The organism is Polynucleobacter aenigmaticus, assembly GCF_002206635.1.
GTDB lineage: Bacteria > Pseudomonadota > Gammaproteobacteria > Burkholderiales > Burkholderiaceae > Polynucleobacter > Polynucleobacter aenigmaticus.
On record NZ_NGUO01000007.1, the window covers coordinates 1 to 54,127 of the forward strand.

The window sequence follows — 54,127 nt, forward strand, 5'->3', positions numbered from 1 at the left end:
GTCCTACAGGTTGATTAGCAAGGGCTGTAATACCGCCCTCATTGTAGAGTTTTTGCCATTGCAAAATTGTGGTCATACTCCCAATGCTAAAGTGGGCGGCAGCTGGCCTAGCTGATATCTGATGCACAGCCATGTACCGCAGAACTTGGACTTTGAACTCTGGGGAATGGCGTTGGTAGCTGGGATTGAGACCGCTATGGCCATGTGCTTGATAGGCCAAAGTCCATTTGCGGACATCTGAGTGACTAATCTCAAATAAGTGACCTACCCGCTTAAGACCGCCTGACTTTAGAAACTCTTTAACTACCTTTAGCTTGAACTGCTTGCTGTACTTGCTCATAAAACAAAACCCCCTTGGTTGGACATAACGTCCAACTTTTGGGGGTCAGTTCACGCAGGGTGGCTCAAAATAAGACTATGGAGGTATTAACTAAAGAATGAACAACAACTTCATATTATTCCTCTAGCAACCCCCTTTAATCAGGTATTGCTTACTTAATGTGCAGCATGCCTCATATTGGTGCAAGCAGTGTTTACCGCTGAGGATCCACTACTTACAGGGGTACTTTGCCTCAAAGAATCGAACTAGAGTCTTAGCTGCACGCTCCCGGTTAAATTGGGGATGACCTTGGTTCCAGACCAGAAATTCCTTGAGGATGACCTCTCTTGTGCCAGCTTCCGTTGAGAAGCAAATACTTGCTTTGCGTGTTGGATTACTGTTAGCAAGATAAGCTTGATAAACACCCTCCCCAAACCCAAAACAAAAGTTTTGCCCGTCAACGTCATCCAAATTCTTACATAGCTCAACTAATGCAGCAGTAGATGCATCATTCTTGGGTAAGTTGACCTGAGAAAATGCATTTGCCTGCAACAGCAAAGTTGCGCTGATGACTAATAGGGTGGTGGAAAATAGTTTCATAGTGATCTTTTCTATAGATTAGCGTCTAAATCCACCCATACGACCGGCACCAAAACCACCACGCCCACCGAATCGCTCATCATTCATTTGGTCATCACGTGCTTGATCTCGCATGGCATTTTCTTGTGCTGCTTCACGATAGACATTGGGATTAGTGCGATCTTGCTGGTAACTGTTACGAGCCTCTTGATTCAGGCGATCTGCCTGGGCACGCTCTTGCGGTGTGGCATTTTTCTGAAAAGCACTATCTGCACGCTGACCTGCCGCTTTTGCTGCTTGTCGATCTTGCGGGGTCGCATTGTTTTTCCAATCACTGAGAAGGCGCTGTTGATTCTGAATGCTGCTTGGGCCAATCAGCCCCCTAGTCGATCTGCCAGCAGAATTCGTATTGTTCACATTAATCGTGCCGTTAGACCAGCTCGGCGTGGACCAAAATGCGCCACCTATTTCCATCCCAAGCCCAAATGACATCATCCCCCAGGCTGGGTTATAGGCAGGATATGGCGGGTAATCTGGGTATGGCCAGGCTCCATAAACAACAGTGGGGTTATAGCTCGGCACATAGACCACCTGAGCATTGGCAGGACCAATCAATATATTCGAATTGGCGTCCGTGCTAACCGTAATTTGCTGATTTGACTTGAGGCTGCCAGCTTGAACAGCGCGCTTACGCAAAACCTGGATGGCCTTCATCGTATCGGCTGGCTGCAACTTATAAGCATTACCCAGATTTTGGGTCCACTGCAATTTACCACCCATCATGTTAAATGCTTGTGGAAATGAAATGAGTGATTTAACACTATCGTTCCATGACTGCGCTTTTAGAGCATCTTGTAATGCAGTGCCACTGAGACTGGAATTACTATTGCGCCAGTTATAGGCTTCAGCCACCTCAAGTGGGTAGGTGGATGCCAATAGCATTAAAGACAGCAAGGAATCAGGATATAAGGCGATCGGAGAAACCAAAGACTGCAGTTGCTCTGATGAAATCAGCTGCGGGGAATTGCTATAGCTACCACTTTGGGTATAGGCCTGAGGGAAGGCGGAATTTTGATAAGGGTCACTATGGCTTGAGCAAGCACTCAAGAGCGCCGCAAATCCAATCAAGTACCCCGCTTTGTGTTGATTATTCATACACTCATTAATCCCCTTGTATTTCCAAAGTGTAATGCTAAGCTAGAAGTCAGTGATTTTCTTTGGCGTGATTAATAGAGTATTTCGGAATCTCAATCACTAAATCCTGACGCGCGACAATGGCTTGGCAAGATAAGCGTGACTGAGGATTAAGGCCCCACGCACGATCTAGTAAGTCCTCTTCATTCTCATCTGGCTCATTGAGACTCTGATAACCCTCTTTCACAATCACGTGACAGGTAGTGCACGCACAGACCATATCGCAGGCATGTTCAATAGAGATATTGTTTTCCAATAAAGCTTCGCAAATCGAGGTGCCAGGACTCACTTCCACTACCGCACCCTCTGGGCAATATTCACTATGGGGTAAAACAACAATCTGTGTCATCTTGGTAATTTTCTTTTCTTAAATTTCAGCAACATTCTTACCGGCCAATGCCTTTTGAATACTCGCATTCATACGCATTTGGGCAAACTCATCAGTTGCCTTGGCAGCACGATCAACCGCTTTTCTTAAAATAGCGCTATCGACTTCTTCTTTCAGAATTATTTGCAAGGCGACCATCTCTTGATCCACCAACACTTGCTCATCGGCAGTGAGCAAGCCACGATCAGAATCTAATGCGGTTTGAACGGCATCCAATAAACGTTGCGCATTGACTTGCTCTTCGCGTAAGGATCTAGCCAATAGATCCACCTTCGCAGAAGCAAAGCCATCTTGCAACATGCGCGCAATCTCGGCATCGGTCAGACCATAGGATGGCTTGATGTCGATTGAAGCCTGTACCCCAGAGCCCTGCTCCATGGCACTCACAGAAAGCAAACCGTCCGCATCCACCTGGAAGGTTACCCGAATGCGAGCCGCTCCAGCAGCCATTGGCGGAATGCCGCGCAATTCAAATTTACCCAAGGAGCGGCAATCTTGCGCTAACTCGCGCTCACCCTGCACCACCTGAATGGCCAGCGCTGTTTGGCCATCTTTAAAAGTCGTGAAATCCTGTGCCCGAGCCACCGGAATAGGTGTATTGCGCGGAATGATTTTTTCTACTAAACCACCCATGGTTTCAATACCAAGGGACAGTGGAATGACATCGAGTAGCAGCCACTCGTCATCCTTGCTTTGGTTGCCTGCCAGCAAGTCTGCTTGCATAGCTGCTCCTAGGGCCACCACTTGATCGGGATTGAGGTTGTTTAAAGGCTTAGTACCAAATAGTTCGCCAACAGCGCGTTGTACATGAGGCATACGGGTTGCCCCACCTACCATCACCACCCCCTTAACCTCGTCAGTCTTAAGGCCAGCATCACGCAACGCTTTCTTTACCGCCACCAGTGTTTTATTAATCAGGTTCTGCGTAATCTCAAAGAACTGAGCTTGACTCACCCCCACATTGACAACAGTACCGTCGGCGAGGATTTCGTGTACACGCGCTAATGGGTTATGACTGAGTAACTCTTTGGCATGCTTACAAGAGAGTAATAGTTTGCGGTGATCTTGAATCGAGAGTGGTGGAAGCTTAGCCTGCTCTATCACCCAGCAATAGAGTCGATGGTCAAAGTCATCACCACCCAAAGCAGAGTCACCGCCGGTAGAGAGCACTTCAAACACCCCTCTACTCATTCTCAAAATGGAGATATCAAAGGTGCCTCCACCTAAGTCATAAACAGCATAGATACCTTCAGAGGCATTATCCAAGCCATAGGCAATTGCAGCAGCTGTTGGCTCATTCAATAATCGCAATACTTCAATGCCGGCTAACTTGGCAGCATCTTTTGTAGCTTGACGCTGTGCGTCATCAAAATAGGCCGGCACGGTAATGACTGCGCCGACAATATCGTCGTTCACCGAGTCTTCCGCCAACTGACGCAAGCGCGCCAGAATTTCTGCAGAAACTTCAATCGGACTCTTATCACCAGCCACTGTTCTGAGCTTCAACATACCAGGTTCATCAACAAAGTCGTATGGCATATTTTCAATATGTTCAACGTCGACAGTGCCGCGACCCATGAAACGCTTTACAGAAACAATTGTGTTCTTTGGGTCGGAAACAATACTTTCAATGGCTTCAAAGCCAGCTTGAGTTCTACCGTTCGGAAGATAGCGTACTACTGAAGGGAGCAACTCGCGCCCTTCTGAATCTGGCAGCACCTTAGGCAATGCATCCCTCACAATCGCCACCAAAGAATTGGTGGTTCCCAAATCAATGCCGACAGCAATCCGGCGCTGATGTGGAGCTAGCGATTTACCGGGTTCAGAGATTTGTAATAGAGCCATAGGGACTAGAGTTTAAAGCTATACCAGGGCCGAGATAGCATCATCGAGCTCAAGTGCAAACTTATCAATAAAAAGCAGGCCTCTGAGCAGCTCAGCAGCGCGGACGTAGTTCTTAGCACCATCGATAGCCTGTGTAACTTCTGCCAGCGTATCACGCTTGGATTGGTAAACCTCCTCCGCGAGAGCTTCAAGTTCTGCCAAATCCTCTTCTCGCTCTTCCAGGTTTTCACGCCACTCCATTTGCTTCATTAGAAAAGCGGCTGGCATTGCGGTATTTGTTTCTAAGCGTGCATCTACGCCGTGGAGCTGGCAGAGGTACAGTCCACGTTGAATCGGGTGCTTAAGAGTTTGGAGGGCAGTGTTGGCCAGTGTAGCCATTTGCATCGCTAGTCTTTGCTCGGTATCACTACCGCGTGCGTGACGGTCAGGATGCACTTCTTTTTGAATAGCTAAATAAGCCTGATCTAGAGCAGCTAAATCAATATTGAATCGCCGCTCTAAACCAAAGAAACGAAAGTAATCGTCAGACGCGGAAGGATTCGCCACAACCACATTCATCTTTTACGTTCGGGTTCTGAAACTTAAAGCCCTCGTTCAAACCTTCGCGTACGAAATCTAATTCGGTGCCATCTAAATAAGCCAAACTCTTGGGATCCACAAATACTTTGATGCCATTGGACTCAAACATCGTATCTTCTGGCGCAGACTCATCAACGTACTCCAGTTCATAAGCCAAACCAGAACAACCCGTAGTACGAACGCCCAAGCGCAGGCCACAACCCTTCCCGCGCTTATCTAAATTGCGCTGTACGTGTTTAGCTGCTTTTTCGGTTAAGGTAATTGCCATGATGGATAGCCTCTTTATATTTACTGGGCCGGATGCTTTTCTTTGTAATCCGCTACCGCTGCCTTGATGGCGTCTTCCGCCAGGATCGAGCAGTGAATTTTAACTGGTGGTAATGCCAACTCTTCAGCAATTAAGGAGTTTTTAATCTCTAAAGCCTGGTCCAAAGTTTTACCTTTAACCCACTCAGTTACCAATGAGGAGGAGGCAATCGCAGAGCCACAACCATAGGTCTTGAACTTTGCATCTTCAATCACGCCTTGATCGTTTACGCGGATCTGTAATTTCATGACGTCGCCGCAGGCAGGCGCACCGACCATACCGGTACCCACATGGTCATCACCTTTTTCAAAAGAACCCACGTTACGGGGATTTTCATAATGATCAATTACTTTGTCGCTATATGCCATGGTATTTCCTCGTTATTTCTTGTGTCTTTTATATTGCGTTTGATATTTTCAAAACTACTTAGTGTGCCGCCCACTGGATGGTACTGAGATCAATACCATCTTTAAACATTTCCCATAATGGTGAAAGCTCACGCAACTTCGCAATTTTCTCTTTCACTAACTTGATGGTGAAATCTACTTCTTCTTCAGTAGTAAAACGGCCCAAAGTGAAACGAATGGAGCTGTGAGCTAATTCATCGTTGCGACCGAGTGCACGCAATACATAAGATGGTTCCAATGAGGCTGATGTACATGCAGAACCAGAGGAGATAGCCAAATCTTTTAATGCCATCAACATCGATTCACCTTCAACATAGTTAAAGCTGATATTGAGGTTATGGGGAACGCGATGATCCATATCACCGTTGACATAGACCTCTTCAATATCTTTCAAGCCAGCCAGTAAGCGATCACGCAAAGCACGAATGCGGGCATTCTCTTCAATCATTTCGATGCGGGCAATACGGAAAGCTTCACCCATGCCAACAATTTGGTGAACAGCTAATGTGCCTGAACGCATGCCACGCTCATGACCACCACCATGAATCTGCGCCTCAATACGAATACGAGGCTTACGACGCACAAACAAAGCACCAATTCCTTTTGGACCATAAGTCTTGTGAGCAGAAAAACTCATTAAATCTACTTTGGTTTTTTCTAGATCGATTTCCACTTTGCCGGTAGCTTGTGCTGCATCAACATGCAAAATTACGCCACGGGAACGGCATAGCTCACCAATGCGCGGAATATCCTGCACAACACCAATTTCATTATTGACATACATGACGGAGGCCAAAATAGTGCCTGGCTTCATCGCTGCTTCTAACTGAGCAAAATCAATTAGGCCATCAGGCAATACGTCTAGGTAAGTCACTTCGAAACCTTCACGCTCAAGCTCACGACAGGTATCTAAAGTGGCTTTATGCTCAGTCTTCACGGTAATGATGTGATTGCCGCGCTCTTTATAAAAATGCGCCGCACCTTTGAGTGCTAAGTTGATACTTTCAGTAGCGCCGCTAGTAAATACGATCTCTCTTGGATCAGCGTGCACCAACTGGGCCACTTCTGAACGCGCCCACTCAACTGCCTCCTCTGCAGCCCAGCCATAGGCGTGACTGCGGGATGCGGCATTGCCAAACTGCTCACGCAAATAAGGCAACATCTTGTCCACTACACGCGGATCAATCGGCGTTGTAGATGAATAGTCCATATACACCGGAAAGTGTTTAGGGCTAAACATGGGGACTACTTGATCAGGAAGGTCTTGTGGTGCGTTCATTTTTTCTTATCGATTAATTGGCTCAGTGATGAATGAATAGTTAATTTATTGAATTAACTTTGCTGCGCCAGGTTAAAAACGGAGTTCACGAGAGGCCGCTTAATGGCGACTTCTTTTGCTGCTGCGACTGCTGCTGCCGGCTTTTCTGCCTTGACGTTATCAATCTTCATTTTCTTGGGACGCAAATCCTGTAATACGATGCCACGCCCTGCTTGTTGCTGCACCAAGTCACGCAACGAAACGGAGCTAAGGTATTCCACCATCTTGGAATTAAGGCTTGACCAAAGATCATGAGTCATACAGCGACCATGATTATCTTCATCGCTATGGCAATTGCCTTTGCCGCCACATTGAGTTGCATCTAAGGGCTCATCGACCGCCACAATGATGTCAGCTACGCTAATCTCTTCGGATTTGCGGGCGAGCGTGTATCCACCGCCAGGGCCACGAGTGCTCTCAACAATGTTGAAGCGACGGAGTTTGCCAAATAACTGCTCTAAATAGGACAGGGAAATTTTCTGTCTTTGGCTAATTCCAGCCAAAGTTACGGGCCCGTGCGTTTCACGCAGGGCTAAATCTATCATTGCGGTTACTGCAAAACGACCTTTAGTTGTAAGTCTCATATGTCACCTTGGTAATGGATTGTTATGGACAACTGACAGTCGGGCGGGTAATACCCGACCGTTCCACTCAACTATACCAGATACCCAACTAATTTACTCAGGAATTAACCCCTTATTTTAAATGGCGTCTCGAGAGCGAGCCCCAAAAGCCATTTCCTTCACCTTAGTCAATCGATCCCGGGTAGCGGCTGCCTTTTCAAACTCTAAATTCTTGGCCTCAGAGTTCATTTGCTTCTCCAGACGCTTGATTTCGCCTGCCAGGTCCTTTTCGCTCATATCCTCATAGCGAGCCCGTTCCTGCTCCACCTGCATCTCAAAACGCTTCTCTTTGACGTCGTAGACCCCATCAATAATGTCCTTAATGCGCTTTTTCACGCCACGAGGCTCAATGCCATTCGCCTTATTGAAAGCAATTTGCTTGGTGCGACGACGCTCAGTCTCTCCCATCGCCCGCTTCATCGAATCGGTAATGCGGTCGGCATAGAGGATGGCCTTACCCCGAACATTTCGAGCCGCCCTACCAATCGTCTGAATCAAGCTACGCTCGGAACGTAAGAAGCCCTCTTTATCCGCATCCAAGATCGCAACTAGTGAGACCTCAGGAATATCCAAGCCCTCGCGCAATAAATTAATACCTACCAAGACATCAAACACACCCAAACGCAGATCGCGCAGAATTTCAACACGCTCTACCGTATCAATATCGGAGTGAACGTAGCGCACCTTCACACCGTGATCAGACAAGTAATCGGTGAGTTGCTCGGCCATCCGCTTAGTTAGCACTGTGACTAAGACGCGCTCATGTACTTTTACACGCTCATGTATCTGACCTAACAGATCGTCCACTTGTGAGCTTGCTGGCAATACTTCAATTTCTGGATCAACCAATCCCGTCGGTCTAGCAACCTGCTCAACCACTTGTCCGGTGTGCGTATTTTCATAATCAGCTGGCGTTGCTGAAACAAATACTGTCTGGCGCATCTTCGTTTCAAACTCGGCGAACTTGAGTGGCCGATTGTCCATCGCAGAAGGCAGGCGGAAACCAAACTCCACCAGAGTATGTTTACGAGATTTATCGCCGTTATACATTGCATTGAGCTGCCCTATAAGGACATGGCTCTCATCTAAGAACATCAGCGCATCATTAGGTAGGTAGTCCACCAAGGTAGGCGGCGCCTCGCCCGGCATAGCGCCCGAGAGGTGGCGAGAGTAGTTCTCGATGCCCTTACAGAAACCTAGCTCATTGAGCATTTCTAAATCAAAGCGGGTGCGCTGCTCTAAGCGTTGCGCTTCAACCAACTTACCGTCTTTCACAAACTCATCAAGGCGAGTACGCAACTCTATCTTAATTGTTTCAATCGCTTTGAGAACAGTATCACGCGGTGTTACATAGTGCGAACTGGGATAGACAGTAAAACGTGGAATCTTTTGACGAATTCTTCCAGTGAGCGGATCAAAAAATTGCAGGCTCTCAATAACATCATCAAACAACTCTACGCGCACTGCTAATTCATTATGTTCAGCCGGGAAGATATCAATCGTATCGCCACGCACACGAAATACGCCGCGCTTGAAATCGGTTTCATTACGGTCGTACTGCATCGCAATTAAACGCATCAAAATATCGCGCTGACTCATCTTGTCGCCAGGACGCAGAGTCATCACCATGCTGTGATAGTCGCCCGGATTACCAATGCCGTAAATTGCAGAGACCGTTGCCACGATGATGACGTCGCGACGTTCTAATAAGCTCTTGGTCGCCGAGAGTCGCATCTGTTCAATATGCTCATTGATGGACGAATCTTTTTCAATAAACAAATCGCGCGTGGGAACATATGCCTCAGGCTGGTAGTAATCGTAGTAACTGACGAAATACTCCACCGCATTTTTAGGAAAAAACTCTCTAAATTCACTATAGAGCTGTGCGGCCAAGGTCTTATTGGGAGCAAAAATGATGGCGGGACGACCCGTCCTAGCAATCACATTGGCCATCGTGAAGGTTTTACCCGAGCCAGTGACACCCAACAGCGTCTGAAAGGTCAAACCATCCTCAATTCCGGCCACTAGGGCATCAATTGCAGCCGGCTGATCTCCTGCTGGCGGAAAGGGCTGATAAAGATGAAATGGAGAATCTGGGAATGAAACAAACTTGGCTGGATCCAGGTCGTGACCTGCCTCGCCCAAAGGATCGGCCGCAGGGCTTTTCTTACTTTCGGTAACTTGGGGATTTGAGGAACTTTTAGGCAACTTAGGGGGCATCTCAGCTATCATTTCACTTGTACGTTTTTAGTGCACAGCGAATTTTGTACAAACACTGATTTTGCCGTTTTTATTTGGAAATAGTTCAATCTAGACTCAAAAACAGTCATTTAAAGCAAATTTAGCTGAATTTAACGTCAATTAACCCTGATATACGCCCTTTATTCACCTTTTGACCCTCAAATGAACCTTTTTACTTCAGTCCAACTAGCCCCTAAAGACCCTATTTTTGGCCTCACAGAAGCCTATGTCGCCGATCAACGCGCAGACAAAGTCAACCTGGGCGTTGGCGTCTACTACACCGACGAAGGCAAGGTGCCTCTTTTAAAGGCGGTCATTCAGGCTGAAGAGGCAATTGTTGCAAAGCACTCACCACGGAGCTACATTCCAATCGAAGGTCCAAATCCCTACAACAGCGCAGTACAAAACCTATTGTTTGGCGCCGAATCCGCTTTGATTAAAGATGGTCGAGTAGTGACTGCTGAGTGCATTGGTGGAACTGGTGCATTGCGCGTTGGCGCAGACTTTATCAAACGTTTAAATTTGAATGCTCCTTGCGCAATCAGCAACCCTACTTGGGAAAATCACCGCGGTATTTTTGAGTCCGCCGGCTTTGAAGTGGTTGAGTACTCCTACTTTGATGGCGCCACTCGTGGCGTAGATTTTGATGGCATGGTGAAGTCATTAGAGTCTTTCCCGAAGTACACCACAGTATTGCTGCATGCTTGCTGCCACAATCCAACTGGTGCAGATATTACTGAGGCGCAATGGCGTCAAGTAATTGATATCTGCAAGGCAAAAGAATTGATTCCGTTTTTGGATATGGCCTACCAAGGCTTTGCGGTCGGCATTGAGCAAGACGGTATCGCAGTTCGTTTATTTGCTGAATCTGGTATGTCGTTCTTTGTCTCCAGCTCATTCTCAAAATCTTTCTCACTCTATGGAGAGCGAGTTGGCGCATTGTCCATCGTGACCCAAAGTAAAGATGAATCCACTCGCGTACTCTCACAATTGAAACGCGTGATTCGTACGAACTATTCTAATCCTCCAACGCATGGTGCCGCTATTGCTGCTGCAGTTCTCAATTCACCCGAGCTGAGAAAGCTTTGGGAAGATGAATTAGCTGAAATGCGTGATCGTATTAAATCAATGCGTCATGAACTCGTGGAAAAACTCGCTGCTGCTGGCGTTAAGCAAGACTTTGCTTTTATTGAAGCGCAGCGCGGCATGTTCTCTTACTCAGGCTTAAGTACTGAGCAAGTGGATCGTTTACAAAAGGAAGATGGAATTTATGCCCTCTCCACTGGCCGTATTTGTGTGGCCGCCCTCAATACTAAAAATATTGATAAGGTAGCCAAAGCAATCGCCCGCGTATTGGCGTAATAACGAGTAATAAGCGGTTACACTGCATTATCAGGAGGCACCATGCTATATCAGTTACACGAATTTCAAAAAGCACTACTTCAGCCCGTAAGTTCTTGGGCTCGTGCAGCCTCTGAAGCATTTATCAATGTCTCAAATCCGGCCTCCAAGATTCCAGGATCAGATCGTTTAGCTGCTAGTTACGAACTCCTCTACCGCCTAGGTAAAAACTATAAGAAGCCAGAGTTTGGCATTCGCTCTGTGCAAGCCTATGGTCGCGAAGTTGCGATTCATGAAAGAACGATTGTTGCCAAGCCATTTTGTAATTTAATTCGCTTCAAACGCTTCTCCGATGACCTGGATGTTATTAAAAAATTAAAAGATGATCCAGTTGTCCTAGTAGTGGCTCCACTGTCTGGTCACCACTCCACTTTGCTACGTGACACTGTGCGCACACTATTGCAAGATCATAAGGTTTACATTACCGACTGGATTGATGCTCGCATTGTTCCAGCGGAAGACGGTAGTTTTAGTTTGGATGACTACGTTCACTACATACAAGACTTCATCCGCGCTATTGGCGCTGAGGATTTGCATGTGATTTCCGTATGCCAGCCAACTGTTCCTACATTAGGCGCAATCTCTTTGATGGCCACTGCCGGTGAAAAAACACCTGCGTCCATGATCATGATGGGCGGCCCAATCGATGCACGCAAGTCTCCAACTGCAGTAAATAATCTGGCCGATCAAAAGTCTTATGACTGGTTTGAAAGCCATGTGATTTATAAAGTCCCGCCAAGCTACCCAGGCGCTGGTCGCAAGGTTTACCCAGGCTTCTTACAGCACACTGGCTTTATTGCTATGAACCCACAAAATCACATGCAATCTCATTGGGATTACTTTCAAAACTTAGTGCGTGGCGACGAGCAGGATGCTGAGTCTCACATTCGCTTCTACGATGAGTACAACGCAGTGCTGGATATGGATGCACAGTACTACTTGGACACTATTAAGACTGTGTTCCAAGACTATTCATTACCGAATGGCACCTGGTCAGTAGCAGGCGACTTGGTGAAGCCGCAAGATATTAAGAAAACCGCGCTCCTCACCATTGAAGGTGAGTTGGATGATATTTCTGGTAGCGGACAGACTCGCTCAGCACACGACTTATGCGCAGGTATTCCGAAGGCTGCTAAAGATCACTACGAAGTTTTAGGCGCTGGTCACTACGGCATCTTCTCTGGTCGTCGTTGGCGTGAAAAGGTTTACCCAAAAATTAAATCTTTTATACGTGAACACCAAAGCGTGCAGAAGAAAACCCGCGCTAGACCACCAAAACTTGAAGGTTCAAAGTCTGCATAAAACAGCAGCGCGACTCTAGGGTCGCGCTTCTAGTTTTAGGACGCATACATTGCAATGAACAACGAGCAGACGAAAGAACTTGCAGATCGTCTCGAGGATGCGCTCCCCCAAACCCAATGTACCAAGTGCGGCTATCCAGATTGCCGAGCCTATGCGGATGCCCTAGCGATGGGCGAAGCATTGCCCAATCGCTGCCCTCCAGGAGGCGTAGAGGGCATCACCAGACTGAGCGAGATTCTTGCGCCCATCTACCCAAAAGATGCCTTTGCCCTACCCGCCATTGACCCTGAGTGCGGAATGGAACGCCCAAGGCCGGTGGCGCTCATTGACCCCAAGACTTGTATTGGTTGCACGTTGTGTATTCAGGCTTGTCCTGTAGATGCAATTGTGGGAGCCTCCAAGCAAATGCATGTGGTCCTAGGTGATTGGTGCACGGGCTGTGATCTCTGCATCCCTCCCTGCCCAGTGGATTGCATCACCATGGTTAATGTCACTGAGAACAAAACGGGATGGGCGGCCTGGTCGCCAGCATTAGCGGATACGGCGCGAGCAAGATATGAAGCACGTGATGTCCGATTGGATCGCGAGCAACGCGACAATGACGAGCGCTTGGCAAAGAAGGCTGCTGCCAAGTTACAAGTGATCAACGCTGAGCATCCAGAATCAGAAGAAGCCATAAAAGAACAAGAAAGAAAGCGCGCCATTATTGCAGCTGCAATTGCTAGGGCACAGCAAAAGAAATGATGAATCTCGAAAAGCGCCAAGCTTTCTTTGAGCTGCTCAGAGAAAATAATCCTCATCCAGAAACTGAGCTGGAATACAGCTCACCATTTGAACTGCTCATTGCCGTACTGCTATCAGCCCAAGCTACCGATGTCTCCGTAAACAAAGGCACCCGCAAACTCTTTCAGATTGCCAATACGCCTCAAGCCCTACTTGACATGGGTGAGGAAGGCGTCAAGCCTTATATTCAGCACATTGGATTATTTAACTCTAAAGGTCGACATATACAAGAGACTTGTCGACTTCTGCTGGATCAGCATGGGGGTGAAGTCCCACAAAATCGAGAAGACTTAGAAGCACTCCCTGGCGTTGGCAGAAAAACGGCCAACGTGATTCTGAATACCGCCTTTGGACAGCCCACTATGGCTGTGGATACCCATATCTTCAGAGTCTCCAACCGCACCGGCTTAGCGCCTGGTAAGGATGTTGTGAAGGTTGAAGAGCAACTTCTCAAACGCGTGCCAAAAGAGTTTTTACAAGACGCTCATCATTGGCTTATTCTCCATGGAAGATATACCTGTAAAGCACGCAACCCCGATTGTGAGCAATGCATTACTGAACCACTGTGCGGCTTTAAACAAAAAACTGGCAAAGGAAAAGTTCGTGGCGATATTTAACCCCACCCGCGAAGAAGTGCGTCGTTTTTTCTGCGACACCTGGAAAAAGAAAACGGAGAATCATATTCTGACGTCGATGGAAACACTTGCTAGCGATTGGATGGCACAACATCCGGAATATCACAATCTCTTGACGGATCCCGAAGGCGCGGTTGCTCAAGACTACACACCAGAGCGCGGCGAAACCAATCCCTTTCTACATCTCTCCATGCACCTATCTATCAGCGAACAGATTTCGATTGATCAGCCGCCCGGAATCAAAGCCATTGCAGAAAAACTCTCCAAGAAATTAGGCTCTGAACACGAAGCGCAACACGCCATGATGGAGTGTTTAGGACAAGTCATGTGGGAAGCGCAGCGCGAAGGTCAAGCACTCAGCCCCGAGAAGTATCTTGAGGCCCTGAAGAGGTTGAATTGAAAAAACTTCATTAGCTCCTCAGGCCCAAGAGGCAACTTTTGGGGGTCAGTTCAGCAGGTAGTTTTGATCATCCAGGAACAACGCGATAGTAGAAGGCATTCCCACCATAGAGGGGTCTCATTCTGAAGCCTTGGCATTGGTAGAAATTAATACCATTTCTTGGAGCTAGAAAGCATCCGGGCAATAGATTAGGAAAAGTTGAGCCAATTGGCGGAATCGAATACCCAACAGGCGCAGACGGTCCGGGAGCAACTACTACCGGTGAGGGTTGCTGAACATAAACAGGGGTCGGAGCTTGCTCGACCACCACTTGTGGAGATGTGGAGCCCTCGACAACCTCGGCACCGGCTACAACTGTTGCAGGCCCCGCCCAACCAGGCCCGCAGCGCCAACAACCGCCACCCCAACCTGGGCCTCGCCAACCCCCCCGATAACCATGCCAATACGCCTGAGCATCAGTGGTAACTGTTAAGGTTATTAAACCAACTAACCCCAATAAAACATAGGCAAAAATTTTCATATCAGTCCCCAATACATCTATTTAAGTGGTGCATCTGGCTGGGCAAATTCGATGGTAAGCGCCTTAGAGAATCGGCTAGCATCAAAGCGGGCTTCAGGAATGCTTGTCTTGAGCTTCCAATTTTTATATTGAAGTGTTGTTCGAGGCAAAGACTTAGCACCAAGGTAAATCCAAGATGCCATGTAAGGAAGATTATCTTTGACGCCAATCCAAATTTGACCCTGTAATTCTCGGCCAGCCATCACAATGACATTGGTCTCTACACCACCAACCAGCTTAGTCTTTCCTACAATAAATGCATCCGTTAGGCCTTGGGTTAAATGCGCATAAGGATTCGAGAGAATGAGATCATCGCCGGGGAAAAATAGGCCAGCCTTTTCATATGCAAATTTTGCTGCTTCATCAATCGTATCGGGGCAATCACTAACGGCAACGAGATTCTTTTCGGGACTATAGGCAAACAACTTCTTCCCATTAAATAGCACTTCACTTGATGGCCCATCACCCCAGACAACCACATCAAACTTATTAGGGCGCTGAAGCGCTACTTTTGCAGCGGTTGAATAAATTACTGGAAGACCATCAATTGATGGGAACTCAGATAGAACTAAAGCCTCAAATTGCATAGACTTCGCAGCAGACAACTTATCCGTCATTGCCTTTAGTAGATCTAGAGCAGCCGGCTCAATTGCCGTCATACCCTTTGGCAACTGAGGTCTTTTTGGTGCCTCGGGCCGATTACCACCCCCGGGCTGAGCACTTGCAGCGCTAAAAATTAAGCACGAAATCAGCGCTACGGCGATCTTGCTAAGCGAATACATAAATAGCCTTCGGATTTAGTAAATGTATGAGAAATTTTATTTCAATAGTGATTGCAATAAGCCTCAGAGAAAGCGGGCAAACCCTTATAGAGAGAAATTCTGTGATTACTGACCAGCGCCTTTAATGTATAAATTCTCAATGTCAGAAACCAACTTACTCAGACGCTCTTTATCGGCAATGCTCAGGACTTGATCATTCTTCTGGGATTGCAGTGAAACCTCGGCATCCTCAAGATCTAGAACCACTTCAATTGCGCGCTTACTTTTATCTTTGTCAGCTCCATCGATTAGCTGATACAAATTAAAATAAAGAGCAGATAAACTTTGATTTTCTAAAATAGGGCTTAAAGGAAACTTGCTTTTAAATACACTAGATAAAGCAGACTTAGCATCGCCGACTGTTTTCGCATGCCGTAAAAAGTACTTCATATTCTGAATGCGATTACCGATCTCAAATTGATAATCGATTAGTTGTGCTTTATTTTTTTGCTCAGCTTCATACTGATGCTGAATTTGCTGAAGCGCAGCAGCGCCACCGGTAATGACTATGGATGATAAAAACCACATTCCCACAGAAGAGTTGAGAAACTCCATGAGTTTGGCCGAGAACTTTTTCTCAACCTGCTTGACCTCTTCTTCCAGGTGATTGAGGCCTGATTTCAAGCTTGCAGCCTCCGCCTCTAGCTTCACCTTTAGCCCATGGCGGAATCGCTCTTCAGCCTCAATTATGGCTTTTCTATCTTCACTCAACATGTAACGCTACCTATTCAATGGATTCAAATAGTACTACAGCGTTAATAGGATGTGCATTCATTTCCCTGGAATTGCGCCTGTATGACTACATTATTTTGAATTGAAAAAATAGTAGAGCAATACAAGGGGGTAACAGTCCTGCCCCAATAGCCGCCCTGTACATACGTGCCGTCATTTCGTGCGTAAGTCAGGTATCTAGTGGGGCCGCTAATCACAATAGATGATGGAATGCCCCAACCAGCCTCTAAGGCCTGCTCGGATTGACCGACCCAGGTCTGAAGGTTTGCTTGATAGTTAGCCACTGTTGAGCAGCCAACCAACATTATTGCGGCATACAAATAAATCTGTCTTAAAAATTTCATGGATATCTTCGCTGGATGATTAGAAAAGCGCTGCTATTGCAGACTTAATTGCCCTAGGCAGCTCTTGAGCCAATTGTTTTCTTACCTCTAAATTTGCTACTGGGACTTGCTGAATCTTTTGCGACCAAGCTGACCCCGGAAAGAATGCATCATCCTTATATCTCGGAATGACATGCCAATGAATATGAGGAACCATATTGCCCAGCGTAGCAATATTGATCTTGTCTGGGTGCATTACGTTTCGTATCGCTTCCTCTGCTACAAAGACTAAAGCCATCAGGTGCTCGCGCTCACCATGCGTCAGATCAGTCATTTCAGCAATATGATGATTCCAGATCACTCGGCAAAAACCAGGCAGATCAGAATCATTCACGAGGATGACTCGGCAGTCGTCTCCACGCCAAATCAATTGACCCTCTTCAGGCTTGAGCTCTTCCCTACAAAGTACGCAATTAGTCATGGGGAGAATGTAAACGAAAACGGCATCTAAGTCACCCTTGTGGGGTTATTTAGATGCCGCGGCAGTATTAATATTTACTGCTACTACAAACTACTTAGGGATTTCTTAGTGGAACTGCTCTTCTTCTGTAGAACCAGTTAATGCTGTTACTGAAGACTTGCCACCTTGAATCACGGTAGTCACGTCATCGAAGTAACCAGTACCTACTTCTTGCTGATGCGATACGAATGTGTAACCACGATCACGAGCAGCAAATTCAGGCTCTTGTACTTTCTCGATGTATGCAGTCATACCGCGTTGCATGTAGTCTTGCGCTAAGTCGAACATGTTGTACCACATAGAGTGAATACCAGCGAGGGTAATAAATTGATACTTGTAACCCATCGCACCTAATTCGCGTTGGAACTTCGCAATAGTTGCGTCATCCAAGTTCTTCTTCCAGTTGAAAGATGGTGAGCAGTTGTAAGCCAACATCTTGCCTGGGAACTTCGCACGAATTGCTTCAGCGAACTGACGAGCAAATTCCAAATCAGGAGTACCTGTTTCACACCAAACCATATCAGCGTAAGCAGCGTATGCCAAACCACGGGAGATTGCTTGATCCAAGCCCTTGCGTGTTTTGTAAAAGCCTTCTGGAGTGCGCTCGCCTGTTAAGAATGGCTTGTCGTTTTCATCATAGTCAGACGTCAACAAATCAGCGGCTTCAGCATCGGTACGAGCCAAAATAATAGTTGAAACACCCATGACATCAGCAGCTAAACGTGCAGAGATCAGCTTCTGAACTGACTCAGCTGTAGGCAACAATACTTTTCCGCCCAAGTGACCACACTTCTTCACTGAAGACAATTGGTCTTCGAAGTGAACGCCAGCAGCACCTTGCTTGATCAATGCTTTGCTTAATTCAAATGCATTCAATACGCCACCGAAACCGGCTTCAGCATCAGCAACGATAGGAGCAAAATACTCGATATAAGCAGCGTCGCCCTTGTTAACGCCTCTTGCAGTTTGAATTTCATCAGCACGTTGGAATGAGTTGTTAATACGCTCAACCATCTTAGGAACTGAGTCAACCGGATACAAGGATTGGTCTGGATACATCGCTGCGTATGAGTTACCGTCAGCAGCAACTTGCCAACCTGACAAGTAGATGGCCTGAACGCCAGCTTTAACCTGTTGCATTGCTTGACCACCAGTCAAAGCACCTAAACAGTTAACGTAAGCTTCGCTATTCACTAGCTCCCACAATCTTTCAGCGCCATGCTTGGCCAATGTGTGCTCAATCTTCAACGAGCCACGAAGACGTACTACGTCTTCAGCTGTGTAGCCACGGGTAATGCCTTTCCAACGTGGATTGGTATCCCAGTCTTTTTGAATTGCTGCGATTTCTGCTTTGCGGTCTGCCATGTTTTTCTCCCTAAGTTAAACAAGTACTTCTAATCACTAATATTGAGACACTAAATTAAGACAATTAAGTCTTATGTCTTATATAAGAGTTTAAGCAACCAGGAAAACCATGCAAGAACTATTTGAGTGTTTTTTGAAAATAATTAATCCATTAAATTCAATGGCTTAATATATATTTTTTGTAATGTGAAATTATTGCCCAAGGGACGAAAAGAGCCCACTAATGAAATGTTGCGCTGCATTTTGCATATGGAAATGTCTTTTCACATTATGAAAAGAGGAGAGATTGATTAACTAGGCTTGGCTGCAGTGATTGTCGCAACCTTAAATCCAGTCAAGATGATCATGAATTGCAGTAGAGCAATGCCTACAAACAAGAGCTTAGGCAAACCAACATCCAAGAAAATTCCGAAGACCAGTGGGCTTAGGGCAGCACCTAAATCTATACCTGAATACACAATGCCGTAAACCCTGCCCGATGAGCCCGAAGGTGTTGCAGAGCGAATCATCAAATCGCGGGATGGCGCTGCGATTCCCATGCCAAGACCAATCACAATAAAGGCAATCACAATCAACGCTACTGGCACTAAACCTGTAGCCATTAAGAGACCCATCGCGATGTTGACGGTAAAGCAGATCGTGATAATGCGCTCAGGCACTTTTAATTTAATGGCTAGATAGCCGCCCAATAACATCCCTCCAGCGCCACCCAAGGACATGAGCGTTAAGTAGTAATTGCCAGAGCTCACAGCAATATCATAGATTTTAAAAAGCGCAGTTGGGGCAAAAGATTGCAGGCCAGTAGTTGCAGCCATGGTAAAGAAAAAGAAGATCCAACAAAACCAAACCACTGGTAACTTCAGAAAGCCAAATGTACTCATGGGTGCGCCACCAAGATTACTCGCCACATGACTGGCTTCAGACTCCTCTCGCCTTGCCTTTACATCATCCACAAGGCGTGCCCGACTGATCCACAGGGTTGCCATAATCAGCACTTCTAGCACTGCGGCTGACAAAAAAGCTATGCGCCAATCCGCTATGGTTGTTACGGCCACCATGAATGCTGGAGCAGCAGCCCAACCAATATAGCCAGTGACCCCATGAATGGAATAGGCATAAGGTAAATTTAGCGGTGAAATTTTATGGTTAATCAGTGTGTAATCTACTGGATGGAAAACCCCATTTCCACAACCCGCAATAACTGCGCCTAGTACCAACATGGCATAACCATTACTTTGTGAATACACCAAGGCCGCCAAAGCAAGCAAACCAACTCCGACAAGCAGAACAGGTCGAGCACCAATACGATCAACCAGAAAACCAGAGGCGGCTTGAACAATGCAGGAGACCACAAAGAAGATGGTCATGAGTAAACCAAGCTCGGCATAGTTAAAGCCGAACTCCGCCTTCAACCAGGGAAACATGGGAGGCAAAATTAAGTGAAAGAAATGGGAGCTGCCGTGAGCCAGGCTAATAAGACCAACAACCCGGACATCACTGGCACGCCTCAATTTGAGTGCATCAGTCATGTGCCGAGTTTACTGGTGCAGGAAAATTCCTGCCGACATTGCTACCGCTTACTTGGTGAAGTTAAAGTCACCGTTCTTATCTACGTCTACAGGAACTGTGTCCTTAGGACCGAACTTGCCCTCCAGGATCATCTTGGAGACTGGGTTCTCAATATATTGCTGAATAGCGCGCTTGAGGGGTCTTGCTCCAAATACCGGATCAAAGCCCACCTCTGCAATCTTCTTAAGTGCGGCATCACTCACCTCAAGCTGCATATCAATCTTAGCCAAGCGGGCGGATAGGTTCTTGAGCAAGATCTTCGCAATATTGGCGATATTGTCTTTATCCAAACCATGGAACACCACAATCTCGTCAATCCGGTTTAAGAACTCGGGGCGGAAATGACTCTTTAACTCTTCAAATACCGCTTCTTTAATCTCTAACTGCTTCTTACCGACCATCGACTGAATGAGGTGCGATCCGATATTGCTGGTCATCACAATCACCGTGTTCTTAAAGTCTACGGTACGACCTTGACCATCCGTTAAGCGGCCATCATCCAATACTTGCAAGAGCACGTTAAAGACATCCGGGTGAGCCTTTTCAATCTCATCAAACAAGATAACGCTGTAAGGATGGCGACGGACTTGCTCAGTGAGGTAACCGCCCTCCTCGTAACCGACATAGCCTGGGGGCGCACCAATCAAGCGAGCAACACTATGCTTCTCCATGAACTCACTCATGTCAATACGAATCAAGTGGTCTTCGCTATCAAATAAGAATCCAGCTAGAGCTTTGCAAAGCTCAGTCTTTCCAACACCTGTTGGCCCCAAGAATAAAAATGATCCATAAGGACGATGTTCTTCAGAAAGACCGGCGCGGGAACGGCGGATTGCATCGGATACCGCACGAATAGCTTCCTCTTGACCCACTACGCGCTTATGTAACAACTCTTCCATCTTGAGTAATTTATCGCGCTCGCCCTGCATCATCTTCGATACCGGAATACCCGTTGCGCGCGACACGACTTCAGCGATTTCTTCTGCGCCAACTTGGGTGCGTAAAAGCTTGTGCTTCACAACGCCATCTTTATCACCTTTTGCTTCAGCGGCGGCTGCAGATTTGAGTTTTGCCTCTAGCTCTGGCAATTTGCCATATTGCAATTCAGCAACTTGCTCCAACTTACCTTCACGTTGCAATTTATTAATATCGGCACGAACTTTTTCTATCTCTTCCTTGAGGTGAGCGGCGCCCAATACGGCACCTTTTTCTGCTTTCCAGATTTCTTCTAGATCGGCATACTCGGCGCCGAGACGCTTAATCTCATCTTCAATCAAGCCAAGACGTTTTTGTGAGGCTTCGTCTTTTTCCTTCTTAACAGCTTCACGTTCAATCTTGAGCTGAATGAGTCGACGCTCAAGCTTATCCATCACCTCTGGCTTGGAATCAATCTCCATCCGAATGCGAGAGCCCGCTTCATCAATAAGGTCGATCGCCTTGTCTGGCAAGAAACGATCGGTGATGTAGCGATGCGAGAGTTCTGCGGCCGCCACAATGGCAGGGTCGGTAATTTGAATCCCATGGTGAAGCTCATAGCGTTCTTGCAAACCACGCAAGATCGCAATAGTCGCTTCCACACTAGGTTCCTCCACCATTACTTTTTGGAAGCGACGCTCAAGTGCAGCATCTTTCTCAATGTATTTGCGGTACTCATCCAAAGTGGTTGCGCCAATGCAATGTAACTCGCCACGCGCCAATGCGGGCTTGAGCATATTGCCGGCATCCATGGCGCCATCGCCCTTACCGGCGCCGACCATCGTATGTATCTCATCAATGAAGATAATGGTTTGGCCTTCGTCTTTGGCAACATCGCTCAGAACAGCTTTGAGGCGCTCCTCGAACTCGCCACGATACTTAGCGCCAGCCAATAACAAGGCCATATCTAATACCAGAACACGTTTGTTTTTGAGGGTTTCAGGAACTTCACCATTGACGATACGTTGGGCTAAACCCTCCACAATCGCTGTTTTACCAACGCCTGGCTCACCAATGAGAACGGGGTTGTTCTTGCCACGACGCTGCAAGATCTGAATGGTGCGACGAATCTCATCATCACGACCAATCACAGGATCGAGCTTACCCATACGAGCACGCTCAGTTAAATCGATGGTGTATTTCTTTAAGGCTTCACGTTGACCTTCAGCATCTGCACTATTCACTGATTCTCCTCCGCGTACTAAATCAATAGCCGCCTCTAACGATTTACGATGTAAACCATTTTCACGAGCAATCTTACCCAGCTCGCCCTTATCATCCGCTACCACCAGCAAGAACAACTCACCAGCGATAAATTGATCATTACGTTTATTGGCTTCTTTCTCACAAAGGTTGAGCCAGTTACTTAAATCGCGACCCACCTGCACTTCACCGCTAGTGCCTTGCACTTCTGGGAGATTGCTAATAAGCTTGTTGGCACCTTTTTCTAGGTTCTGCACATTAACGCCAGCGCGAGTTAATAAACTCTTGGCGCCACCATCTGAGTCACGCAACATCGCCAGCAACAAATGGGCTGGCTCGATATATTGATTATCTTTTGCCAAAGCAAGGCTTTGCGCCTCGCTGAGCGCTTCTTGAAACTTCGTAGTTAATTTATCTATTCTCATTTTGCAAATCCCATCTACTCGATATATTTTTGTACATTTCTATCTATAGAATATAGGGGTATTCCTACTAATTTCAAGTCTTTCAGACCCATTTTAAGTGAATTTATCCCTATTTTGACCTGGCTCGTTTACCTCCTAGAGTGCGCTGATGGCAGTTATTACGCCGGCATCACCAACCGTTTGGAGCATCGCTTGGCAGCCCATAATTCAGGGGGTGGCGCTCGCTATACGAGAGCGCGTAGACCGGTGACCCTCTTGGCAACCCAAGACCACCCAGACCGATCTGAGGCCTCTAAAGCAGAGGCAAGACTCAAGAAATTGCCTAGGGCTGAAAAGCTAGGATTTTTTAAAGCCTAGACTATTGGGTGGGCTAACGCAGGATCCATAAGCACCAAAGGGATCACTTGGCACTTAAAGCTTCCCGCTAGTGCTTTTTTCAAGATCTTGTAAATATCTAGATCAAACTCAGCCTCTCCCGAATCAGCCAATTCATAAAGCTCTTCCTCGTTTATCGCTGTTCCTAGATAGCGCCATCGATCAACTACGTGCATATGGCCAGCCTCTTTAATTGCAGCGGGCCCCGAATAAGGCCAGACCTGAACCTGAAATAATTCCAAAGCGGTCTTGAGTTGAAGATTATGTAATTCGATGGGGGAGTGCCCGATGCACGCACCCCCACATTGCCTTACTTGATAGCCAAAGCAAGCCTTTCCATCAATGCGCTTCTCTAAACCTAGGAGCGCTTCACATAGTCGATATTTTTTTGCAATCGCTTTGAGATAAGAGTTAGCCTCTCTTTTGCTATAGAACAAGCCATACAAGTTTTCCTGAATTCCAGGATCTAATTCACGATGACCGACGAGGTACGGGGTTAGCACGCCATCCTCATCAAACTCTAATCTCCAGGCACAAAGATCTTTAGAGCGACGTAATTTAATGTTCATGCTGGGCATGCGCTCTTTTATTAGTCGCGATTCCAGAATCAATGCACCTAACTCCCCACTTGTTTCAATCCAATCGATATCCCTCACCTGCAAAGAGAGTTTCATTTCCTTGCGCAAGGTAAGCGCTCCTTGAAAATGCCCCATCACTCTGCTGCGCAATGAAATACTCTTGCCGATATACAGCGGAACTTGATTCTCGCCATAAAAAATATAGCAGCCAGGCTTTTCTGGAATGGAGTCCACCAGCGCCTTATCAATATTGGGCGGCAAACTCGCATTAGCAATTAGTTGATTGACTGCCTTAAGTAGGGCGTCACGCCCCAGCTTAGCCTCGCATACTCGCCAAAACTGGAGGAGTAGATCGGCGTCACCCAGTGCGCGATGGCGCGAGCTAAGCTCTAAGTGATGGGCGCTAATGATGGTATCTAGATTGTGCCTAGGTTGCTCTGGAAATAGTAATCTAGAAAGCTTTACAGTGCAAAGCACTTTGGGCTTAAAGTCGATGCCCGCCCGTTTAAACGATGCCTTCAGAAATCCATAATCAAATCGAGCGTTATGGGCCACAAAAATCTTACCCTCCAGCTCTCGCGCAATCTCTGCCGCTAAGTTCTCAAAGGTGGGCTGCTTAATCACCATCTCCGGCCGGATGCCGGTCAAACTTTGGATATTTTGCGGAATACATGCTTGGGGATTAATGAGGCTTTCCCAAGTCTCTACCTGATCATGAATCAGAGATTTGATACCAACTTCGGTAATGCGATCGCGCTCAAAATGAGAGCCAGTTGTCTCGATATCAACGAAGGCAATTGGAGGATATTCATGATCACTCAAGGACATATGAGATTTCGTGAGTCACCCTTCTTTAAACCGCTTTGTGTAAGTAGTCACCAAAACTAAAAATAGAATTTGGCCCTAGCGGAACATCCTCTACTTTTTTAAATGTCGTTTTAACTACTCTCTGAACTTCGCCCCTTGACGTCTTATCAACCTTTAACTCTGGGTATGAGTAAGTCTGACGCTCTGGGGCAGATTTAATCTCACTGAATCGGGGCACATACTCTTTAATTGCATCGGAGAGGTTGACATTTGCCATGCAACTCAACATGTAAGCCTCCAGGGACTGATATAACTCACTAGCGATATCGCAGGCCTCAACTTTTCGTTTTTTAATATAGTTCATTGCTAGAACTACATCCTTAATAGTGACTATTTTGGGATCTTGTAACAGGGTATAGCCACCATTTCGCCCCTTTGTCCCTTTGACAATACCCGCGGCGCGCAAAGCACTCAGCAGCAACTCTATTCTGCTAATAGATAGTTTTTGGCGTTGCGCTAATTCCAAGCCAGTAACGGGCTGAATACTGCTCGAATGAGAGGCAATATCCACTAAGGCGTTGAGGGCGGCTTTCACTGCTGTATTGATGTTCATAGTGAATTTAACAAATATATTGAATTAATAGGAGTATCGGATTGAATGCTGATTTCTGCAGAGCGTCAGTTCTTAACCCTTTTTGACTCATGGTTGCAATCAACCAAGGTAGGACCCAATCTCGGCGATGAGACTCTTCAATTGCTCGCGCCTGAGAAACTGGCCAATCTCAACACACTGTCCATTCTGCGTGATAAAAAATATCTTTTCGTGCTCATGCGGCTGGGATAGACGAACCCAGCGGGTATTGAATTCCACAACGGTCTCTTTATAGGCGATAAATTTCCTCACCACCAAGCGTGTGCCGCTAATTTCTATTTCCTCAAAATCTAAGGCATGTCGGCAGTAGACCAAAAAGCCAATGGTCACGGCAGTCAACTCTATTGCAGTGAAGATCAAAATGATTTTTACTCCAGCAAATAGAAAACCCGTCGCCACAGTTACCGACAGACAAACCAGCGCGAGGTAAAACTTGAGCAACTGACTGGGTGTCAATGCGCAGTTTCGCCTCATCTTCCAAGATTTCATTTTGGAAAATACCGTAGAGACTCAGCTATTAACGGCTTTGGCTTTTTTGGCCTTCTCAAGCTGATCCGCACTTCGCTGCTGAAAGTCGACCATGGTGTGATAACCCATCTGGTAGCAGGGGCAATGCTTACCTAAAATCCAGCGCGCAACCTTAACGCGTAATTTTTGAATCATATTGGTTCTCCTATTAATAGGATGCAATTTAGCTTAAATGCAAAATTCCTGCTGAACCCAAAGTCATTTTTACTGGTGAGCAGACTAAGGCTAAATCCTTTAAATTTGACATATGACAAAAACTTCCTCGACCAATCGCTGGATCCCCCTATTTCCCCTTGGAACCGCCCTTTTTCCAGGTGGATTCATTACTCTCAAAATTTTTGAAGCGCGCTACTTGGACATGATGAAGCGCTGCCTTCGAGAAGATGCTCCCTTTGGCGTTATTAGCATTCTTGATGACAAAGTCTTTGATTCTGACGCTAAGGCGATGGCTAACTTTTCTAATATTGGCACTTTGGCAAAATTAACGGAGTTTGATCCCATTCAACCCGCTCTCTATATGACCAAGTCCTATGGAATGCAACGCTTTAGAGTGCTAGAAATTAGACAAGAGTCTGATGGTTTATGGGCGGGCCAGGTTGAGCTGATTGATGCTGATCCCGCAACCCCACTGCCAAGGGAGCATGAAAAAGTAGCCTCCCTCCTAAATGACATCATTTCTACCATCAAAAGTGAAGGCCTGTTAGGGGATGAAGCCTTCAAGACATCAGTGAATCTTAATGACTGTGGCTGGGTTTCCAATCGACTGGCTGAGCTTCTACCGCTCCCCCTCGCCCAGAAGAACCACTTGCTTGCGCAAAGCAACCCCAGAATCCGGCTCGATTTAATTTCTGAAATTATCGAGGATGATGGTCTTCACAAAATCATGATTCATTAAAAATATGATTGATAAGCTAATTCGTCGGTCAATTCGAGAAATGGTGGGCGGCGGAGGTCCACCGGTCGCCTTTCTATCACCTGCAGGCGATAGGGGTCTCTTTGGTCCAGAATCAATAGCCTGGAAGGTGCATGCAGATTTTATTTCCATGATGATTGGCGGTATCAGCTCTTTGGTCTTACAAGCCCTTCATCCAAAAGCACTCGCTGGTGTATGGGATCACTCCAGCTTTCGAGAAGATCTCAAAGGTAGGCTAGGTAGGACAGCCTTCTTCATTGCGGCAACTACCTACGGCCCTAACGAAATGGCAAATAGCATCATTAATCGCGTTAATCAGATTCATCAAAAAGTAACCGGGCTTGATGAATTCAATAATCCCTATAGGGCGGATGATCCCAACTTACTTGCATGGGTTCATCTGACAGAAACTCGTAGCTTTATGCGCTCCTATGAGTCATACCGGAGCGAAACCCTAAGGCCGTCTCAAAAGGATCAATATTTTGCAGAGATGAAAATGCTTGGGCAAAGATTGGGCGCCATTGATTTACCCGACACGTATGCTGATACAGAACTTGCCATTCAACAATATCACCCTCAATTGCACTATGGGGATAGAGCTAAAAGCATTATCAGCTTATTGGAACATTTTCCAAGCAGCCTGGGCTCCAGGCCATTTGTCAAAATGATTAGTCGTGCTGGCTTTCTAAATCTGCCTAATTGGGTATATCCCATTATCGATCGACCACAACCAGGCCGACTAGAGCGGCTAGCGATGACTTCTGCCATTCGGCTCATGGCAATTCCTGTTAGAGAAGCACTGAAAGACGGCGTTGCCGCCCACTCCCTCCGTAGGATTTACGGATCACCCTTATGAAACAGAAATCATGATTACAAATTATCTTATTTCCGGCATGGTGGGAATCATGCTTTTCTTTACTGTTGTAGTGGCTCCTACGGTATTCAAAGTTTTACCCGTAGAGTGGTCTAGCAAATACGTAAGAAATTTTTTTCCGAAATACTATGCTTTTTTGGGGTTTATTACCTTGGTAACTGTATTTACCGAACAGAATCCTATTGGCAGGCTCTATTTAATCTCATGTGCAGTTTTGTTTGCCTTCACCTTATTTTTTCTCACAGGAAAAATCAATGCCGCAAAAGATGAGGGGAAAAACAAGCAATTTCAAGTGCTACATGGCTTAAGCGTCGTAATTAATATCGCTCAACTCTGTATTTTTATCTACCTACTAACTAAATCATTATGAAATTATTTAGCAAGCTCATTTTCATTGGTCTGTGTGTGGCATTAGCTGTGTCGGTGCGTGCTCAACACATTGGTAAAGACCAAATCAGCCTAGACTACAAAAAATCGTGCGCAAAAGAGCAGGTCAAACTACACGCCAAATTAAAAGATATGCCCGCTAGTGCATTCACTGATTACTGTGATTGCACTACCCGCCAACTAGTGATCAATATCAGTCCAGCTCAATTAAAAGAACTGGATCAAGACAAGAGTCGTCCGGATTGGCTTAAGGCAGCAGAACAATCCGCTAGTAAGGCCTGCCTCAAAGAAAGTCCTAAGATTCAGGTTTAGTGTTTTCAGGCTCGGGGCTCGAGTCTGGAGATTTTTTTCTTGCTGACATCAGGGGTGGTGCGCTCATTTTCTCGCCATCCCATACTTGGCCACACCAACACTCCCCTGCATCATTAATGATGCAGACGCCTGAGCCACAACAATGCTTATCTGGTGCTTTCATGATTAACCTATCCATTCCGAACAACTCATAATGAGGTCTATTCTAGAGTTTTTAATGAAACAACGTATTCATCCTCAGTCTATCCACCCGTCATGAAAAACTCGTTATTTGATCTTTTGAGCACCCCAGAGCCAATTGCTATATTGGCAAAAGATGGTCAAGCCGAATATCTCAACAATTTTTATGCCGTAGATGAGTGTCATTATTTATTTAAGAGTCTACTAAGCCACCTACCGTGGGAATCCGATCAGATAATCATGTTTGGAAAGTTAGTTACTACCAGCAGAAAAGTTGTCTGGGTAGCCGATCCTGAGTGCCTGTATACCTACTCTGGAATTCAAAAAATACCTCAGGACTGGACTAATGAGTTGCTACAAATAAAGCACAAGCTAGAGCAAGTAACTGGCCATACCTACAACTCTTGCTTACTTAATCTGTATCACAACGGCAATGAGGGTATGGGCTGGCATAGCGATAACGAGAAAGAACTAGATAGCGCTACCCCTATTGCATCAGTCAGTCTTGGCGCTCGACGTAAATTTGCATTTCGCCATAAGCAGGATAAAACGACTACTTCAGTGTTTCTTGAAAATGGCAGCCTACTCATCATGCATCCACCCATGCAAGAGCACTGGCAACACAGCCTTCTCAAAACCAAGATCGCTACAAGCCCCCGAATCAACCTTACCTTTCGAAAAATACTACCTAGAATATGAATCCCAAAAGAGCAATTAAGAAGGTGGCTGTTATTGGCGCAGGTATTGCAGGCCTCTCCTGCGCAAGAGAATTGCAATCATTCGGCATGTTGGTAGACGTCTTTGAAAAGAGCCGCGGCCCTAGTGGAAGAATGAGCACACGGCGGATGCAAGATTGGTCTGCAGACCATGGGGCCCAATACTTTACTGCTAGGGATCCACGCTTTATTAAGGAAGTGCAAAGATGGAGACAAGCTGGCATCGCTGATATTTGGACGCCCAAACTGAAGGTATATGAGAGCAATGTATGGTGCGATAGTAGTTCACAGGAAACGCGCTACGTTGGAACCCCCAATATGAACTCGCCGGGAAAGTATTTAACTGAAGACCTATCGGTGAAATATGAACGAACAATAACCGGACTGGAGTCGAGAGATGGTCAATGGGCCATTCACTGCAGTGAAAGTGGAGCAGTCGCAACACTGTACGATTGTGTTGTATTCGCTATACCAGCCCCCCAGGCAAGCGCCTTGCTGAAGAATCTGGATGCTCGAGCTTCTAGCATTAGCAATTCGGCACAGATGAAGGCTTGCTGGACAATGATGGCGCACCTTCCGCACCAACTCGCGACAGACTTTGATGCAGCATTTATCAACCAAGAAATTATCAATTGGATTTGTCAAAACGGATCCAAACCAATGCGCCAAGGAACGATGTGGACCATCAATGGAAGTCCAGCCTGGAGTCAAGAGAATGTGGAGCTTAGCAAAGATGATGCTCAAGACCAGATGATGGAATGCCTGACGAGGCTTGGGTTTAACTGTCAGGATGCTGAAATCAGCATGCACCGCTGGCGCTACGCAAGCGGAAGCCTGGAAAATTCAATCGATTTTCTTTCACTACCGGATATCCGTTTAGGGCTGTGTGGGGACTGGCTTAACGGAGGCAGAGTAGAAGGTGCTTGGTTAAGCGGACTCGGCCTGGCCGTAGATATTCATCAGTCCACCAAACAATATTTATAAGGATTGGGTTAGCAAAAAACCACCTCTAAGGGTGGCTGGTTGATTTCTTATTGGAAATTAAAAAGCGTTTTTAAGACGCTCTAGCGAATAGATTTCTCTCAAATGCAACATTTGATAAGCTACGCGATCTTTGAGTAATCCAGTGATGGTTGCTGGGCCGTCAGAGTAATTTCTCATGACATCAGCCTTCAGGTTATAAATAGGCCAGTTTCCTTGACCGCCCACATTAGGATTACCAGTTTTGGCAAACGCAGCCCAACTAGCCGACATTTTTTCAGTAAGGGCCTGATCTGCAGGGCTATTCTTATCTACGATTGGATACCAATCTTTTGGCCAAGCATGGGTTTTCTTAAAGTCAGCAATATCTCTTTCGATTCTGGCGCATTGATCCAATTCAGATTCAATCCGTTTTGGAGCCTGAGGCATTAATGCCAAACTTCCAAATACGTAAGTGATTTCAAAAGTATGCGGCGACCCTGGAAAAGCAGGTCGAATATTCTTCGTTAAATAGTCATAGTAATAAGCGTAACCTGGAGCCACACCGTTCATGCTGTCAGCCAATAGTTTCGTACTAGCCCGATACATCAAGTCTTGAATTACAAAAGAATTCAAAATACATTTGTCTTTGACCTTGGAATAGAGCTTTTCGATAATTTTTGGGTCTTCATGCACCTGCTTCATAAACACATCCAATGACGGCTCACCAGGCAACATAAAGTCAGAGTCAAATGAGTTCGTACCAATCATGAAAGGCACTTTTGCTTGCTTACCTGCCGCAAATAAAGGAATGGGATCGCCCTTAATGATCTGGCCATCAATAAAAGGTCCGCCAAACTCACCGGCATAAAAATCCCCTCCATTAAGAACCAGCTTATCTGCTGGCAACCCCCTTAACTCTGCCAACGATTTCACGCCAAGCGCAGCCATGTATTTAGCGTCGATCTCAACCTCGGACGTAAGTCCTAGGCGTTTCTCAGTCATGCCACGCAAGGGGCTCTGTTGGGCGCTCTGCGCAATTGCCTTATGAAATAAACCTTTAGCCGCATCAGAAACCATTAACCAAGTAACACTCCGCCCACCGGCAGACTGACCAAAGATCGTCACATTATCTGGATTCCCACCAAATGCAGCGATATTATTTTTAACCCACTTGAGAGAGGCAATTTGATCCATCGTGCCGTAATTTCCAACTGGCTCGTCCTTGGCTTTCGCTTCTGCTATTAACTCTTTGGGAGCGAAAAAACCGAGTGAGCCCAAACGGTAATCAACTGTCACTACGATCACTCCGTTTCTCACTAAATTAATCGGAGTGAACTGTGGGTCACTAGCTCCATCGACTAATAAGCCACCCCCATGAAACCAGACCATCACCGGCATGTTCTTGCTGGCTTTTTCAGGTAAGTACACGTTCAACTTTAGACAGTCTTCACTACCAGGAAGTACAAGGCCTGCACTGAGATTCTTAATGAAAGCTTGAGGACATGAAGCGCCGAATTTGCTAGCATCTCGTACCCCACTCCAAGCCATGGCTGGCTGTGGCGGTCTCCACCTGAGCTCGCCTATCGGAGGATCTGCATAAGGGATATTCTTAAATGCCTGCATCTTGTACTCAAGAGCCCCTTGAAGTTGTCCATTTTCAACTTGCACAATTGGTCGCTCAGCAGCGCAGATAGTCAAAGCAATACTACTTAGTAGAAGGGTAAATATCTTTTTCATCTAACTCTTCCTAATGGGGGTATGGCTTTATAAAGAGCGGCGTGGAAAAACTTAATTCTTTTTCCAGCGCGCCATTGCAACATCGTCAGTTACACGGGCATCCACCCACCTACTACCTTCTAAGGTCTCTTCTTTTTTCCAGAACGGGGCTGCCGTTTTAAGGTAGTCCATGATGAACTCGCAAGCAGCAAATGCTTCTCCTCGGTGTGCACTGGTGACTGCTACCAGCACAATTTGATCTTCAGGCAATAGCGGTCCCACTCGATGGATGACTAGCGTCCTGTAAAGATCCCAGCGGCCTCTGGCTTGCGTGGTGATTTCCTCAAGGGATTTTTCTGTCATACCGGGATAGTGTTCCAGCGTCATACCCTTAACCTGGCTACCGTCATTCATATCACGCACAGTACCAACGAAAGTCACTACTGCACCTACGCGAGGATCATCCTTGTGAAGCGCTTTGACTTCAGTCGTTAAATCAAAGTCTGCCTCTTGAATGCGAATGAAATCATTCTGCATCTTAGCCACCAGTAACCGGAGGGAAGAAAGCCACTTCGGCACCCTCAACTAGTGATGTTGTGTCTTTAACCATTTCTTGATTTAAGGCACAGCGAATTACCTTGCCGCTGGCTAATATTTCAGCCCAAGGATCTCCACGTTGAATTAGATAACTTCTTAAATCGGCAATCGTCTTTACTCCCGCTGGAGCAGTCATACTCTCCTCAGCAAGGCCAAGACCTTCTCGCAGTGAGGCAAAGAATCGCAATTGGAGTTTCATGGGTGAATGCTAATCCGATTAGACTAGGAGGGCATTAAAAGGAATGTATTTCACTATATCCCCTACCTTGAATGCCTGTCCTGGAGGGCAATCTACTAAGCCATCACCCCATGAGGCGCTGGTAAGAACCCCGGAGCTTTGATTGGGGAATAGATCTAAGCCGCCTTGGGCATTAATCTTGACGCGTAGGAATTCATTACGGCGATCGGCTTTGAGCCAATCAAAGTCAGCGCGCATTGGGTAGGCTTGGGGAGGACTCACATCCCGCCCTTGCAGCTTCAGAATAAATGGTCGCACAAACAATAGGAAAGTTACAAAGCTGGATACCGGATTACCAGGTAAACCAATAAACCAAGTTTCCGCTTCGGCCACTCCGCCCTTTAAATCATCGGACTTGCGTACGGCACCAAAAGCCAAGGGCTTGCCAGGTTTGATGCCAATCTGCCAGAGATCTAGCCTACCTTCGGCAGTCACTGCGGGCTTGATGTGGTCCTCTTCACCAACCGATACACCACCAGAAGTAATAATCAAGTCATGGTCTTTACTGGCTTTACGCAAGGTTTCTCGGGTGGCATCAAGACTATCAGGAACAATTCCAAAGTCAGTAGCATCGCAACCCAAGGATTTAATACATGCCAACAAGGTATCGCGATTAGAGTTGTAGATGCCGCCTGGTTTGAGTGGCTCGCCAGGTAGAGAAAGTTCATCGCCAGTAAAAAAAAGCAGCAACTTTGACTTTGCGCTTCACATTTAAATGCGTTAAGCCAGCAGAAGCGGCCACACCCAATTCTTGAGGACGGAGAAAAGTGCCTGCAATTAATGCGGTCTCGCCTCCAGTCAAATCTTCGCCCCGCTTACGAATCCATTGCCCCGATGTTGGCGCTATATTTACCTGCACTTCATCAGTTGATCCATCTGGAATAACGCAGTCTTCTTGCATCACTACCGCATCAGCACCAGGCGGAACTGGGGCACCGGTAAATATTCTGGCGGCAGTACCTGGCTCGAGCTGCATACCCATAGAGCCAGCCGGAATGCGTTGCGCAATTTTCAGAATATTTCCGGGAGTTTGGGTATCGGCAGTGCGGACTGCGTAACCATCCATCGAGGTGTTATCCAGCGGCGGTACATCGGCCAAGCTATTAACGCTTTCCGCAAGCACACGACCCAAGGCAGCTTGCATCGCAAGTGTTTCAGTTTCATTCACGGGCTTTGCGTGAGAGAGTAAATGATCTAAAGCCTGCTGAGCAGTCAACATTGGTGGCTTAGTCATAGTGCTTTATGTATTTAGTTGAGATGAGTGGTGATGAAGTTTTTGACTTGATTGACATCGGCATCCATATTTTCAACGCGCTGCGGCAAAGACTTGATATCTTTAAATGCAGCCGGACACTCTGCAGGACGGCCCAAAGCAATTTCAATCGTCTCTTCAAACTTAATCGGCAACGCAGTCTCAAGTACCAGCATAGGGACTCCGGCTTGCAAATGCTCACGCGCCACCTTCACACCATCTGCAGTGTGCGTATCAATCATGACACCATAGCGTTGATCAATATCGCGGATCGTGTCTAAACGATTTTGATGGGTGCTACGACCAGATTGGAAGCCGTATTTACCGATCTCTCTAAAGATTGTTTCTTTAGAAATATCAAATCCACCAGCTTCATCTACTTGCTTAAACATGCCTGCAGTTATTTTGCCGTCCTGACCCATGAGGTCAAAGACAAAACGTTCAAAGTTACTCGCTTTGGAGATATCCATAGAGGGACTGGAGGTATGCAAAGTCTCAGCGGACTTACGCGCACGATAAACCCCAGTACGGAAGAACTCATCAAGAACATCATTCTCATTGGTGGCTGCAACCAAATGCGCGATCGGTAAACCCATCATACGGGCAATGTGGCCAGCGCAGATATTACCAAAGTTGCCTGATGGCACAGTGAAGGAAACTTTTTCTGTACTCGACTTGGTGGCTAACAAATAGCCTTGGAAGTAATACACGACCTGGGCCACAACACGACCCCAGTTAATAGAGTTTACGGTACCAATTTGGTGATTGGCTTTAAAGGCGTGGTCGTTGCTCACTGCCTTCACAATATCTTGGCAATCATCGAACACACCTGCTACTGCCAGATTGAAAATATTCGGATCTTGCAAGGAATACATTTGCGCAGATTGGAAAGAGCTCATCTTGCCGCGTGGCGAGAGCATAAAAACCTTGACGCCCTCTTTGCCACGCATTGCATACTCAGCAGCACTACCAGTATCACCAGAGGTGGCGCCCAAAATATTGAGCTTCTGGCCTTTTTTCTTTAGGGCATATTCAAAGAGATTGCCGAGTAACTGCATCGCCATATCTTTAAATGCCAAAGTGGGTCCATTAGACAAACTGAGAAGGCCAATACGCGTACCCTGCTCTTCACCCATCCAATGCAATGGTGTGATGTCTTTAGCATTGTCTTCAGCGCGGCCATTGCAATAAACCTGCTCTGTATAAGTTTTACGCAATAAGGCACGTAAATCTGCCTCGGGAATGTCGTCGCAATACAGGCTCAAGACTTCATAAGCGAGATCAGCATAAGACAAACCGCGCCATGAATCCAATTGCTCTTTAGTGACCTTGGGGTACTCAATAGGTAAATACAGGCCACCATCCGGCGCTAAACCACCAAGCAGAATTTCTAGAAAGGATTGTTGCGGGCTATTGCCCCGAGTCGATTGGTAACGCATGTTTATATTAGGACAGATTTTCTAAACGGATCTTCACCACTTCGCCCGCGACAGTTTTCAGGTCCTGAATCTCCTGAATCGCTGCAAGCATGTGTTTTTCTTTAGTCTCGTGAGTCAGGGCAACCAAATCAGTTTGGCTTTCACCCTCGTCCGCTTCTTTTTGCAGGAGAGCATCAATCGAAATACCATGGGCAGCTAAGATCTTGGTAATGTCAGCCAACACGCCAGCTTGGTCAGCTACACGCAGACGTAAGTAATAGCTGGTGGTGATTTCACCCATAGGCAATACAGCGATATCGCGCACTGCATCTGGCTGGAATGCTAAGTAGGGAACGCGACTCTCAGGGCTCGCGCCCAATAAACGGGTGATATCCACTAAATCGGCAATTACTGCTGAAGCAGTTGGCTCGGAGCCTGCGCCTTTACCGTAGTAAAGCGTAGTGCCAACTGCATCGCCAAATACTTGAACAGCGTTCATCGCACCTTCAACGTTTGCAATCAAACGCTTAGTTGGAATCAATGTCGGATGAACACGCAGCTCTACACCGGCAGCGGTCTTTTTAGCGATACCGAGCAACTTAATGCGATAGCCTAACTGCTCAGCATATTTAATATCGATTGCATCTAATTTAGTAATGCCTTCAACGTGTGCTTTTTCAAACTGCATTGGAATACCAAATGCAATCGCACTCATGATGGTTGCTTTATGGGCAGCATCAACGCCTTCAATGTCAAAAGTTGGATCTGCTTCTGCGTAACCTAAGCGTTGCGCCTCCTTCAAGACAGTTGCAAAGTCCAAACCTTTGTCGCGCATCTCAGAAAGAATGAAGTTAGTTGTGCCGTTAATGATGCCGGCGATCCACTCAATACGGTTGGCAGTTAAGCCTTCGCGCAAAGCCTTAATAATCGGAATGCCGCCAGCAACAGCCGCTTCAAATGCGACCATCACACCCTTTTCATGGGCGGCTTTAAATATCTCATTGCCGTGCACTGCAATCAAAGCCTTATTAGCTGTGACCACATGCTTACCAGCAGCGATTGCCTCAAGCACCAAGTCTTTCGCAATGCCGTAGCCGCCAATCAATTCAACAACGATATCGATCTCAGGATTATTAATCACCGCACGTGCATCACTCACAACTTGCGCGTGGTCCTTTACCAATTCCTTGGCCCGCTCTACATTAAGATCGGCTACGGTATGAATACGAATGACACGACCAGCGCGACGAGTAATCTCATCTTGATTGCGTTCGAGAACAGTAAATACACCACCACCTACAGTGCCAATGCCTAATAGACCAACTTGAATCGGTTTCATGATGCCTTTGTTGCTGTTAAATTAGCCGCTTTCCGACTATGTTTTTGACGATAACGCTCTAGAAAACGTGCGAGACGAGCAATCGCCTCTGTCAGCACATCTTCGTGAGGCAAGAACACTACTCGGAAGTGATCGGGTTTGATCCAGTTGAAACCGGAACCTTGAACCAGCAATACTTTTTCTTCCTTTAGAAGGTCAGCTACAAACTGCTGATCATCCTCGATTGGGTACATCTCTGGATCGAGTCTTGGAAATAAATACAAAGCGGACTTTGGCTTAACGCAAGTCACGCCAGGAATTGCTGTAATGAGTTTCCAAGCAAGATCGCGTTGTTTCGCCAAGCGACCCCCTTCAGCTACCAAGTCGTTAATACTTTGATAACCGCCCAAGGCCGTTTGAATGGCGTACTGGCCTGGCACGTTGGCACACAGGCGCATCGAGGACAGCATATTGAGACCTTCAATGTAGTCTCGAATCATCTCTTTATCGCCTGAGACCACCATCCAGCCGGCACGATAGCCGCAAGAACGATAGTTCTTGGATAAACCATTCAAGGTGATCGTCACTACATCGGTCGACAAAGATGCCAAGGAGACGTGCTTCTCTTGGTCGTACAGCATTTTGTCGTAAATCTCATCAGCAAACAGAATCAAGCCGTGCTCACGCGCGATTGAAGTTAACTCTGTCAGCACTTCTTTGGAGTAGATTGCGCCCGTTGGATTGTTGGGATTAATCACCACAATCGCTTTAGTGCGAGGTGTAATCTTTTTACGTAAATCTGCGAGATCAGGAGCCCACTCTTTAGACTCATCACATAAGTAATGTACTGGAGTACCACCAGACAAACTGACCGCAGCTGTCCACAATGGATAGTCAGGCGCCGGTACCAAGACTTCATCGCCATTATTAAGCAATGCATTCATGGCAATCACAATAAGCTCAGAAACGCCGTTGCCGGTATAAATGTCATCCAAAGTAACGCCTTGGATGCCTTTTTCTTGGCAATACTGCATGATTGCCTTGCGAGCCGCGAAAATTCCTTTGGAATCGGAGTACGCTGAGGCATTGCCCAAATTACGAATCATGTCCAGTTGAATCTCTTCTGGAGGATCAAAGCCAAAAACACCCACATTACCAATGTTTAATTTGATAATTTTGTGGCCCTCTTCCTCCATACGCTGAGCAAGCTCCAGCACAGGTCCACGGATGTCGTAACAAACGTGATTGAGTTTTTCGGACTTTAGGATCGGTTTCACAATAAATTAAAGGGTAAGTTCTTGAAATCTAGGAAAAAACAGCTGGCTATAATCCTCATAATTATGACAGAGAGTCCATGTGAAGCTTCAATCTGACCCCCATTCCGGAGCTAATACGATCACCGGTTACGGTGATGGCTATGTAGAGATCAATCGGACTCCCTATAGTCACGCTGTTTTATTGAGCTCGGATGGTGGAATCCAGGAATGGGCTGTTCCATCATTTGACGAGCTGAGTGCAATAGATTTCAGCCAAATGGCTGCTCTCAAGCCTGAATTAATCATTATTGGCACTGGCAAGCGCCAGCGCTTCCCTAAGCCTGAGTTATTAAAAACCCTCATTGAGGCCAAGATTGGCTTTGAAGTAATGGACTCCCAAGCAGCTTGTCGCACCTACAACATTCTGGTTGGCGAGGGTCGCCAGGTCTTACTCGCCCTCATTGTGGAAGCCATCTAATGCAATTTGGTCACATTCGGCAGTCAAGCGCCCTAAACCCCGCCTCCATTTTGATATTGGTGCTGGTATATGCATTGCTCTGGTTTGGCGCCCTTAATTACCGCCACCTCATTCCATCGGACGAAGGTCGTTATGCTGAGATTGCCCGTGAGATGCTAGTAACGGGAGATTGGGTAACCCCCCGCTATAACGGCTACAAATATTTTGAAAAGCCCCCACTACAAATTTGGGCCACCGCTACCGCCTTCACTATTTTTGGTATTGGTGATTGGCAAGCGCGCCTATGGACCGCACTCACTGGATTTCTAACCATTTTGTTAGTAGGTTTTACTGGTGCACGCATCTATAGTGCCCGGGCAGGTTGGCTAGCGGCACTTGTCTTAGCATCTAGCCCAATGTGGGTCATTGGCGGCCACATGAACTCCTTGGATATGGGGCTGTCAGCATTCTTGGTTGCTGCACTGTGCAGTCTTTTACTTGCACAGACTTCACACAACCAAGCCAGCACTCGCAAGTGGATGTGGGTCTGCTGGGCTTCTATGGCGCTAGCGACTCTATCTAAGGGCGTGATTGGAGCCGCAATCCCCGGCATGGTCTTTATCGTTTACTCCATTACCGCATGGGACTGGAAGATTTGGAAACGGCTGCATATCATTAGTGGCACTGTTTTATTTTTAGCGATTACCGCACCTTGGTTCGTGCTCGTTGCACAACGCAATCCCGAGTTCCTCGAATTCTTTTTTATTCATGAGCACTTACAACGCTTTACTCAAACTGCCCACAGTAGAACCGGGCCGATCTACTACTTTCTCCCGCTGCTACTGCTAGGCTTCTTGCCTTGGATCACACAAGTCCCCGGGGCCATTGCACAGACCTGGCGAGAGCGTAATCGCGAATTCTCAAGTGGCTGGTTGCTCACCTGTTGGTTTGCAGTCATCTTGGGATTCTTCAGCGTTTCTCAGTCAAAATTGCCTGGCTACATCATCCCCATTTTTCCAGCATTAGCCATGATCGTTGGGCATCGCTTAGATCGCAATCTTGGCTTTAGTAACTCACTCTCATTGCCTTGGCAACTGCAGACACTCTTCTTTGCAGTCCTAGGTGGCATTGGATTTTTCTTCTTAGGAGAAGTTAGCAAGCAAGCTAGGCCTGATGAAATTGAATCTTATGCGCAATACACTTATTGGGTTGTAGCAGCGCTGATCGTGCTGGTTTCAGGAAGTTTGTTGGGCTTCATGCAAAGTAAGCGCAATGGCTTAAGCAGTATTACTAGTTTCGCAAGTGGCTTTTTTCTTTGCGCACTTATCGCGGGTACTGGTCACGAGACTCTTGGACGCGCGGTATCTGGCATCGACCTAGTGGAGCAGGTAAAAGCAGGCATCCCCGAAAAGGCCAACTTCTATTCTGTTCGTATCCTCGATCACACAGTACCCTTCTACTTAGGTAGAACCATGATCATGGTGGAGTTTCCGGATGAGCTTGAGTTTGGTGTCAAGCAGGAGCCAGAGCTATGGCTACCCACTTTGGATGCATTTATTGAGCGCTGGAAAGAAGATCCAACAGCATATGCATTGATGGTTCCAGAGCAATATATCGAGCTACAGAAATTAAATATCCCCATGCAAGAAGTTGGACGCGATTCGAGACGCGTAATTGTGAAGCACCCTGAATCTACAAGCACTTCTCCACAATAAGGTCTTAAGCTTAACTATGTCGACCACCGAAAATATGCTGCCTTTTATTCCTTTCACGCGCCCGCACTTTAATCAAGAAACGATTGATGCAGTTGCTGAGGTCTTGCGTTCTGGCTGGGTCACTTCGGGACCTAAGCTTGCTGAATTTGAGGCTACCTTGAGTGAATATTTTGGCGGTCGCCCTGTGCGCTGTTTTGCCAACGGTACCGCTACCATGAAGATTGCTCTACAGGTTGCCGATATTGGGCCAGGCGATGAAGTGATCACCACCCCAATCTCTTGGGTTGCGACGTCCAATGTCATTTTAGGGGTGGGTGCCACGCCCGTGTTTGTAGACATAGATCCCATCACTCGCAATATCGACTTGGATCAAGTTGCCGCAGCCATCACACCCAAAACCCGCGCCATCATGCCCGTCTATTTGGCTGGCCTGCCGGTAGATATGGATCGGCTATATGCACTAGCAAAGCAGCATAAGCTCCGCGTGATTGAAGATGCAGCCCAAGCATTTGGATCGCAGTGGCAAGGCCAAAAGATCGGCAGTATTGGTGATTTGGTGAGCTTTAGTTTTCAGGCAAATAAAAATTTATCCACCGTTGAAGGTGGTTGCCTAGTCCTAAACAATATTGATGAAGCCAAGTTAGCAGAGAAATTTCGCTTGCAGGGTCTCACTCGCCAAGGCATAGATGGTATGGATGTGGATGTCCTGGGTGGCAAAGATAATTTGACCGATGTGAATGCCGTCATTGGCTTGCATCAATTGAAACAACTACCAGTATTTCAGACTCGCAGAGCTGCTTTAGCCAGGCAATACTTTGACGTCATCCGCAGCGAACTCAAATCTGCTGGATTGGACGATTTAAAACTGGAGCTTCCCGTGGAGAATTTCACTGATAGCAACTGGCACATGTTCCAAATCGTTTTGCCACTTGACCAATTGAATGCGGAGCGTGCGCAAGTGATGACCGAGCTGAAGGATATGGGTATTGGCACCGGCGTTCATTACCCCATCATCACTGGATTTACGCTCTACAAAAAGCTAGGCTACAAAACCGAGTCCACCCCAATTGCACAACGCATAGGTCGCTCGATCCTGACGCTACCCCTTTTTCCAGGGATGGCAGATGAAGATATTGGCCGCATAGCCAGTGCTTTAGTAGGAATTCTGAAGAAACACCGTAAAAATTAGTCTTGGCAGTGGAATCAGGCAAAATTGCAGCATGACTGCGAATATACCTAAGCAAGCTGGCAATCCCACACTCAGTATCGTCATCCCCGTTTATAACGAGGAAGACGGTCTCCAGGCCCTCTTCGATCGCCTTTATCCAGCGCTCGATGCGATGGCTATCAAACGCAACATTGCTTATGAAGTGGTGTTTGTGAATGACGGAAGTAAAGATCGCTCTGCTGGTATCTTGGCCCAGCAAGTGGAATTGCGCCCTGATGTCACGCGCGCCGTGTTGTTTCATAGTAACTTTGGTCAGCACATGGCGATCATGGCTGGCTTTGAATATTCCCGCGGTGAATACATCATCACACTGGATGCAGACTTACAGAATCCTCCAGAAGAAATTGATGCCTTGACCAATGAATTAGTCAAAGGTCATGACTACGTAGGCACCATTCGAGCAGATCGTCGCGATAGCTTCTTTAGAAAATTGGCTTCTCGCGCTATGAATCGGTTGCGCCAAAAAATTACTCGCATCACGATGACCGATCAGGGTTGTATGTTGCGTGGCTATAGCCGTCGCATTGTGGATCTCGTACGACAGTGCGATGAGAGCAATACTTTTATTCCTGCACTGGCTTACACCTTTGCAGCCAACCCTACTGAGATCACCGTCAAACATGAAGAGCGCTTCGCCGGTGAATCTAAATACAGTCTCTATCAACTCATACGCCTGAACTTTGATTTGGTAACTGGCTTCTCTGTTATGCCTTTGCAGATTTTCTCCATCTTGGGCATGTTGTTAGCAATGGCAGCCGGCAGTTTGTTTATCTATCTCTTGGTTCGCCGCTTTGTGCTGGGTGCCGAGGTTGAGGGTGTCTTTACCCTCTTCGCGCTCACCTTCTTCTTGATTGGCGTCATGCTCTTTGGTCTCGGCTTGCTCGGCGAGTACATTGGTCGCATCTACCAACAAGTCAGAGAGCGCCCACGCTATGTTGTGCAAACTGTTTTAGAGAAAAAATAATTGCGCGCAGTCATCTTTGCTTATCACGATGTTGGCGTCAACTGCCTTAAGGCATTACTCAGTGCGGGTATACAGATTGAACTGGTAGTGACCCATCAAGACGATCCCAATGAGAACGTGTGGTTTGGAAGTGTTGCCAAGCTCTGTGAAGATAAAAAAATTTCTTACATCACACCCAATGCCAATGAGTTGATGGATCTCATTCCGCGAATTCAGAAGCTAGCGCCTGACTATCTTTTCTCTTTTTATTACCGCCATATGATTCCGGCGGAACTCTTGGCGTGCGCCAAGATTGCTGCCCTCAATATGCATGGCTCACTTCTGCCAAAGTATCGTGGCCGCGCACCAGTTAATTGGGCCATCCTACATGGCGAAACTGAAACCGGTGCTACATTGCACATCATGGAAATCAAACCAGACGCTGGCGATATCGTTGGGCAGTCAGCGGTCTCCATTGGCCCCAATGAAACCGCTACGGATGTCTTTGGCAAAGTCAGTCAGGCAGCCGTAGCTGTGATCAATCAGGCGCTACCAGAACTCGTTCAGGGCCGCGTCCCCAGAAAACCGAATTTACTTGCTCAAGGCAGCTATTTTGGGGGTCGCAAGCCGGCAGATGGGGAAATTCTGTGGCAGCAGTCAGCCAAGCAAGTTCATGACCTTGTCAGAGCCGTTGCACCGCCCTACCCCGGCGCTTTTACAGTTTGGCAAGGTCAGCCCATGATTGTGGCTCGCACCAGCCTAGAGGGGCCGTTTCCGGCTCAACTGGATCTTCGGACCCCTGGCATCCAAGTGGTTGATAATCAGGTATTCGGCATTTGTGGCGACCAAAGAGCGGTAGCAATACTGGACTGGTTCCCGGCAAAAACACATTAGATTAAAAACGAGGCAGTAAAGATGAAAAAAGTACTCATTCTTGGCGTAAATGGCTTTATTGGTCACCACCTTTCAAAGCGCATTCTGGAGACAACCGATTGGGATGTCTATGGCATGGATATGCAAAACGATCGCCTTGGTGATTTAGTCAATCATCCCCGCATGCACTTTTTTGAAGGTGACATCACCATCAACAAAGAGTGGGTTGAATATCACATCCGCAAATGCGATGTCATTCTGCCTTTAGTAGCCATTGCTACCCCAGCCACCTATGTTCAGCAGCCACTCAAAGTATTTGAGCTCGACTTCGAAGCCAACTTGCCGATCGTGCGCTCTGCCGTTAAGTATAAAAAGCATTTGGTATTTCCATCCACCTCTGAAGTCTATGGAATGTGTGAGGATGCTGAATTCGATCCCGCTCAATCTACGATGGTTTACGGTCCGATTAATAAGCCACGATGGATCTACGCTTGCTCCAAGCAACTAATGGATCGCGTGATCTGGGGTTACGGCATGGAAGGTTTGCGCTTTACTCTGTTCCGTCCATTTAACTGGATTGGTCCTGGTCTAGACAGCATTTACACACCAAAAGAAGGCTCTTCCCGAGTAGTAACTCAGTTTTTGGGCCATATCGTTCGCGGCGAGCCCATTAACTTGGTTGATGGTGGCGCTCAGAAACGCGCTTTCACTTACGTTGATGACGGTATTGATGCCTTGATGCACATCATCGACAACAAAGATGGTGTTGCAAACGGCAAGATCTACAACATTGGTAATCCAAAGAACAATCACTCTGTGCGTGACCTCGCTAATCAGATGCTGGAAATCGCACGCAGTATTCCGGAGTACGCCACGACAGCTAACGAAGTGAAGATTGTTGAAACCACTTCTAACGCTTACTACGGCGAAGGCTACCAAGACGTTCAAAATCGCGTTCCCGCAATTGATAACACGATGAGCGAATTGGGTTGGAAGCCAACCACCAATATGAGCGATGCGCTCAAGAAGATCTTTGAAGCCTATCGCCTGGATGTAGATAAAGCACGTCACTTAGTTGATAACGAATAAGCTCCGGGGTTCATGGCAAAAATTGCACTCAAGGTAGATGTCGATACCTTACGCGGTACCAAAGAAGGTGTACCCAATCTAGCGCGCACGCTTGAGCGCTTTGGTCTCAAGGCCACCTTTCTGTTTAGCTTGGGTCCAGACCATACTGGTTGGGCACTCAAGCGCGTATTTAAGCCAGGCTTCCTGAAGAAGGTTAGCCGTACCTCTGTAGTGGAGCATTACGGTATCAAGACCCTGCTCTATGGCGTCTTACTTCCTGGTCCAGATATTGGCAAACAAGCTGCCGCTGAAATGCGGGCAATTGATGCTGCTGGTCATGAGACCGGCATCCATACTTGGGACCATGTAGCCTGGCAAGATGCGGTGCGCAATCGCGATGCCCAGTGGACAAAAGCACAGATGCAAAAAAGCTGGGATCGCTTTGTTGAAATCTTTGGGCACCCTCCAGTAACTTATGGTGCTGCTGGTTGGCAAATGAATGAAGCTGCCTTTGAGCAACTCGATCAATGGGGCATCAAATATTCTTCCGATGGCAGGGCGCAACCCAATCTAATGCCTTACCGTTTTGCACTACCGTCAGGCAAAGCAAAACACGTCCAATATCCAACGACTCTACCTACTTTTGATGAGCTGATTGGTATTGATGGTGCTGATGAATTTGGCGCAGTCAAAAAACTCCTCGAAATCACACAAAGCAACCCTAATGACCAGGTCTTTACTTTGCATGCAGAGCTTGAGGGTCAAAAACTTCTACCCGCCTTTGAGCAACTGCTAGCAGGGTGGTTGAACCAAGGTCACGATTTGGTCACTATGGGTAAGCTTCACCAATCCTGGGAAGCTACCAAGCAACTCGATAAAATAGCTATACAGCCAGTAACTTGGGGTGAAATCCCCAACCGTAGCGGCGAACTGATTTTGCAAACAGTGTAAAAAGCGCGAAAGTAATTGGCACCTAGAATAAGCAGCAAATAAAACTAAATAAGAGAGACCATCATGACAGTAGAAATTGGTAAGCCAATGCCCCAGTGCGCAATCCCAGCGACTTCAGAATTAACCTTTACTCCAGAGTCAGCCAAGGGCAAAAAGCTTGTGATTTATTTTTACCCAAAAGACATGACTCCGGGATGTACCGCTGAATCAGGCGAATTTCGCGACAACATTGATGCCTTCACTAAAGCCAATACCTTGATTGTTGGCGTATCTAGGGATAGCCTGAAGTCTCATGATAATTTCCGCAGCAAACTTGAGCTGCCTTTTGAGCTGGTTGCCGATACCGAAGAAACCCTGTGCCAATTGTTCGGCGTCATGAAGATGAAAAATATGTATGGCAAGCAGGTTCGCGGCGTAGAACGCAGCACATTCCTCTTTGATTCCTCAGGCAATCTCGTGAAAGAGTGGCGTGGTCTTAAGGTTCCGGGACATGTGACAGAGGTATTACAAGCTGCCCAAGAAGCCCATTAAATTTTTCAATTAATTTGGCAGGGGATGCTTGCAAAGCTGTTAATTTGGGGTAAAGTAAAGTTATATGCACCGTAAACGACGGGAAAGTCTGACAATCCGTTTGACACATCAGCCTGAATATTTAAGAACAGGCTCGGTAAACAGCCCCCTCCGTTTTCTATCCCATACACCAACTAGTTTCGTAACAGACCGTCCTAGCAATCCGCTTGACGGTTTTTTCTTTTAGGAGAGTCTGCATGCCATTGCCCCCAATCCCAACTCAAATTGCTGGCCAAGTAAAAATTAGCACTAAAGACACTCCAAATTTAAAGAAGCGCCCTGCCCCAGCAAAACCGGTTGTGATGGAAAGCCATGCACCCAATTGGGCTAGCGATAACGTGGAAGATCTCTCTGCTGCCGAGTTGGCCCTTGAGAAAATTAAAGGGGATCGTCGCCCAGCGGTACGCAATGAGCGCGGTGATAACAAAGTCACCATCGTTCCAGAAAAACCAAAACGCATTATTCGCACTGGGCCTCCAAGCCTATTTGTCTTGGACACCAATGTATTGATGCATGATCCGAGCTCCCTGTTCCGCTTTTCCGAGCATGATCTATTTCTCCCAATGACAACACTTGAGGAGTTGGATAACCACAAGAAGGGTATGACTGAAGTTGCTCGTAATGCCCGTACAGTGAGCCGTTCTTTAGATCAATTAGTAGCTGGCACTAGCGGCACCTTAGACGATGGCATTCCACTCAATAAATTAGGGAATCAAGACGTATCTGGCCGACTCTTTTTCCAGACCAAGTTAACCACTCAGGCTTTGCCAGAGGGCTTGCCTGAGGGCAAAGGCGACAACCTGATCTTGGCTGTTGTCAGTGAACTGCAAAAGACTCGCAAAGGCCAGGAAGTGGTCTTGGTATCCAAAGATATCAATATGCGGATTAAGGCTCGCGCTCTAGGCTTACCTGCTGAAGACTACTTTAATGATCAAGTGCTGGAAGATCGTGACTTAATGTACTCAGGTGTCATGGCGCTACCAGCCGATTTCTGGCCAAAGCATGGCAAGGCTATGGAGAGTTGGGCTGACGGAAAATCTGGCACGATGTTCTATCGCGTTACTGGGCCTTCAGTACCTAGCATGCTGGTAAATCAGTTTGTTTATCAAGAAAATCCAGACGGCTCAACACCGTTCTATGCCCAGGTTAAAGAGATCAACGGAAAAACCGCTCTCCTCCAAACATTAAGAGACTTCTCTCATCAGAAAAATAATGTATGGAGTGTGACTGCACGTAATCGCGAACAAAATTTTGCCTTGAACCTGCTGATGAACCCTGATGTGGATTTCATCACATTGCTAGGTCAAGCGGGTACCGGAAAAACTTTGCTGGCATTGGCTGCTGGCTTAGAGCAAGTGCTCGATAGTAAGCGCTATAACGAGATCATCATTACTCGCGCTACCGTGCCCGTTGGTGAAGACATCGGCTTCCTACCGGGCACCGAGGAAGAGAAGATGCAGCCATGGATGGGTGCGTTTGATGACAATCTGGAAGTGCTCCATCGCAACGAAGACAATGCCGGCGAGTGGGGTCGTGCTGCCACGCAAGAACTGATTCGCTCACGCATCAAAGTGAAAAGCATGAACTTTATGCGCGGCAGAACATTCGTAAGTAAGTTTGTGATTATTGATGAAGCGCAAAACTTAACGCCAAAACAAATGAAGACTTTGGTAACTCGTGCAGGCCCAGGAACCAAGATTATTTGTTTGGGTAATATTGCCCAGATCGATACGCCTTACTTAACCGAAGGCTCTTCAGGCCTTACTTATGTAGTGGATCGCTTCAAAGGCTGGCGTCATGGTGGGCATGTGACCCTAGCTCGAGGAGAGCGTTCACGCCTGGCAGATCATGCTGCTGACGCACTCTAAGCAAACCCTCTCATGCCGCACTCTTGCAGGGTGCGGCATTTTTATTTGTGCAATAGCCTTATCGGGTTGCAGCACCTTTAATGCTCGTTCAAATGCTGCAAAAGTGGCGCAATTTAAGCAAGATACCAGCGTAGGTACGGAAGATATTTCGATTACGGCAGTGGGTTTAGTGGGTGTGCCATATCGCTATGGCGGCAATAATCCCAAAGGCGGATTTGATTGCAGTGGCCTCATTGCTTATGTCTATAGCAAATCTGCGAATATCAAACTACCGCGCACCATTCAAGAGATGAGCAGTAAAGGTCAGGGTGTTGAAAATCAAGCACCAGCACCAGGCGACCTCATCTTCTTTAACACCACCGGTGAAAAGTATTCACACGCAGGGATCTACGTGGGACAAGGAAGATTTGTGCATGCCCCTAGCGCAGGCGGCACTGTTCGCCTGGAATACATCACAACACCCTATTGGGCGGCGAGATTTACCGAGGCTAGAAGGCTAACTCCTTAATTATTCGCCCTGCAGCCCATAGCGCTAATACTAGATTCACAAAACACGGAAACTTGGTTACATTTCTATATAGAACAATGGGTTCTATAGATTATTCACCTGGGAGTAACTCGCATGAAGAAAATTATCATCGCTTTAAGTATTGCCTTCAGCTGCGCAATTCCGACAGCTGCTTTTGCAGATCAGGCCGCCTGTGAGGCGAAAGCCGTTAGCAAAGAAGGTAAGCCACTGTATGGCGCGGCTAAGGATGCCTCCGTTAAAAAATGTATGGGTAGCGCACCAGCAGATTCTGGATGCGAAGCCAAAGCAGTGAGTAAAGATGGCAAGCCACTGTATGGCGCTGCTAAAACTGCATCTATTAAGAAGTGTGAAGGCGGAAAATAATTAGCATCCGCCCTAAGTAAAAAAACCTCGCAATTGCGAGGTTTTTTTTATTTCTAATTACTGCTTTTGTTTTTTACTGTGGAGTTAGAACGGCTCGTACCCACCAGAGGAGTATCCAACAGATCCCATCGCCAAGTTATCGAACTTGGTATACGGGCCTTGCCAACTCAATCGCACAGTTCCAATGGGGCCGTTACGTTGCTTGCCAATAATAATCTCAGCCATGCCTTTATCAGTCGTCGTATCCGGGTGATAAACCTCATCACGGTAGATAAACATAATTAAGTCGGCATCTTGCTCGATCGCGCCTGATTCACGCAAGTCCGACATGATTGGGCGCTTATTGGGACGCTGCTCTAGGCCACGATTTAACTGTGAGAGAGCCACAACTGGGCACTGCAATTCTTTTGCAAGCGACTTAAGCGAACGTGATATTTCAGAAATCTCCGTTGCACGGTTCTCAGAACCAGAGCCACTCATCAACTGCAAGTAATCAATCACCACGAGGCCAAGAGTGCCGCCGAAGTTGCGTGCAATACGACGCGCACGAGCGCGCAACTCTAGACTGGATAAAGCGCCAGTCTCATCAATCAAAATTTGGGTATTACTTAAACGGGCAATCGCATCGGTAACACGTGGCCACTCATCATCTTGCAACTTTCCGGTACGCATTCGACTTTGATCAACACGCCCCACTGAACCCAACAAACGGGATGCTAGTTGCTCACCCGACATTTCCATAGAGAAGACGACTACCGGCAATCCTTCGGCCAAAGCTACGTTCTCTGCAATATTTAATGCGAACGCCGTTTTACCCATCGAGGGTCTTCCAGCAACAATCACTAAGTCGCCTTTTTGCAGGCCGCTGGTTTGTTTATCTAAATCAATAAAGCCAGTTGCAATACCAGTAATATCGCTTCCGCCTTGACGGTTATAGAGCTCATCAATACGCGCAACGACGGTTCTGAGCAATGGCTCAATCTCAAGGTAGTCGGCTTTGCGACTACCCTCTTCACCGATTTGCAAAATGCGTGACTCCGCTTCATCCAAAAGCGTTCTCACTGAACGACCTTCAGGAACAAATGCAGAGTTAACAATGTTGTCAGATACTTCAATTAAACGCCGCAGAATGCTGCGGTCACGAACAATGTCGGCATAGCCTTTGATATTCGCTGCGCTAGGAGTGCTTTGCGCTAAAGAATTGAGGTAATCAATGCCAACTAAATCACCACCCTGTTCAGACTTAACAGCCTCATGAACAGTAATGACGTCAGCAGGATGATTGTCGCCAACTAAACGCTGAATGACCTTATAGATCAGAGCATGTTCAGGACGATAGAAATCTTTATCAGTTAATACGCCACCCAGGCGATCCCAGGCTGCATTATCGATCAGTAGACCGCCGAGCAGAGACTGCTCGGCTTCTACAGAATGCGGCGGTACTTTTAAAGCCTGCAAGGCTGCGTCCCCAGAGCCCATCATGCCAGGATTTGACATAAGGGAGCGTGAGCGGGATTCAGCCATAAGGCTAGTGTTTTAATTAAAACCTAAGATCTAAAACTTACGCTTGCTCGCCAACAACGCGGACAGTGATGTCAGCCACTACATCGGTATGAACAGCTACCGCTACAGGGTGATCACCAACCATCTTCAATGGGCCAGTAGGCATACGTACAGAAGCTTTTTCAATTACAAAACCCTTGGCTTTTAAAGCATCAGCGATGTCATGGTTGGTAACAGAACCAAACAAGCGACCGTCAACACCTGCTTTTTGACCGATTTCGAGAATCAAATCTTTGAGCTTTGTGCCAACTGCTTCAGCAGCGGCCAGTTTCTCAGCAGCCAATTTTTCCAACTCAGCACGACGTACAGCAAAGTCAGCAATTGCTGCTTCAGTTGCACGACGAGCTTTACGCTGTGGGATTAGGAAATTACGAGCAAAACCGTCTTTAACGCGTACTACATCGCCAAGGTTGCCCAGGTTTATTACTTTTTCTAAGAGAATGATTTGCATTGAGGGCTCCCAATTATTTCTTATGTTGATCAGAGAATGGCAATAAAGCCAAGTAACGGGCACGCTTAATAGCAGTGTCTAACTGACGCTGATATTTTGCTTTTGTGCCTGTCAAACGTGCAGGAGTGATCTTGGCGTTCTCGCCAATGAAGTCCTTCAATGTATCTACATCTTTGTAGTCAATCTGCTCTACACCAGCAACAGTGAAACGGCAATAACGCTTACGCTTGAACAATGGGTTCTGAGCTGGTTTCTTTTTGAAATCGGGTTTCTTTCCAAACGCCATGATGATTTCCTCTTTAATTTTTCAATTGAATATGGGTGATATGGAAAACAAGCCTTTGATTACGTAGAGTCTTGGGTGACAAAAATCCTTCAAACACTGCCTCAGCTCCTAAATCCATTTGCTCTAAGCCCTTTTGTATCGGACCGATTGCTATGGCTTCAACACTCATCTGAATTTTCCTGGCTCTTCCTACTTCGCTTACTTCGCCGCTATGTTCAAGCTGGCAATGCATCACGGGTATTCCTGCTGGTGTAAATCGAATTGCGTCTTTAGATACCAAGAATGCAGTTAGGGTGAAATGATTCAACGCCGCTCCATCACTCTGATACGTTTTCTAGTCTGTGTATTCCTCTTCAAATTTCTAACTTAAGCCGCAACTACAGGAGCGTCGGTATGAGCAGATTTACGGGCTTCTTCACGTTGCACTTCTTTCATCATGATGGAAGGCTCTGTTTCAGCTTTCTTAGTCTTGATGATGAGGTGACGCAAAACTGCATCGTTAAATTTGAATGCATGCTCAAGCTCGTCCAGAGTTTTCTGGTCGCACTCAATGTTCATGCAAACGTAATGGGCTTTAGCAAGCTTGTCGATCATGTAAGCCATCTGACGACGACCCCAATCTTCCATACGATGAATTTTGCCGCCAGCAGCAGCTAATGTCGCTTTGTAGCGATCGATCATCGCAGGCACTTGCTCGCTTTGGTCCGGATGGACGATAAAGACGATTTCATAATGACGCATCTAACACTCCTTAAGGATAAAGTCACCTGGGCGTCTTTCTCAATTCTGATGGTTGTGAACTGAGTGCCAGTGTGACAAGGTAGTAACAAATTGTAGGTAAAACTTACAACACATTTACAGCTTTTTAAGTCCTTACCGAATTTCTGGTAAGTCCGCTATTCTAGCAAAAAAATCCTGCCAAGTCAGAGGTTTACCGGCTAAATTTGCCTGCTTTGCCGCATTAAGGGCTAATTGGAGTGCAATTCTGGCCCTAGGCGCAGTGAGCGCACTCGCAGCGCGGCATCCAGAGGCATCTGCCTCGGGAATATTGGGCAAAATCCTGCCAGCACCCGTTCTAGTCGTTCTTACCAAAGCAATACCTTGAGCCATCGCCTTATCCAATGGCTCTACCCATGCGTCATGAAGACCGCCCAATCCTGAACCGGCAACAACTAGACCCCGAACATCACTTTTGAGCCACTGCGCTACTGTTTCAGCGCGAGCACCCGCATGACTTGTCAAAATCTCAACCCAAGGCCACTCATTCTCTTGGGGGATGGGTAAATCTTCATTCCAGGCAGCCTGAACTGCTTTTACGCCAGATAACCAGGAAGGATTAATCAAGCCCACGGAACTTGAAGGGGAATTCTGTAATGGGGCATTTAGAGCGGTAGCATGGCGTTTTGCCAAGTCCATCGCCATACATCCACGCCCATCCATGACCGCATAAATGCCACCAGGGCAGTTATCAATCGCTGTGGAGGCCCAGCGTAGCGCATCCAAGAGATTCGATGGTCCATCGGCTCCAGGCGCATTGCTCGGAAGCATGGCCCCAGTCAGAATGACCCTCTTAGCCTGAGTCTGAGCTAACTTTCCACAAGTTGCTTGCAGAAATAAACCTGTCTCCTCGATCGTATCAGTGCCGTGGGTAATCACAACCCCCTTTACTACTGGGTCCAGTAGCGCCTCTTTGACTGCAGTGCCAAGGGCAGTCAGATGCGCATCAGTCAGATTTCGGCTATTGATATTGGCCAGCTGATATGAAACCAGTTTGACGCCCTCAGGAACTGCTGACTGGATATGCCCAACTAATGCTTCAACCCCAACTTGGCCAGCCTGATATTGCAGCGGGCTATCTTCAGGATTGAAGGCAAGACCGGCGATTGTGCCGCCCATACCTAAAACCAGAATATGGGGAGAATTTTCAGGAATACCAGTAATTGAGCTCATACCTTCATTATCCGCCTTCAAATTGCTTGAATATTCAAATAGTGCTGTATACAATCCCAGTATGGACATAAATACAGTCGATTTTCCAGAGGAGCTGACTGCCCTCCCCAAGCTCACTGCTCGTCAGAGTGAGATTTTGGAATTGATTACTAAGGCCATCGGGGAAAGTGGCTCGCCCCCAACTCGCGCAGAAATTGCAACGCAACTTGGCTTTGCATCTGCTAATGCTGCTGAAGAGCACTTGCGTGCGTTAGCAAAAAAAGGATACATCGAACTGACGCCGGGAACCTCTCGTGGCATTCGGATTCCGCAACGATTTAATCAAACCCAGAATCCCAATAAATATCGCCAAATGTCTTTACCTTCTGGCGCACTACAGCAACTGACTTTGCCGCTCATTGGTCGCGTTGCTGCAGGCTCCCCCATCATGGCAGTTGAGCATATTGAAAAACAAGTGCCGATTGATCCTAGTTTATTTAGTAAGGGCGCAGATTACTTATTAAAAGTGGTTGGCATGAGCATGCGCGATGCAGGCATTTTGGATGGTGACTATTTGGCCGTAAGAAAAACTTCTGAAGTACGCAATGGCGATATCGTAGTTGCACGCTTAGATGATGAGGTTACCGTAAAGCGTTGGAACCAAAAGAAAACTGCTAATGGCATGGTAATTGAATTGCAAGCTGAGAATCCAGACTTCAAAAATATTTTAGTAGATGAGCGCCAACCGAACTTCGCAGTTGAAGGTCAAGCTGTTGGCCTGATTAGGGCTGGCGGTCTATAAGCTCTATCCCACAAAGCAAAAGGCCTCGTTTATTGAACTGACCCACAAAAGTTGGACAGTTTAATCAGGTTAGCACGAGGGATTGAGTTCGGTATTGAACCGGGCTCAATCCCTTTAGTTTTTCCTTGATTCGATCATGGTTGTAGTAGTGGATGTAGTCCTTAAGCTCCGTTTTAAATGATTGAACATCTGAGAACTTCTTTTGGTAGAAGAACTCGGTTTTCATAATCCCAAACCAGTTTTCCATGACTGCGTTATCCAGACAGTTTCCTTTTCTAGACATGCTTTGGCTAAGACCTTGTACCTTCAAAGCCTGTTGATAAATCCCCATTTGGTATTGCCAGCCTTGGTCTGAGTGCAATACCGGTTGAGGCTGGCTGCATCCTCTAAGACGTTTAAATGCCACTTTTAGCATCTCCATCACCATGCTCACTTGTGGTCTATCGGTAATCGTATAAGAGATGATCTCTTGGTTATACAGATCCAATATTGGCGAGAGGTAAACCTTCTCGCCTTTAATATTGAACTCAGTGACATCGGTGACCCACTTTTGATTGGGCTTGTTAGCTGCAAAGTTACGCTGCAGTAGATTGGGGGCTTGTTTTACCAATAGCGCCCCTATAGGACTGATAGCGCTT

Annotated in this window: 59 protein-coding genes and 3 pseudogenes; 24 read left to right on the top strand and 38 right to left on the bottom strand. The window is 46.8% G+C overall.

Annotation, left to right across the window (positions count from 1 at the left end):
* The 11 genes from CBI30_RS04375 to uvrB form a co-directional block, all read right to left on the bottom strand.
* The coding region (locus CBI30_RS04375; RefSeq protein WP_143744357.1) for a helix-turn-helix domain-containing protein at positions 1-340 on the bottom strand (340 nt) is incomplete at its 3' end.
* Positions 341-550: 210 nt separating this feature from the next.
* Entirely contained in the window at positions 551-919 is a 369-nt protein-coding gene (locus tag CBI30_RS04380; protein ID WP_088527110.1) for a Rap1a/Tai family immunity protein, read from the bottom strand.
* Positions 920-937: 18 nt separating this feature from the next.
* The gene (locus tag CBI30_RS04385; RefSeq protein ID WP_088527111.1) at positions 938-2,053 is read right to left on the bottom strand and encodes a DUF3300 domain-containing protein; all 1,116 of its coding nucleotides are present in this window, start codon (positions 2,051-2,053) and stop codon (positions 938-940) included.
* 49 nt (positions 2,054-2,102) lie between these two features.
* A complete protein-coding gene (fdx, locus tag CBI30_RS04390; protein ID WP_088527112.1) occupies positions 2,103-2,441 on the bottom strand; it encodes an ISC system 2Fe-2S type ferredoxin in 339 nt (112 codons plus the stop codon).
* 18 nt (positions 2,442-2,459) lie between these two features.
* Positions 2,460-4,325 (bottom strand): Fe-S protein assembly chaperone HscA, encoded by a 1,866-nt coding sequence (hscA, locus tag CBI30_RS04395; RefSeq protein WP_088527113.1) that lies wholly within the window; start codon positions 4,323-4,325, stop codon positions 2,460-2,462.
* Between the two features lie 18 nt (positions 4,326-4,343).
* Positions 4,344-4,871: a Fe-S protein assembly co-chaperone HscB gene (gene hscB / locus CBI30_RS04400; protein WP_240553497.1), complete on the bottom strand. Its 528-nt coding sequence runs from the start codon at positions 4,869-4,871 to the stop codon at positions 4,344-4,346.
* Positions 4,849-5,172: an iron-sulfur cluster assembly protein IscA gene (iscA, locus tag CBI30_RS04405; RefSeq protein WP_088527115.1), complete on the bottom strand. Its 324-nt coding sequence runs from the start codon at positions 5,170-5,172 to the stop codon at positions 4,849-4,851. The genes hscB and iscA overlap by 23 nt, the downstream gene beginning before the upstream one ends.
* Before the next feature lie 20 nt (positions 5,173-5,192).
* Positions 5,193-5,579 (bottom strand): Fe-S cluster assembly scaffold IscU, encoded by a 387-nt coding sequence (gene iscU / locus CBI30_RS04410; RefSeq protein WP_088527116.1) that lies wholly within the window; start codon positions 5,577-5,579, stop codon positions 5,193-5,195.
* 58 nt (positions 5,580-5,637) lie between these two features.
* The gene (locus tag CBI30_RS04415) at positions 5,638-6,897 is read right to left on the bottom strand and encodes an IscS subfamily cysteine desulfurase (RefSeq protein WP_088527117.1); all 1,260 of its coding nucleotides are present in this window, start codon (positions 6,895-6,897) and stop codon (positions 5,638-5,640) included.
* Positions 6,898-6,950: 53 nt separating this feature from the next.
* Entirely contained in the window at positions 6,951-7,520 is a 570-nt protein-coding gene (locus CBI30_RS04420; protein WP_088527118.1) for a Fe-S cluster assembly transcription factor, read from the bottom strand.
* A gap of 117 nt (positions 7,521-7,637) precedes the next feature.
* A complete protein-coding gene (gene uvrB / locus CBI30_RS04425) occupies positions 7,638-9,791 on the bottom strand; it encodes an excinuclease ABC subunit UvrB (RefSeq protein ID WP_240553498.1) in 2,154 nt (717 codons plus the stop codon).
* Positions 9,792-9,962: 171 nt separating this feature from the next.
* Here uvrB and CBI30_RS04430 point away from each other — a divergent pair, with 171 nt between their 5' ends.
* From CBI30_RS04430 to CBI30_RS04450, 5 genes are read left to right on the top strand one after another with little or no spacing between them, the layout of a single operon-like run.
* The gene (locus CBI30_RS04430; RefSeq protein WP_088527119.1) at positions 9,963-11,162 is read left to right on the top strand and encodes an amino acid aminotransferase; all 1,200 of its coding nucleotides are present in this window, start codon (positions 9,963-9,965) and stop codon (positions 11,160-11,162) included.
* Between the two features lie 42 nt (positions 11,163-11,204).
* Positions 11,205-12,503, top strand: a complete 1,299-nt coding sequence (locus CBI30_RS04435) for a polyhydroxyalkanoate depolymerase (protein ID WP_088527120.1) — start codon at positions 11,205-11,207, stop codon at positions 12,501-12,503.
* A gap of 54 nt (positions 12,504-12,557) precedes the next feature.
* Positions 12,558-13,247: an electron transport complex subunit RsxB gene (gene rsxB / locus CBI30_RS04440; protein WP_088527121.1), complete on the top strand. Its 690-nt coding sequence runs from the start codon at positions 12,558-12,560 to the stop codon at positions 13,245-13,247.
* Positions 13,247-13,903 carry an endonuclease III gene (gene nth / locus CBI30_RS04445; RefSeq protein ID WP_088527122.1) on the top strand — a complete coding sequence of 219 codons (657 nt, stop codon included), beginning with the start codon at positions 13,247-13,249 and terminating at the stop codon, positions 13,901-13,903. Before rsxB ends, nth begins: the two co-directional genes overlap by 1 nt.
* Positions 13,896-14,321 carry a DUF1841 family protein gene (locus CBI30_RS04450; RefSeq protein WP_088527163.1) on the top strand — a complete coding sequence of 142 codons (426 nt, stop codon included), beginning with the start codon at positions 13,896-13,898 and terminating at the stop codon, positions 14,319-14,321. Before nth ends, CBI30_RS04450 begins: the two co-directional genes overlap by 8 nt.
* Positions 14,322-14,388: 67 nt before the next feature.
* Here the strand turns inward: CBI30_RS04450 and CBI30_RS04455 are convergent, their stop codons facing one another.
* The 8 genes from CBI30_RS04455 to clpB all read right to left on the bottom strand — a co-directional run bounded on the left by CBI30_RS04455 (position 14,389) and on the right by clpB (position 22,813).
* The gene (locus tag CBI30_RS04455) at positions 14,389-14,841 is read right to left on the bottom strand and encodes a hypothetical protein (RefSeq protein ID WP_088527123.1); all 453 of its coding nucleotides are present in this window, start codon (positions 14,839-14,841) and stop codon (positions 14,389-14,391) included.
* Positions 14,842-14,858: 17 nt separating this feature from the next.
* On the bottom strand, positions 14,859-15,662 hold the full coding sequence (locus CBI30_RS04460) for a DUF2092 domain-containing protein (protein WP_088527124.1): 804 nt from the start codon (positions 15,660-15,662) through the stop codon (positions 14,859-14,861).
* Between the two features lie 105 nt (positions 15,663-15,767).
* Positions 15,768-16,415, bottom strand: a complete 648-nt coding sequence (locus tag CBI30_RS04465; protein ID WP_088527125.1) for a hypothetical protein — start codon at positions 16,413-16,415, stop codon at positions 15,768-15,770.
* A 41-nt stretch (positions 16,416-16,456) separates the two neighbouring features.
* A complete protein-coding gene (locus tag CBI30_RS04470; protein ID WP_143744358.1) occupies positions 16,457-16,777 on the bottom strand; it encodes a hypothetical protein in 321 nt (106 codons plus the stop codon).
* A 19-nt stretch (positions 16,778-16,796) separates the two neighbouring features.
* Positions 16,797-17,237 (bottom strand): HIT family protein, encoded by a 441-nt coding sequence (locus CBI30_RS04475; RefSeq protein ID WP_088527127.1) that lies wholly within the window; start codon positions 17,235-17,237, stop codon positions 16,797-16,799.
* Positions 17,238-17,342: 105 nt separating this feature from the next.
* Positions 17,343-18,641, bottom strand: coding sequence for an isocitrate lyase (gene aceA, locus CBI30_RS04480; RefSeq protein WP_088527128.1), 1,299 nt, complete (start codon positions 18,639-18,641; stop codon positions 17,343-17,345).
* A gap of 290 nt (positions 18,642-18,931) precedes the next feature.
* Complete coding sequence (locus CBI30_RS04485; RefSeq protein ID WP_088527129.1) at positions 18,932-20,170, bottom strand: MFS transporter; 1,239 nt, start codon at positions 20,168-20,170, stop codon at positions 18,932-18,934.
* A 48-nt stretch (positions 20,171-20,218) separates the two neighbouring features.
* Entirely contained in the window at positions 20,219-22,813 is a 2,595-nt protein-coding gene (clpB, locus tag CBI30_RS04490) for an ATP-dependent chaperone ClpB (RefSeq protein WP_088527130.1), read from the bottom strand.
* Between the two features lie 114 nt (positions 22,814-22,927).
* Here clpB and CBI30_RS04495 point away from each other — a divergent pair, with 114 nt between their 5' ends.
* Positions 22,928-23,170, top strand: coding sequence for a GIY-YIG nuclease family protein (locus tag CBI30_RS04495; protein WP_088527131.1), 243 nt, complete (start codon positions 22,928-22,930; stop codon positions 23,168-23,170).
* Here CBI30_RS04495 and CBI30_RS04500 read toward each other — a convergent pair.
* The 4 genes from CBI30_RS04500 to CBI30_RS11110 form a co-directional block, all read right to left on the bottom strand.
* Positions 23,167-24,594, bottom strand: coding sequence for a 3'-5' exonuclease family protein (locus CBI30_RS04500; protein WP_088527132.1), 1,428 nt, complete (start codon positions 24,592-24,594; stop codon positions 23,167-23,169). The two genes, CBI30_RS04495 and CBI30_RS04500, sit on opposite strands and share 4 nt — an antisense overlap.
* A 25-nt stretch (positions 24,595-24,619) precedes the next feature.
* Positions 24,620-25,186: an RrF2 family transcriptional regulator gene (locus CBI30_RS04505; protein WP_088527133.1), complete on the bottom strand. Its 567-nt coding sequence runs from the start codon at positions 25,184-25,186 to the stop codon at positions 24,620-24,622.
* Between the two features lie 99 nt (positions 25,187-25,285).
* The gene (locus CBI30_RS04510; protein WP_088527134.1) at positions 25,286-25,714 is read right to left on the bottom strand and encodes a DUF2244 domain-containing protein; all 429 of its coding nucleotides are present in this window, start codon (positions 25,712-25,714) and stop codon (positions 25,286-25,288) included.
* Between the two features lie 21 nt (positions 25,715-25,735).
* Positions 25,736-25,888: a hypothetical protein gene (locus CBI30_RS11110; protein ID WP_161492271.1), complete on the bottom strand. Its 153-nt coding sequence runs from the start codon at positions 25,886-25,888 to the stop codon at positions 25,736-25,738.
* 112 nt (positions 25,889-26,000) lie between these two features.
* Between CBI30_RS11110 and CBI30_RS04515 the strand changes: the two genes are divergently transcribed.
* The 4 genes from CBI30_RS04515 to CBI30_RS04530 are packed head-to-tail and all read left to right on the top strand — an operon-like array spanning position 26,001 to position 28,239.
* Entirely contained in the window at positions 26,001-26,648 is a 648-nt protein-coding gene (locus CBI30_RS04515) for an LON peptidase substrate-binding domain-containing protein (protein ID WP_088527135.1), read from the top strand.
* Between the two features lie 4 nt (positions 26,649-26,652).
* On the top strand, positions 26,653-27,522 hold the full coding sequence (locus CBI30_RS04520) for an oxygenase MpaB family protein (RefSeq protein WP_088527136.1): 870 nt from the start codon (positions 26,653-26,655) through the stop codon (positions 27,520-27,522).
* Between the two features lie 10 nt (positions 27,523-27,532).
* Entirely contained in the window at positions 27,533-27,910 is a 378-nt protein-coding gene (locus tag CBI30_RS04525) for a DUF4149 domain-containing protein (RefSeq protein ID WP_088527137.1), read from the top strand.
* Entirely contained in the window at positions 27,907-28,239 is a 333-nt protein-coding gene (locus tag CBI30_RS04530; RefSeq protein ID WP_088527138.1) for a hypothetical protein, read from the top strand. The genes CBI30_RS04525 and CBI30_RS04530 overlap by 4 nt, the downstream gene beginning before the upstream one ends.
* Here CBI30_RS04530 and CBI30_RS04535 read toward each other — a convergent pair.
* The gene (locus CBI30_RS04535; protein WP_088527164.1) at positions 28,223-28,402 is read right to left on the bottom strand and encodes a hypothetical protein; all 180 of its coding nucleotides are present in this window, start codon (positions 28,400-28,402) and stop codon (positions 28,223-28,225) included. The two genes, CBI30_RS04530 and CBI30_RS04535, sit on opposite strands and share 17 nt — an antisense overlap.
* 92 nt (positions 28,403-28,494) lie before the next feature.
* Between CBI30_RS04535 and CBI30_RS04540 the strand changes: the two genes are divergently transcribed.
* Both CBI30_RS04540 and CBI30_RS04545 read left to right on the top strand, forming a co-directional pair.
* Complete coding sequence (locus CBI30_RS04540) at positions 28,495-29,118, top strand: alpha-ketoglutarate-dependent dioxygenase AlkB family protein (RefSeq protein ID WP_088527139.1); 624 nt, start codon at positions 28,495-28,497, stop codon at positions 29,116-29,118.
* Positions 29,115-30,119 (top strand): NAD(P)/FAD-dependent oxidoreductase, encoded by a 1,005-nt coding sequence (locus CBI30_RS04545; protein ID WP_088527140.1) that lies wholly within the window; start codon positions 29,115-29,117, stop codon positions 30,117-30,119. The genes CBI30_RS04540 and CBI30_RS04545 overlap by 4 nt, the downstream gene beginning before the upstream one ends.
* Positions 30,120-30,176: 57 nt before the next feature.
* On the opposite strand, the gene CBI30_RS04550 is transcribed toward CBI30_RS04545, so the two are convergent.
* The 7 genes and pseudogenes from CBI30_RS04550 to CBI30_RS04580 all read right to left on the bottom strand — a co-directional run bounded on the left by CBI30_RS04550 (position 30,177) and on the right by CBI30_RS04580 (position 37,914).
* Positions 30,177-31,835, bottom strand: coding sequence for a carboxylesterase/lipase family protein (locus CBI30_RS04550; RefSeq protein WP_088527141.1), 1,659 nt, complete (start codon positions 31,833-31,835; stop codon positions 30,177-30,179).
* A 51-nt stretch (positions 31,836-31,886) separates the two neighbouring features.
* On the bottom strand, positions 31,887-32,351 hold the full coding sequence (moaE, locus tag CBI30_RS04555) for a molybdopterin synthase catalytic subunit MoaE (RefSeq protein ID WP_088527142.1): 465 nt from the start codon (positions 32,349-32,351) through the stop codon (positions 31,887-31,889).
* Between the two features lies 1 nt (position 32,352).
* Positions 32,353-32,610: a molybdopterin converting factor subunit 1 gene (gene moaD, locus CBI30_RS04560; protein ID WP_169711247.1), complete on the bottom strand. Its 258-nt coding sequence runs from the start codon at positions 32,608-32,610 to the stop codon at positions 32,353-32,355.
* Between the two features lie 18 nt (positions 32,611-32,628).
* Positions 32,629-33,868: pseudogene (locus CBI30_RS04565) on the bottom strand (molybdopterin molybdotransferase MoeA).
* A gap of 29 nt (positions 33,869-33,897) precedes the next feature.
* Entirely contained in the window at positions 33,898-35,340 is a 1,443-nt protein-coding gene (gene thrC, locus CBI30_RS04570; RefSeq protein WP_088527143.1) for a threonine synthase, read from the bottom strand.
* 7 nt (positions 35,341-35,347) lie between these two features.
* Positions 35,348-36,658 carry a homoserine dehydrogenase gene (locus CBI30_RS04575; protein ID WP_088527144.1) on the bottom strand — a complete coding sequence of 437 codons (1,311 nt, stop codon included), beginning with the start codon at positions 36,656-36,658 and terminating at the stop codon, positions 35,348-35,350.
* The gene (locus CBI30_RS04580; protein ID WP_088527145.1) at positions 36,655-37,914 is read right to left on the bottom strand and encodes a pyridoxal phosphate-dependent aminotransferase; all 1,260 of its coding nucleotides are present in this window, start codon (positions 37,912-37,914) and stop codon (positions 36,655-36,657) included. Before CBI30_RS04580 ends, CBI30_RS04575 begins: the two co-directional genes overlap by 4 nt.
* Before the next feature lie 79 nt (positions 37,915-37,993).
* Between CBI30_RS04580 and CBI30_RS04585 the strand changes: the two genes are divergently transcribed.
* The 11 genes and pseudogenes from CBI30_RS04585 (at position 37,994) to CBI30_RS04635 (ending at position 48,458) form a co-directional block, all read left to right on the top strand.
* Complete coding sequence (locus CBI30_RS04585) at positions 37,994-38,371, top strand: Mth938-like domain-containing protein (protein ID WP_088527146.1); 378 nt, start codon at positions 37,994-37,996, stop codon at positions 38,369-38,371.
* Complete coding sequence (locus CBI30_RS04590; protein ID WP_088527147.1) at positions 38,371-40,065, top strand: glycosyltransferase family 39 protein; 1,695 nt, start codon at positions 38,371-38,373, stop codon at positions 40,063-40,065. The genes CBI30_RS04585 and CBI30_RS04590 overlap by 1 nt, the downstream gene beginning before the upstream one ends.
* 16 nt (positions 40,066-40,081) lie before the next feature.
* Positions 40,082-41,254 carry a DegT/DnrJ/EryC1/StrS family aminotransferase gene (locus tag CBI30_RS04595; protein ID WP_088527148.1) on the top strand — a complete coding sequence of 391 codons (1,173 nt, stop codon included), beginning with the start codon at positions 40,082-40,084 and terminating at the stop codon, positions 41,252-41,254.
* Positions 41,255-41,285: 31 nt separating this feature from the next.
* Positions 41,286-42,257, top strand: a complete 972-nt coding sequence (locus tag CBI30_RS04600) for a glycosyltransferase (RefSeq protein WP_088527149.1) — start codon at positions 41,286-41,288, stop codon at positions 42,255-42,257.
* Entirely contained in the window at positions 42,258-43,130 is an 873-nt protein-coding gene (locus CBI30_RS04605) for a formyltransferase (RefSeq protein ID WP_088527150.1), read from the top strand.
* 21 nt (positions 43,131-43,151) lie between these two features.
* Positions 43,152-44,198: a bifunctional UDP-4-keto-pentose/UDP-xylose synthase gene (locus CBI30_RS04610; RefSeq protein WP_088527151.1), complete on the top strand. Its 1,047-nt coding sequence runs from the start codon at positions 43,152-43,154 to the stop codon at positions 44,196-44,198.
* 12 nt (positions 44,199-44,210) lie between these two features.
* The gene (locus tag CBI30_RS04615; RefSeq protein WP_088527152.1) at positions 44,211-45,128 is read left to right on the top strand and encodes a polysaccharide deacetylase family protein; all 918 of its coding nucleotides are present in this window, start codon (positions 44,211-44,213) and stop codon (positions 45,126-45,128) included.
* A gap of 63 nt (positions 45,129-45,191) precedes the next feature.
* Positions 45,192-45,659, top strand: coding sequence for a peroxiredoxin (locus CBI30_RS04620; protein ID WP_088527153.1), 468 nt, complete (start codon positions 45,192-45,194; stop codon positions 45,657-45,659).
* Between the two features lie 236 nt (positions 45,660-45,895).
* Positions 45,896-47,566 carry a PhoH family protein gene (locus CBI30_RS04625; protein WP_088527154.1) on the top strand — a complete coding sequence of 557 codons (1,671 nt, stop codon included), beginning with the start codon at positions 45,896-45,898 and terminating at the stop codon, positions 47,564-47,566.
* A gap of 103 nt (positions 47,567-47,669) precedes the next feature.
* Positions 47,670-48,071, top strand: a pseudogene (locus CBI30_RS04630) (C40 family peptidase); the annotation flags it as partial.
* Positions 48,072-48,188: 117 nt separating this feature from the next.
* On the top strand, positions 48,189-48,458 hold the full coding sequence (locus CBI30_RS04635; protein WP_088527156.1) for a hypothetical protein: 270 nt from the start codon (positions 48,189-48,191) through the stop codon (positions 48,456-48,458).
* 84 nt (positions 48,459-48,542) lie between these two features.
* On the opposite strand, the gene dnaB is transcribed toward CBI30_RS04635, so the two are convergent.
* The 6 genes from dnaB to CBI30_RS04665 form a co-directional block, all read right to left on the bottom strand.
* Positions 48,543-49,982 (bottom strand): replicative DNA helicase, encoded by a 1,440-nt coding sequence (gene dnaB / locus CBI30_RS04640; RefSeq protein ID WP_370652591.1) that lies wholly within the window; start codon positions 49,980-49,982, stop codon positions 48,543-48,545.
* A 37-nt stretch (positions 49,983-50,019) separates the two neighbouring features.
* Positions 50,020-50,472 carry a 50S ribosomal protein L9 gene (rplI, locus tag CBI30_RS04645; protein WP_088527157.1) on the bottom strand — a complete coding sequence of 151 codons (453 nt, stop codon included), beginning with the start codon at positions 50,470-50,472 and terminating at the stop codon, positions 50,020-50,022.
* 13 nt (positions 50,473-50,485) lie between these two features.
* Entirely contained in the window at positions 50,486-50,758 is a 273-nt protein-coding gene (rpsR, locus tag CBI30_RS04650; RefSeq protein ID WP_011902267.1) for a 30S ribosomal protein S18, read from the bottom strand.
* Between the two features lie 13 nt (positions 50,759-50,771).
* Positions 50,772-51,065 carry a primosomal replication protein N gene (priB, locus tag CBI30_RS04655; RefSeq protein ID WP_088527158.1) on the bottom strand — a complete coding sequence of 98 codons (294 nt, stop codon included), beginning with the start codon at positions 51,063-51,065 and terminating at the stop codon, positions 50,772-50,774.
* Positions 51,066-51,124: 59 nt separating this feature from the next.
* Positions 51,125-51,499, bottom strand: coding sequence for a 30S ribosomal protein S6 (gene rpsF, locus CBI30_RS04660; protein WP_088527159.1), 375 nt, complete (start codon positions 51,497-51,499; stop codon positions 51,125-51,127).
* 132 nt (positions 51,500-51,631) lie between these two features.
* Positions 51,632-52,708: an asparaginase gene (locus CBI30_RS04665; RefSeq protein WP_088527160.1), complete on the bottom strand. Its 1,077-nt coding sequence runs from the start codon at positions 52,706-52,708 to the stop codon at positions 51,632-51,634.
* 61 nt (positions 52,709-52,769) lie between these two features.
* On the opposite strand from CBI30_RS04665, the gene lexA reads away from it, so the two are divergent.
* Complete coding sequence (lexA, locus tag CBI30_RS04670) at positions 52,770-53,489, top strand: transcriptional repressor LexA (protein WP_088527161.1); 720 nt, start codon at positions 52,770-52,772, stop codon at positions 53,487-53,489.
* A gap of 64 nt (positions 53,490-53,553) precedes the next feature.
* Here the strand turns inward: lexA and CBI30_RS04675 are convergent.
* Positions 53,554-54,127, bottom strand: a pseudogene (locus CBI30_RS04675) (IS3 family transposase); the annotation flags it as partial.

Excerpts from the sequence above, each read along its gene's own strand:
- CBI30_RS04380 (WP_088527110.1), bottom strand. The coding sequence starts at position 919 with ATGAAACTATTTTCCACCACCCTATTAGTCATCAGCGCAACTTTGCTG.
- CBI30_RS04385 (WP_088527111.1), bottom strand. The coding sequence starts at position 2,053 with ATGAATAATCAACACAAAGCGGGGTACTTGATTGGATTTGCGGCGCTC.
- fdx (WP_088527112.1), bottom strand. The coding sequence starts at position 2,441 with ATGACACAGATTGTTGTTTTACCCCATAGTGAATATTGCCCAGAGGGT.
- hscA (WP_088527113.1), bottom strand. The coding sequence starts at position 4,325 with ATGGCTCTATTACAAATCTCTGAACCCGGTAAATCGCTAGCTCCACAT.
- iscA (WP_088527115.1), bottom strand. The coding sequence starts at position 5,172 with ATGGCAATTACCTTAACCGAAAAAGCAGCTAAACACGTACAGCGCAAT.
- iscU (WP_088527116.1), bottom strand. The coding sequence starts at position 5,579 with ATGGCATATAGCGACAAAGTAATTGATCATTATGAAAATCCCCGTAAC.
- CBI30_RS04415 (WP_088527117.1), bottom strand. The coding sequence starts at position 6,897 with ATGAACGCACCACAAGACCTTCCTGATCAAGTAGTCCCCATGTTTAGC.
- CBI30_RS04420 (WP_088527118.1), bottom strand. The coding sequence starts at position 7,520 with ATGAGACTTACAACTAAAGGTCGTTTTGCAGTAACCGCAATGATAGAT.
- uvrB (WP_240553498.1), bottom strand. The coding sequence starts at position 9,791 with ATGATAGCTGAGATGCCCCCTAAGTTGCCTAAAAGTTCCTCAAATCCC.
- CBI30_RS04430 (WP_088527119.1), top strand. The coding sequence starts at position 9,963 with ATGAACCTTTTTACTTCAGTCCAACTAGCCCCTAAAGACCCTATTTTT.
- CBI30_RS04435 (WP_088527120.1), top strand. The coding sequence starts at position 11,205 with ATGCTATATCAGTTACACGAATTTCAAAAAGCACTACTTCAGCCCGTA.
- rsxB (WP_088527121.1), top strand. The coding sequence starts at position 12,558 with ATGAACAACGAGCAGACGAAAGAACTTGCAGATCGTCTCGAGGATGCG.
- nth (WP_088527122.1), top strand. The coding sequence starts at position 13,247 with ATGAATCTCGAAAAGCGCCAAGCTTTCTTTGAGCTGCTCAGAGAAAAT.
- CBI30_RS04455 (WP_088527123.1), bottom strand. The coding sequence starts at position 14,841 with ATGAAAATTTTTGCCTATGTTTTATTGGGGTTAGTTGGTTTAATAACC.
- CBI30_RS04460 (WP_088527124.1), bottom strand. The coding sequence starts at position 15,662 with ATGTATTCGCTTAGCAAGATCGCCGTAGCGCTGATTTCGTGCTTAATT.
- CBI30_RS04465 (WP_088527125.1), bottom strand. The coding sequence starts at position 16,415 with ATGTTGAGTGAAGATAGAAAAGCCATAATTGAGGCTGAAGAGCGATTC.
- CBI30_RS04470 (WP_143744358.1), bottom strand. The coding sequence starts at position 16,777 with ATGAAATTTTTAAGACAGATTTATTTGTATGCCGCAATAATGTTGGTT.
- CBI30_RS04475 (WP_088527127.1), bottom strand. The coding sequence starts at position 17,237 with ATGACTAATTGCGTACTTTGTAGGGAAGAGCTCAAGCCTGAAGAGGGT.
- aceA (WP_088527128.1), bottom strand. The coding sequence starts at position 18,641 with ATGGCAGACCGCAAAGCAGAAATCGCAGCAATTCAAAAAGACTGGGAT.
- CBI30_RS04485 (WP_088527129.1), bottom strand. The coding sequence starts at position 20,170 with ATGACTGATGCACTCAAATTGAGGCGTGCCAGTGATGTCCGGGTTGTT.
- clpB (WP_088527130.1), bottom strand. The coding sequence starts at position 22,813 with ATGAGAATAGATAAATTAACTACGAAGTTTCAAGAAGCGCTCAGCGAG.
- CBI30_RS04500 (WP_088527132.1), bottom strand. The coding sequence starts at position 24,594 with ATGTCCTTGAGTGATCATGAATATCCTCCAATTGCCTTCGTTGATATC.
- CBI30_RS04505 (WP_088527133.1), bottom strand. The coding sequence starts at position 25,186 with ATGAACATCAATACAGCAGTGAAAGCCGCCCTCAACGCCTTAGTGGAT.
- CBI30_RS04510 (WP_088527134.1), bottom strand. The coding sequence starts at position 25,714 with ATGAAATCTTGGAAGATGAGGCGAAACTGCGCATTGACACCCAGTCAG.
- CBI30_RS11110 (WP_161492271.1), bottom strand. The coding sequence starts at position 25,888 with ATGATTCAAAAATTACGCGTTAAGGTTGCGCGCTGGATTTTAGGTAAG.
- CBI30_RS04515 (WP_088527135.1), top strand. The coding sequence starts at position 26,001 with ATGACAAAAACTTCCTCGACCAATCGCTGGATCCCCCTATTTCCCCTT.
- CBI30_RS04520 (WP_088527136.1), top strand. The coding sequence starts at position 26,653 with ATGATTGATAAGCTAATTCGTCGGTCAATTCGAGAAATGGTGGGCGGC.
- CBI30_RS04525 (WP_088527137.1), top strand. The coding sequence starts at position 27,533 with ATGATTACAAATTATCTTATTTCCGGCATGGTGGGAATCATGCTTTTC.
- CBI30_RS04530 (WP_088527138.1), top strand. The coding sequence starts at position 27,907 with ATGAAATTATTTAGCAAGCTCATTTTCATTGGTCTGTGTGTGGCATTA.
- CBI30_RS04535 (WP_088527164.1), bottom strand. The coding sequence starts at position 28,402 with ATGAAAGCACCAGATAAGCATTGTTGTGGCTCAGGCGTCTGCATCATT.
- CBI30_RS04540 (WP_088527139.1), top strand. The coding sequence starts at position 28,495 with ATGAAAAACTCGTTATTTGATCTTTTGAGCACCCCAGAGCCAATTGCT.
- CBI30_RS04545 (WP_088527140.1), top strand. The coding sequence starts at position 29,115 with ATGAATCCCAAAAGAGCAATTAAGAAGGTGGCTGTTATTGGCGCAGGT.
- CBI30_RS04550 (WP_088527141.1), bottom strand. The coding sequence starts at position 31,835 with ATGAAAAAGATATTTACCCTTCTACTAAGTAGTATTGCTTTGACTATC.
- moaE (WP_088527142.1), bottom strand. The coding sequence starts at position 32,351 with ATGCAGAATGATTTCATTCGCATTCAAGAGGCAGACTTTGATTTAACG.
- moaD (WP_169711247.1), bottom strand. The coding sequence starts at position 32,610 with ATGAAACTCCAATTGCGATTCTTTGCCTCACTGCGAGAAGGTCTTGGC.
- thrC (WP_088527143.1), bottom strand. The coding sequence starts at position 35,340 with ATGCGTTACCAATCGACTCGGGGCAATAGCCCGCAACAATCCTTTCTA.
- CBI30_RS04575 (WP_088527144.1), bottom strand. The coding sequence starts at position 36,658 with ATGAAACCGATTCAAGTTGGTCTATTAGGCATTGGCACTGTAGGTGGT.
- CBI30_RS04590 (WP_088527147.1), top strand. The coding sequence starts at position 38,371 with ATGCAATTTGGTCACATTCGGCAGTCAAGCGCCCTAAACCCCGCCTCC.
- CBI30_RS04595 (WP_088527148.1), top strand. The coding sequence starts at position 40,082 with ATGTCGACCACCGAAAATATGCTGCCTTTTATTCCTTTCACGCGCCCG.
- CBI30_RS04600 (WP_088527149.1), top strand. The coding sequence starts at position 41,286 with ATGACTGCGAATATACCTAAGCAAGCTGGCAATCCCACACTCAGTATC.
- CBI30_RS04610 (WP_088527151.1), top strand. The coding sequence starts at position 43,152 with ATGAAAAAAGTACTCATTCTTGGCGTAAATGGCTTTATTGGTCACCAC.
- CBI30_RS04615 (WP_088527152.1), top strand. The coding sequence starts at position 44,211 with ATGGCAAAAATTGCACTCAAGGTAGATGTCGATACCTTACGCGGTACC.
- CBI30_RS04620 (WP_088527153.1), top strand. The coding sequence starts at position 45,192 with ATGACAGTAGAAATTGGTAAGCCAATGCCCCAGTGCGCAATCCCAGCG.
- CBI30_RS04625 (WP_088527154.1), top strand. The coding sequence starts at position 45,896 with ATGCCATTGCCCCCAATCCCAACTCAAATTGCTGGCCAAGTAAAAATT.
- CBI30_RS04635 (WP_088527156.1), top strand. The coding sequence starts at position 48,189 with ATGAAGAAAATTATCATCGCTTTAAGTATTGCCTTCAGCTGCGCAATT.
- dnaB (WP_370652591.1), bottom strand. The coding sequence starts at position 49,982 with ATGGCTGAATCCCGCTCACGCTCCCTTATGTCAAATCCTGGCATGATG.
- rplI (WP_088527157.1), bottom strand. The coding sequence starts at position 50,472 with ATGCAAATCATTCTCTTAGAAAAAGTAATAAACCTGGGCAACCTTGGC.
- rpsR (WP_011902267.1), bottom strand. The coding sequence starts at position 50,758 with ATGGCGTTTGGAAAGAAACCCGATTTCAAAAAGAAACCAGCTCAGAAC.
- rpsF (WP_088527159.1), bottom strand. The coding sequence starts at position 51,499 with ATGCGTCATTATGAAATCGTCTTTATCGTCCATCCGGACCAAAGCGAG.
- CBI30_RS04665 (WP_088527160.1), bottom strand. The coding sequence starts at position 52,708 with ATGAGCTCAATTACTGGTATTCCTGAAAATTCTCCCCATATTCTGGTT.
- lexA (WP_088527161.1), top strand. The coding sequence starts at position 52,770 with ATGGACATAAATACAGTCGATTTTCCAGAGGAGCTGACTGCCCTCCCC.